Source organism: Arthrobacter pascens, from assembly GCF_017052465.1.
Taxonomy (GTDB): domain Bacteria; phylum Actinomycetota; class Actinomycetes; order Actinomycetales; family Micrococcaceae; genus Arthrobacter; species Arthrobacter pascens.
Genome location: NZ_JAFHKT010000151.1, coordinates 510,204 through 567,658 on the forward strand (window position 1 = coordinate 510,204; position 57,455 = coordinate 567,658).

A 57,455-nucleotide genomic window follows, 5' to 3' on the forward strand; every position below is an offset into this window, starting at 1 on the left:
GGGGCGGCGCCGCCCTGATGGCAGTGGAACATGCGCCGGTAAACAAGCGGGGCTTCTGGGGCGCCTATCCGCAGATCGGCGTCCCGGTGGGGATGATCCTGGCGACGCTGGTGCTGTTTCTGCTCCGGCTCTCCATGTCCCCGGAGCAATTCCTGGAATGGGGCTGGAGGATACCGTTCCTGCTGTCCGTCGCCCTCATCGTGCTGGGCTACTTCATCCGGGCCGCCGTGTCGGAAAGCCCGGTCTTCAAGGAGATGGTGGAGCGCAAGCGCGAGTCGGCCACGCCGCTCACGCAGCTGCTGCGGACGAACAAGCTGCAGGTGATCCTCGCCGCGGTCATCTTCATCGGCAACAACGCCGCCGGTTACCTCGTGATCGCCTTCCTGTCCTCCTACGCCCAGAAGACCCTGAAGATGGAAGCATCCCCGGTGCTGCTGGCCACGCTGCTCGCCTCCTTCGGGTGGCTCGTATTCACCCTGTACGGCGGCGCCCTCTCGGACAGGATCGGCAGGGTCAGGACCTTCCAGATCGGTTACCTGCTCATATTCGCCTGGATGATCCCGATGTTCCTGCTGATCGACACCCGCAACATCTGGGCCTACGGCGCGGCGATCTTCATCCTCACCATCGGACTGGGCCTCTCCTACGGACCGATGTCAGCCATGTACGCGGAGATGTTTCCCGCCAGCGTCCGCTACTCGGGAATCGGAATCGGCTATGCGCTCGGCTCCATTCTCGGCGGTGCGTTCGCCCCGCTCCTCGCCGAAGCACTGTTCAAGGAGACCGGCTGGTCAGGCTCCATTGGCCTCTACATCATGGGGCTCTGCGTGGTCTCATTCATCGGAGTTACTTTGGTGAAGGAAACGAAGGGCGTCTCCCTGGCAGCAGATACGGAATCAGATGCTCAAGCAGATGCTCAAGCAGGTACGGGGGAGCAGGCTGCGCCGGCAGTGACGCACTGACGTCGCCTTTCTCTTAAAAGTCCCGACAACAGAAAGGATGCCGGCGCCCCTCACGGGCGCCGGCATCCTTTCTCGTGCCTTGGTTCGGTGCTGGCCTACTTGTAGACGCGGACCCAATCGACCTGCATCTGCGAGGGGGCAGCGGCAGTGCCGTTGGGGAACCAGTCCAGCTGCAGCGTCTGCTGCATGGCGCCGGAGGGCTGGTGCGCCGGGTTCGTGTCGGTGAAGGTCTTCACACCGTCGACGTAGCCGGTGATGCCGGCGGGAGTCCATTCGACCGCGTAGTTGTGCCACTGCGTGGTGTCAACGGCGTAGCTGGACTGCGTCTGGAAGCTCGAGCCGCTGCACTCGTAGTGCAGGAAGAACTTGATCTTGGAGGTCTTGCCGGAACCTTCGGCGTAGTCGATCTCATCGCAGGTGGCGGACGGCTTGGTGGGCCAGAGGATCAGCACCGGGTGGTACTGCGGGTCCCGCGCATTGGTCTTCATGCGGGTTTCCCAGCGTCCGTACTTCTGCCGTGCGAACTTTGCGGACATGCCGCCGGTGGTGCCGGCCGCGTCACCCTTTACTGTGGCTACGCCGTTGGCCACAGACCAGGCGTCAGGGCTGCGTTTGCCTTTACCGGCGTGGCCCGGTCCGCTGTAGACGCCCCACTTGGTGGAGTCGGGAGCACCGGTGTTGGAGAACTCGTCACCGGCAACGACGGAGCCCCAGCCGAGCGTGGTCGCCGCTTGCTTGCCGCTGACGGGAGTGGGCGCAGCTGCGATGTTGGCTGCGGGCACGGCCTTGGCCTGCGGGGCCACAGGGGCCTTTGCCGGTGCGGGCACGGCCTTGGCCTGCGGGGCCACGGCGGCCGGGGCAACTGCCGGCTTCGGTGCGCTTGCTGCCGACAATTGCGGCTTCACGGCGGGCTTGGTGGTTGCCTTGGCGGCGGCAGCCTTCGTGGTTGCCTTCGGTGCCGGCGCGGCCGGTGTGGCGGCCTTCGGCGCGGGGGCGGCTGCCGTGCCCGTGGCGGCCGGTGCAGCCTGGGCGGACAGTCCCTTGTCCGCGGTGTCAGGGGCCGATGCGCCGACCCCTGTGGGGGCGAGGCTGCATCCGGTCAGGGACAGCGCGCCAACGGTAAGTACTGTGGCTAGTTTCTTGTTGAACAAAAAAACCCCTCCGGGGCGTAGACAGGCGCACGCGGCAGACACATCGAGGTGCTGACGCATGCCTGAAGATTTGGTTCAGTCCCCCCGAGGGGACCCGAGCAGCCTCGTGCTGCTCGTCGCATCCGGCCCCAACGATCGGGCGTCCGGTGCCCGATTTTCGGGCCAGGCCTGAGGCCAGTCAGCAACGTTACTAACTCGTTATACGGCCCGCAAACCGGGACTGGACTGGCCAATCCGGCGCCGCGCGGCACCGCAGCGCCGTCGAACCACCCCGTGACCTGCACAAACATCCGGCCTGCGGCGCACCGACATCCTGTCCGATGTGTGATTAAGGTCGCATTATTCGGACAGCAAGAAGCCGCCGTCGCGTTCTGCGACGGCGGCTTCCGGTATTCGTGTGTCCCTCTGTGCCTGGTCGGGGGGACCCTTAGCCGTTAATGACCTGCGGGACGCCAAGCGCTTTGAGGCCTTCGACGCCGAACTCCAGGCCGTAGCCGGACTGCTTGGCGCCGCCGAAGGGGACTCGGGGGTCCACGGCACCGTGTTTGTTGATCCAGACGGTACCGGCCTGGATGCGGGCGGCGACAGTGCGGGCTTCGGGGAGGTTGGCGGACCAGACGGAGGCGCCGAGTCCGACGTCGAGCGCGTTGGCCTTGGCCACTGCCTCATCCACGGTGCTGTAGCGGATGATCGGCAGGGCCGGGCCGAACTGTTCCTCGGCGACCAGCGGGTTGTCGTTGTCGATGTCGGCCACGAGCGTGGCGGGGTAGAAGTGGCCGGGCTGGTCCGGGTCGGGGTTGCCGCCGATCAGGATGCGGGCGCCGGAGTCACGGGCTGCTTCGACGAGCCCGGCCACGATGTCGTACTGGGCCCTGTTCTGCAGCGGGCCCAGGACGTTGTTCTCGTCGAGGCCCACGCCCATGGGCATGGCCTTCGCCACGGCCGTGAGCTCTTCGCAGACGGCGTCGTAAATGTCGTCATGGACGTAGAGGCGCTTGAGCGCGGCGCAGGTTTGGCCGGTGTTGATGAAGGCGCCCCAGAAGAGGTCCTGGGCGATGGCCTGGGGGTCGGCGTCGGGCAGGACGATGCCGGCGTCGTTGCCGCCGAGTTCGAGGGTGAGGCGTTTGACGGTGTTGGCGGAGGATTTGATGATCTCCCGGCCGGCGTCGGTGGAGCCGGTGAACATGACTTTGCCGATCGCGGGGTGTTCGGCGAGGCGGGCGCCGACCTTGCGGTCTCCGGAGACGACGGTGAGCAGGCCCTCGGGGAGTTCTTCGTTGAGGACCTTGGCCAGGGCCAGGACGGAGAGCGGGGTCATCTTGGAGGGTTTGACCACGACGGCGTTGCCCATCCTCAGGGCCGGGGCGATCTGCCAGATGGTGATCATCATGGGCCAGTTCCAGGGGCCGATGGCGCCGACGACGCCGATGGGGCGGTAGTGCAGTTCGGCGTAGGTTTCGCCGTCGTCCACGACGGTTTCCGGTTCCAGGGGCGTGGTGGCGGCGGCGCGGAGCCAGGCGGCGCAGGCGCCGACTTCGAAGCGGGCGTTGGGTCCGTTGAGGGGTTTGCCCTGCTCGCGGGAGAGCAGCCGGGCGAGTTCTTCTGCGGAGCGTTCGACGGCGTCGGCTGCTTTGAGCAGCGCGGCGGACCGGGCGTCGTGGCCCAGGGCCGCCCAGGCCGGCTGTGCCGCCTGCGCGGCGGCGACCGCTTTTTCGAGGTCGTCAAGGGTGTGGACGGGTGCTTCGCCGACGGCGGTGCCGGTGGCGGGGTCCAGGATGGTCCGGGTTTCGCCGGCGTCCGGGGTGATCGAGGCCAGCAGGGCGTCGTAAGTTTCCAAGGGATACTCCACTTCGAGTAGGCGATGCGCACCGGCCACCGTGGCCTGAGGCTATGTCTCGAGTCTGCCCGGCCCGACGCGGTGCGTCTTGTGTATCCGCGAACGGCTCTTGACCCCAAGCGAACAGCTGCCCCAGGGGAGCTGCCGCGGGGCGGCTGTCTGTGCCGGCGCCTAGGCCTGCCCGCCGGCTCCGGTCCGCAGCAGCAGAACGCCGTGAACTTCCTCAAGCGACGCCGCGATGAGGGCACGGTCCACTCCCGCGAGGTACTGCAGAACCAGGCCGTCCAGGGATGCAAACAGCGTCCGGGCCACCACCTGCACGTTATCGGTCAGCCCGGCCGCCGCCAGGCCTCCGGCCAGCGCGCTGACGTAGTTCTCGTAGAGGGCGGAAACCGCGTCCGCGAGCTCGGGCCGGCGGCGCGCCTCCAAAATCATTTCGTACTGGAAGACCTGCAGTTCCGGTTCGGCCAGCAGCAACTCGAGCAGTGACTCCGTGAAGGAATGGCCCAGGCCCGCGGCTTCACGGAGCCTGGACGCACTGATGGACTGCTCGGCAGCCCAGTCCAAAGCCGCCGCGATGAGGGCATCGCGTGAGCCGAAGTGGTGCGCCACCAGCGTGTTGTTCACGCCTGCGGCTTCAGCGACTGAGCGGTAAGTGAGGCCACGCAGGCCCTTTGCGGCCACAACGGCGACGGCGGCGCGGAGCAGTGCTTCCTTTCCGGTCCCGTATTTCGACAGCGGGGCGGGAGCGTCGGATGACTTCATACGCCGAGTCTAGCCAGTGGTTCCGGCCTTCCCGGACGGTATTGACATAAAACTAAGCAGTTGCTTAGATCTCCTTCGGAGGTGATGCAGCTCACTGTTCCTGCATTTCGAACCGCCACCTCCGTTGGATACCCGAACCCTGCCCGGCCAGCGCGCCGGTGCCCTCACACCTGGAGCCAATGTGTCAGAAACCTCTGCTTTCACCACTGCGTCCGCCCTCGATCCGGACAAGAATGAACCCTTCGAGCTCGGCAGCGTGCAGTGGGTTCGCCGCTTCGGGGAGGGCGGCCGCTCCGCGCTCGCCTGCGGATACTGGCACGTCACGCCCGCGGAGGCGCCGGAGCCGTTCGACCTGGTGATCCACGCCGATGAGACCATCTCCATCGTCGAAGGACACCTGCGGATCGAAGTGGAGGGCGGGGGCACCTACGATCTCACTGCAGGCGGCGCTGCCTCCTTCAACAAGGGCGCCCGCATCCGATGGGCAGTCCTCGCGCCCACTGTCGAATTCTTTGTGTACTCCTAGGCGGCCGCGATGGAACACGAACTCTACGACGTCGTCGTGGTGGGGGCCGGCTTCGCCGGACTCACCGCCGCCCGCGAACTCAGCCGGCAGGGCCTGGCCGTCCATATCGTCGAGGCGCGCGACCGGATCGGCGGGCGGACCTGGCTGGACCGCCGGCTGGGCCGGGACCTCGAAATCGGCGGTACGTGGGTGCACTGGACCCAGCCGTATGTCTGGGCCGAGCTGAAGCGCTACGGACTGGACACCACCCCCAGCCCCGAGCCGGAGCGGGCGTTCTGGTGGGCGGGCGGCCGCCTTCACGAGGGCGGTCCGGATGAGCTGCTCGAGCTTATCGGCCAGACGAACGGGGAGCTCGTCCAGGACTCCCGCAAGTACTTTCCGGAGCCTTTCCGTCCGCTGGCCCGCGACGACTTCAAAGCCATCGACGATGTGTCGGTCCAGGACCGGATCCGTGAACAGTTCCCCGCCGGCGCGCACCGGGACATCCTCGAATCCTTCTGGGCGCTGAACTTCAACGGACCGCTGGAGAACGCGGCGCTGACGCAGGCCCTGCGCTGGGTTGCGCTGACCAACGGCGACTGGGCGGTGAACTTTGAAGCCTGCGCCACGTACAAGATCGTCGGCGGCACGGCCGCCCTGGCTGCGGCAATCCTCGCGGACTCGACGGCCAGTATCGAACACGGCTTCACCGTGGAAGCCATCTCGGACGACACCGCCTCCGTTGCCGTCCGCAGTGCAGACGGGCGGACCGTCCGCGGCAGGACGGCGATTGTCACCGTTCCGCTCCCCGCCCTCAAGGCGGTAGCTTTTGAGCCGCTGCTGCCGGCAGCCAAAGCCGAAGGCGCCAGCCTGGGCCAGGTCTCCCAGGGCGCCAAGGTCTGGTTCCGGCTGCGCGGCGAACATGCGCCCTTCGTGGCGCTGGGCGGAGTCGACTGGCCCCTGAATTTCTTTCAGGTGGAATACACGCTCGACGGCGACACGATCGCCGTCGGCTTCGGTCCTGACGCCTCAAAGATCGACGTTGAGGACCCGGCCGCCGTCCAGGCGCAGCTAGCGCGCCTGGTGCCGGAGGCCGAGGTGCTTGCCGTGGCCAGCCACAACTGGGTGGATGACCCGCTGTCCGGTGAAACCTGGCCCATGCACCGCACGGGCTATCTTTCGACGTACCTTCCCGCCATGCAGGCGGCCCACGGGCGGGTGCTGTTTGCCGGCTCCGATATCGCCAACGGCTGGGGAGGATTCATTGACGGTGCAATCGAGAGCGGCATGGAAGCTGCCAATGACGCTGCGTCCATGCTGGCAACCGGCCGGATGGCAGCCGGCTGTATGGCAGACGCGCAAGATGGCAGACGGGCGGTCCAGGGCGTGACTGCGCTCAGGAACAATAACTGATCGCTGCACGACAAGGCACAGCCGGACTTCGGTGCCATTCTGGAATTCACGGCGCAGCCCACATGCGCAGCCCCACACTTCGAAGCAGCCCGCAGATATCTGGGCAACGTCGCCCACGAACACTTCCCCAGCACTCATGACCGTTAAGAAGGATGCAATGAGTATTTCGAATCCCGAATCCCGGACCGCAGAATCCAGTCCACGCCAGGAACACTCCACTGCACTGCGCGCAGGCAGCATCGGCGTCCTGGGCATCCTGTTCTTTGTCCTGTCCGCGCAGGCTCCGCTGACCGGAATCGTCGGAGCGGCACCGCTCGCGGCCGCGCTCGGCAACGGTGCCGGCGCCCCGGGCGCCTATCTCGTTGTTGGCATCGTCATTGTGATCTTCGCCGTCGGCTTTGTGGCCATGAGCCGTAAGGTGCAGACCAACGGCGCCTTTTACGCCTATGTCACGGCTGCGTTCGGACGCAAGACCGGCGCCGGCGCGGCATGGCTTGCGCTGCTGGCCTACAGCACCGTGCAGGCGGCGATGTACGGACTGTACGGGGCAGCCTTCTCCGGGCTGCTGGCATCCGCCGGGATAGCTGTTCCCTGGTGGCTGCCCGCACTCGTGACCATGGCGGGCGTCCAGGTCCTGGGCTCCATGAACATCGAGCTTGGTGCCCGTGTGCTGGCGGTGTTGGTGGGCCTGGAAGTGGCCATTCTCCTGATGTTCGGCTTCTCCGTCCTTTTCCGCGGCGGAGGACCCGAAGGGCTGGACCTCGCCGCCTCGTTCGCGCCGGAGGCCATCGCCAGCGGCGCTCCGGGCGTTGCCATCATGTTCGCCGTGGCTTCCATGTTCGGCTTTGAATCCACCGCCATCTACTCGGCCGAAGCCAAGGACCCGCACCGGACCGTCGCCCGGGCCACCTATCTGTCCGTTGGCATCATCGCCGTCTTCTTCTCGTTCATCACCTGGATGCTGGTCAGCTTCTACGGCCCCTCACACGTCGTCGATGCCGCAGGGGCAGCCCTCGAATCTGGCGATGCCACGTCGTTCGTGATCGGCCCGATCGTGGAGATGTTCGGACCATGGGCCGGTGTCACCGCCGGAGTCCTGCTGGTGACGTCCCTGCTGGCCGGCATCATCGCGTTCCACAACGGCATCAACCGCTACCTTCACTCGCTGGCGCTGCGTGGCTCCATGCCCGCCGTCGTGGCCCGGACCAACCGGCACCGCGCCCCCGCGGTGGCGGCCTGGATCCAGACGGCGGTGGCCGTGCTTCTCGTAGCCCCGTTTGCGCTGCTGGGACTGGATCCGGTGCTGACGCTGTTCTCCTGGTTCAGCGGTCTTGCCGTCGCGGCGCTGCTGGTGCTGTACATGCTGTGCTCGCTCGCCGTCGTCGGCTATTTCCGCCGGGAGCGGGTGGCCGGACAGCACTGGCAGACGCTCATCGCCCCGGCGCTCGCCTCCGTGCTGCTGGCGTGGGTCCTCTACCTGGTGGTCAGCAACTTCACCTCACTCATCGGCGGAAGTGCCGAAACGGCCGTGGGGCTGCTGGCGGCCGTCCCCGTGGTTTTCCTGGCCGGAGTGCTGGTGGAGATCCGGGTGGAGAAGCGCGTCCGGATCCTAGAGCCTGAGCTCGCCGGGTAACGGACTTTCGACGACGGCGGGGCGGGCGGCGGTTTGGTGCCGCCCGCGCCAGGCGAGGCCGCCGGCCAGCAGCAACAGCGCCAGCAGCGACACGGCCGCTCCCGCGGCAATCTCCGGTTCGCCGGGCCACCGGCCGCTCAGTCCCATAAATGCAGGCACCGTGGCAGAGGCCTGGCTGGTGAGGACGAGGGACCATCCGATGAGCGGCGCGAGGCGCTCCATGCCCAGCGCCAGCTGAAGGAAGAACAGCAGCCACAGGTAAGCCCAGCACAGCCACAGGACGGCCAGGAACGGATCTTCGCCGGACCATGCCGCAGCGAGCAGGAGTCCGCACGCACCCACCAGGCCGCAGAACCAGCCGAGCCCCCTCGATCCGAGTGCCAGCAGGGAGTCCAGCCCCACATAGACGTACGTTAGCCCGAAGAGGAACATCCCGGCGGCCCCGAGGAGCAGTCGCGGGCCGACGCCGTCAACGCCCGGAGAGCTGGCACCCAAATACGTGACACCAAGGACCAGCTGGGTGCCGCCGATGACCAGGCTGAACACGGCGGCATCCCGGCGGGGGAGGAGATCCAGCGCCGCGAGGCCGTTGAGCAGGAGCGCGGCTCCGGAGAGAAGCAGGCAAATGTGGGCCATCAGAAGTCCCCCGCCGAACCGGGAACCGGAATCGCAATTTTCGTTTCATGGAAATTAAATGTCACAATACGGAGGTTAGTGGAAAGCTGATTAGCCATGCGCGGCCGGCGCAGTCACAATTGGGTATGTTGAAGTTTCAAGAAAAGGACGCCGGTTCTGACATATGCCGGAGACTTCCCGCGCCCGGTTCGACGTAAGGAATCATCATGGATGCACGGCTCGAGGCCATCAGGGACACTGTCCTTGCCCGGAACCCGGGCGAAGCCGAGTTCCACCAGGCGGTGACCGAGGTGTTTGAAAGCCTCGGCCCGGTCCACGACCGCCACCCTGAATTCCTCGAAGGGGCCGTCCTTGAGCGGTTGTGCGAGCCCGAGCGGCAGATCATTTTCCGGGTGCCCTGGACCGATGATTCCGGCCGCGTGCAGATCAACCGCGGCTTCCGCGTGGAGTTCAACTCCGCGCTGGGACCCTACAAGGGCGGCCTGCGCTTCCACCCCTCCGTCTACCTGGGCATCGTGAAGTTCCTCGGCTTCGAGCAGATCTTCAAGAATGCCCTGACCGGAATGCCGATCGGCGGGGGCAAGGGCGGCTCCGACTTCGATCCGCGGGGCCGCAGCGACGCCGAGGTCATGCGTTTCTGCCAGTCGTTCATGACCGAGCTGTACCGCCACATCGGCGAATACACGGATGTTCCGGCCGGCGACATCGGTGTGGGCGGCCGCGAAATCGGCTACCTCTTCGGCCAGTACAAGCGCATCACCAACCGCTACGAATCCGGCGTCCTCACGGGCAAGGGCATCTCCTGGGGCGGTTCCCTGGTACGGCCCGAAGCCACCGGATTCGGCACGGTGATCTTTACCGAGGAGATGCTGAAGACCCGCGGAACGTCCTTCGACGGGCAGCGCGTGGTGGTCTCAGGATCCGGCAACGTGGCCATCAATGCCATCGCCAAGGCGCAGGCACTCGGCGCCGTCGTGGTTGCCTGTTCGGATTCCAGCGGCTACGTCGTGGATGAAGCCGGAATCGACGTCGCGCTGCTCCGCCAGATCAAGGAAGTGGAGCGGGGCCGACTCAAGGACTATGAAGTCCGGCGCCCGGGCGTCTCATATGTCGACGGCGGCTCAGTGTGGGACGTCAATGCCACGGTGGCCCTGCCCTGTGCGACCCAGAACGAACTCGACGGCGACGCGGCGGCCCGGCTGGTGCGGGGCGGTCTGCTCGCCGTCGGCGAGGGCGCAAACATGCCGTCCACCCGCGAAGCCGTGGCGGTGTTCCAGGACGCCGGCGTGCTGTTCGCCCCGGGCAAGGCAGCCAATGCCGGAGGAGTGGCCACGTCAGCCCTGGAAATGCAGCAGAATGCGAGCCGTGACTCCTGGTCCTTCGAGCACACGGAACAGCGCCTCACGGACATCATGGTGGGGATCCACGAGCGCTGCGCCTCGACCGCTGATGAATACGGGGACCCGGGCAACTATGTGTTGGGCGCGAACATCGCCGGCTTCGTCAAGGTTGCCGACGCCATGCTCGCGCAGGGCCTGATCTAGGCGCCGCGCCGCCAGTCGCTGGGGGATTCGCCGAAGGCGTCCCGGAAGGAGCGGCTGAAATGCGCCGCGTCCAGGAATCCCCAGCGGGCTGCGACGGCACCGACGGACGTGCCGGTATGCAACGGGTCCCTTAGGTCGCGCCGGATGCGGTCGAGCCGCTGGCTCCGGATCCAGCTGGCCACGGTGGCGCCGGACTCATGGAAGACATTGTGCAGATGCCGCGTGGAGATGAAGTGTGCCGCCGCGATGCTGGCCGGTGACAGCTGCGGATCGGCAAGGTTGGCCTCGATGTATTCGCGGACCGACGTGGCCAGCAGCACCTGGGGCTTCATGCTGTCCGCCGCCATGTCCAGCTCCGAGTGAAGCATCGTTGAGACAAGATCAAGGGCGTTGGCGGCCAGTCGGGACCCGCTGGGGCCGCTGAGCAGCTCGGGGTTGGCCGCGAGCTGGGCAATGAACGGGCCAACGATGCCGGTCACGCCACTGCCGCCGGCCAGGCAGACCGCGGAAAGCTGGCCCACGCAGTCCGGCGGGAGCGTCAGTGCGTCGTGGGGGAACATCACCACCATCATCCGTGCGTGCTCTTCGAAGGCGAGCGTGTACGGGCGGTTCGTGTCGTAGATGGCGAGGTCGCCGGGGCGCAGCACAGCCTCGCGGTTGTCCTGGATGAGGAGGCCGGTGCCTTCCAGCTGGAGATTGAGCTTGAAATAGCGCTGGTCGGACTGCGCTAGCAGTGCCGGTGTGCGGTGGACGCTGTGGGACGTGGCCGAGACCTCCACGATGGCCATTCGGTCAAGCACGCGGGACCGCATCCGGCCGCGGAAGGTGTCCGGGTGGTCGGTCTCCGCCGCCAGCGGCACAAAAGACTCCGCCACGAGGTGCCGCCAGTGGTCAAACGACGTGGCCACGCTGGAGGTGAGGTCCTGGCCCGCGGGGCGGGCGGTAGTTGCAGACATGGATGTTCCTGACGCCGGTCGGCCATCTGTATGTTGTCCCCCAAGGCTGTGTCCTGGGACACAGTCATTTCAGGTTAGCGCCGAACTTCCGTGGTGTCATCTTTTTTCGACAGTTGTGGAAAAAAGATCAGCTGCCGGCTGCGAGCAAGGTCAGGAAGGCGTCCAGTTGGTGAGCCAGGCCCGGATCGGCCTTGCCCTCGAGTGCGAGGGCAGCGGCAATCTGCGCGCCGAGCAGCATGTTCAGCAGGTGGCCGGCGACGGCTGAGTCGTCGACGGCGGCGCTGACGGTTCCGTCCGCCCTGGCCTCGGCCAGGTATCCCAGGATGGAGGCATGCCACTGCTCCATGGACTCGCGGTGGATGGCGGCCTTCACGGGATCGTTGATGGCCTTTTGCCAGAACGGAACGACAATCCGCGCTTCATTGACGCGCTCGGAATCCAGCGGCAGCACCTCAATGCAAAACGCCTTCAGTGCCGGAATCCCGGCCTTGCCCGCGGTCACTTCCCTGATGCGCTCGTTCGTCCTGTTGAAGACATGGCCGAAGGCGAACGTGAGCAGGGTGTCCTTGGTGGGAAAGTAGGGCTTGAGGGCACCGTTGGCAAAGCCCGCTTCGGTCGCAATTTCCCGCATCGTGGCACCCTCGATGCCGAGCCGCGCGATGATCCGCCACGTGGCGTCCACCAGCTCCAGCCGGCGCTCGTCGTGATCAACAATCTTTGGCATGCAGCCGCTCCCCCGGAAATATTCTTGGCGCAAGACCCTTGTGACACATCTTACGTACGGTTATTCTCTACAACTATAGAAAATAAAAATACGACCCGCCAGGGTCCCGGACAGAAGGCCGCCATGACGACCTCGCTCACAGATGTAGCCACCCCATACCGTTTGGCAACGGGCGCAGAAATCACCGATGTGCAGGGCATTCTTCGTGCAGCCGGCCTCTTGGGCCCGGAGAAGCGCATCGCCTACCTCGGCCTGCTGGACCCGCCGCGCGGCGCAAGCGCCGAAACCGAGGACCGGCGGTTCCGGATCTTCATCCACGACGTATCGGGCGCGGCAGCCTCGGACGTCACGGTGTCCGTTTCGGCGCGCGAGGTGATCTCCGCCGTCGAACTCGACACTGCCGCCACGGGCGAGCTTCCCGTCCTGGAGGAGGAATTCGAAGTCGTCGAGCGGCTCCTGGCCTCCGATGAGAGGTGGCTGAAGGCGCTCGCCTCACGGAACCTGGACGTCAGCAAGGTCCGCGTGGCCCCGCTGTCGGCCGGCGTCTTCGAGTACCCGGAGGAGAAGGGCCGCCGGATCCTCCGGGGCCTGGCCTTTGTGCAGGAGTTTCCAGAGGACAGCGCCTGGGCGCACCCGGTGGACGGGCTCGTGGCCTACGTCGACGTCGTCAGCAAGGAAGTGACCCAGGTCGTGGATACCGGAATCTTCCCGGTCCCGGCCGAACACGGCAACTACACGGACCCCGAGCTGACCGGCCCGCCGCGCACCACCCAGAAGCCCATCAGCATCACCCAGCCGGAGGGGCCCAGCTTCACCGTCACCGGCGGAAACCACGTCGAATGGGAGAAATGGAGCCTGGACGTCGGCTTCGATGTCCGCGAAGGCGTGGTGCTGCACAACATCGCCTTCCGGGACGGGGACCGGCTCCGTCCCATCATCAACCGGGCCTCCATTGCCGAAATGGTGGTTCCCTACGGCGATCCTTCCCCGATCCGGTCCTGGCAGAACTACTTCGACACGGGCGAGTACCTCGTGGGCCAGTACGCAAACTCCCTGGAGCTCGGGTGCGACTGCCTCGGCGAGATCACCTACCTCAGCCCCGTCATCAGCGACGCCTTCGGCAACCCCCGCGAGATCCGCAACGGCATCTGCATGCACGAGGAGGACTGGGGCATCCTCGCCAAGCACAGCGATCTCTGGTCCGGCATCAACTACACACGCCGGAACCGGCGCCTGGTGATCTCCTTCTTCACAACGATCGGCAATTACGACTACGGCTTCTACTGGTACCTGTACCTCGACGGCACCATCGAATTCGAGGCCAAGGCCACCGGCGTCGTCTTCACCAGCGCCTTTCCGGAAGGCGGCTCCGCCAACATCTCCCAGCTCGCGCCCGGGCTGGGAGCACCCTTCCACCAGCACCTGTTCAGTGCGCGGCTGGACATGGCCATTGATGGCTTCACCAACAGGGTCGAGGAAGAGGACGTGGTCCGCCAGCCGATGGGCGAAGGGAACGAGCGCGGCAACGCCTTCTCCCGCAGGCGGACGGTCCTTGCCTGGGAATCCGAAGCGGTCCGCGAGGCCGACGCGCGCAGCGGCCGCACCTGGATCATCTCCAACCCCGAATCCCGCAACCGGCTGGGGGAGCCAGTGGGCTACAAGCTGCACGCCCACAACCAGCCCACGCTCCTGGCTGATCCGGATTCCTCCATTGCGCGCAGGGCCGCTTTCGCCACCAAAGACCTGTGGGTGACCCGGTTCGCGGACGACGAGCGGTACCCGACCGGGGACTTCGTCAACCAGCACTCCGGCGGCGCCGGTCTGCCGTCCTACATCGCCCAAGACCGCGACATCGACGGCCAGGACATCGTGGTCTGGCACACCTTCGGGCTCACGCACTTCCCCCGCGTTGAGGACTGGCCCATCATGCCCGTGGACACCGTGGGCTTCAAACTCCGCCCCGAAGGGTTCTTCGACCGCAGCCCCGTGCTGGATGTTCCCGCGTCGGCCCAGCCGTCCGGCGGCCACTGCCATGGCTGAGCCGCTTCTGCAGTGGCGTTTCCGGGGATGAGCCCGCCAGCCGTGCCGGGCAGCACACTCCACTCCCGTGCCTGTGCCGTGGTGACGGCCGCGTCCTGCCTCGCTCACGTGTGGCTTGCGGCCGGAAACCATCATGCGGCCTGGCTCAACGGGCTGATGCTCGCCATGGTTGCGGTCTGCCTGCCGTGCGCCCTGCACCTTTGGCGTAGCAGCAATGTTGCCGCCCTCCGCCGGATCATGGCCTCCGGAGTCGGCATGGCGGCGGTCCACACGTTCCTGCTGCTGGCATCAGGCCGGTCAGCCCACAGCCACGCTGCGGGCGGGCCGGCGGCAGGTGGGCCGGACAGTTCCGCTGCCGCCACGCTGCTGGTGATCATCGCCTTGGAATTGACGACGGCGCTCCTCGCCTCTGCGCTGGTGGCCCGGTTACGTACGCGTGGCTGGCGCGAACTGGCACGTAATGACCTCAAATTTGAGATTTGCGGGCATTAGCTGCACGTTGGCGCTTCAAGCTTCGCGCTTAGGTGCCGAACAGGCCGATGACGAGGGCCATGACCAGATAGGTCACGAGCTCATGGGCGCAATTCAGCGCGGTGAGCCCAGCGGGCCGGCCCTCGAACGCGTCGTGCGTGATGAAGCGGGCGGCGGTGAATCCGGCCCAGAGTATGACGGCGGTGATCACCGAGTTGGCCAGGAAGCTGCCCCCGTAGAATTCCTGGGCGATGGCTACCGAACCGGCTAGGACGAGGGCGCTGACGAAGCTGACAACGAGCGTGATGAGGATCGGCTTGATGGCATCCTTTCCTTCGCCGCTCGGCGTGACCTTGGCCGTGCGCATCCAGTAGTTGCCGAAGACCTTGGGGGTGTACCAGACCGACCCCACGACCATGGTGGACAGCGTTGCCACCAAAACCGCCCAGATGTTGATTTCAGGAACCATGTTCTACTCCTCAACAGTGCTCGTTGACCGGCTTCGATACCCAGGGTTCAATCGTCCATCTTCAGGGCGCCAAATGGCGGTAGCCGGAGCCGAAGTGGACCAGCGGGTCGGGGGCGTCTGCCGGGGAAGCGCCGCTACCCATGGCGAGTACCTCGCCCACCACGATCAGGTGCGTGGCGGCCGGATGGACGGAGACAGTGCGCATCTCGAAGTAGGCGAGGGCGCCGTCGAGGATCGCCGAACCGGTTGCCGGGCCGCGCCGGAACGGGACCTGGGCGAGCAGCCCCTGCAGCGGTGTCCCCGGGCTGGCCAGCCAGTTCGCCGCGCCCTGGTGCCTGCCGGACAGCAGGCTTAGCGCCCAGGTGCCCGCTTCCTCAACAGCCTCGCCGATGCGTGATTCCGCGTACAGACTGACCAGCATCGTCGGCGGGTCGTAGGAGACGGAGAGAAATCCGGTGACCGTGGCCGCGTAGTCGCGGTTGCGCAGCGAAGTGGAAACGACAGCCACTCCGGCCGTGATGTCGGCGCTCAGCCGGCGGTACAGATCGATGTCTGCGTCCGACTGCACACCGGCCAGACGGTGGGCGTCCAGGCTTCCGGGTGTCTCCATACGGGACATCGTGCCACACGGACGCCGCCCTACGACTGTGGCGCAGCTAACGCAATGGGGACCCAGCATATGTAAGGCAATATGCCGCCGTCGTTAATCTTCCGTTCACCTTGGACCCCATTACCCGTTACCTCTGGCCCATACCTTGAATGAAGTTCGACAACGTACGCATCCCCAACATCTGGACGTCTCCGGTCCGGATCGCATCAGAAACCCTGGAAGGGGTACACCCAGTGAAGGCACTCCGCTTCGGCCGCCACGCGGCAATCGCAGTTATCGCCGCTGGCGCACTCGCGCTCACCGCCTGTGGTTCCGACAACGCCACGAACTCCCCGGCCGGCACCCAGTCCGCCGCCGGCACCAAAGTCACCGGAACCCTGACGGGCATCGGCTCCTCCGCACAGGGCGCAGCCATGGACGTATGGAAGACCAACTTCGCCGCCGCAAACCAGGGTGCCACCGTGCAGTACTCCCCGGACGGTTCCGGCGCGGGCCGCAAGGCCATCCTTGACGGCTCCGCCCAGTTCGCCGGTTCCGACGCTTACCTGAAGGACGAGGAACTCACCACGTCCAAGAAGGTCTGCGGCCCCGAGGGCGCCATCGACATCCCGGTCTACATCTCGCCGATCGCCATCGCGTTCAACGTGCCGGAAGTGACTGACCTCAAGCTGGACGCCACCACCGCAGCCAAGATCTTCCGTGGCGAGATCGCCAAGTGGAACGACCCCGCTATCGCCGCCCTGAACCCGGACGCCAAGCTTCCGGACCTCAAGGTCACCCCGGTCAGCCGTTCCGACGACTCCGGCACCACGAAGAACTTCACCGAGTATCTCGCTGCTGCGGCCCCCGAGGTCTGGAAGGACAAGGCCGACGGCGTGTGGCCCGCCTCCCTCAAGGGCGAGAACGCCAAGGGCACCTCTGGTGTTGTCAAGACCGTCACCGACACCCCGGGTGCCGTGACCTACGCAGATGACTCCGCGGTCGGCGGCAAGCTGGGCACCGCCCAGATCAAGGTCGGATCCGAGTTCGTCAAGATCTCCCCGGAAGCCGCCTCCAAGGCCGTCGACGCCGGCAAGTCCGTCACGGGCCGCGCCGAAAACGACAGCGCCATCGACCTGGACCGCACCACCACCGAGTCGGGCGCCTACCCGGTGGTCCTGGTCTCCTACCACGTCGTCTGCAGCGCCTACGACAAGCAGGAAACCGTTGACCTGGTCAAGGCCTTCGAGAAGTACGTCGTCTCCGAAGAGGGCCAGAAGGCCGCCGCTGAGTCCGCAAAGTCGGCTCCGCTGTCCGCCGCCCTGACCGAAAAGGCCACCAAGGCCATCGAGTCCATCAAGGTCAAGTCGTAAGGTTTGAATTGAGCGCCGCAGTTCCCCGTTCTGCCGCAAGGCAGGGCGGGGAACTTAGCCGTGTAAAGCGCAGACTCTCCACGTTCCGCACCACAGCAACATCAACACCGAAGGGCCGGGTATGACCGCCACCTCCCTGACAAGTTCCCGAGGCGCCGGACGCGCCGGGGACAAAGTCTTTTCCGGAGCAACCCTGGCAGCGGGGTGCCTGATCCTTGCCGTGCTGTTCGGCGTTGCACTCTTCCTCGTCATCCAGGCCATTCCGGCATTCACCGCCCCGGCAGCGGACATCCAGGGCGGCGAGGGCTTCTTCGCCTACATCTGGCCCATCGTCATCGGCACCCTGATCGCCGCCATCATCGCCCTGGTCATCGCCACGCCGGTGGCCATCGGCGTCGCCCTGTTCATCTCCCACTACGCGCCGCGCAGGCTGGCCTCAGGCCTCGGCTACGTGATCGACCTCCTCGCCGCCATCCCGTCGGTCATTTATGGCGCGTGGGGCGCCGCATTCCTGGCCCACCAGATTTCGCCCGCGTACGGCTGGCTGGCCGAGAACATGGCCTGGCTGCCCATCTTTCAGGGACCGGCCTCCGCCACCGGCAAGACCATCCTGACCGCCGGAATCGTCCTCTCCGTCATGGTGCTGCCGATCATCACCTCCCTGTCCCGCGAGATCTTCCTGCAGACCCCCAAACTGCACGAAGAGGCCGCGCTTGCCCTGGGCGCCACCCGGTGGGAAATGATCAAGATGTCCGTCCTGCCGTTCGCGCGCCCGGGCATTATCAGCGCAATCATGCTGGGCCTTGGCCGCGCACTCGGCGAGACCATGGCTGTTGCCTTGGTGCTCTCCTCCGGAGCCCTCACCGCCAGCCTGATCCAGTCCGGCAACCAGACCATCGCCGCCGAAATCGCGCTCAACTTCCCGGAAGCGAGCGGCCTGAAGGTGAGCACCCTGATCGCCGCGGGCCTGATCTTGTTCGTGATCACCCTCGCCGTGAACATGGTTGCCCGGTGGATCATCAGCCGGCACAAAGAATTCTCGGGAGCAAACTAAATGACCTCCACTCTGACCCCGGTCCGCAAGCGGTCCGCACTCACCAAGGGCCAACTGCCCAAGTACGCCCCGTACGTCGTCCTGGCCGTGGCGCTGGTCCTCGGCGCCGCCATTCTGGCACTGATCGGCTTCAACGCCTTTGGCTGGGGAGTGGTCTCCGCCATCCTCTTCGCTGCCGGCCTGGTGGGCTGGAGCGCTGCCGTCGAAGGCTCACGCAAGGCCAAGGACAAACTGGCCACCTGCCTCGTGGTGGGATCCTTCCTCATCGCGCTGCTGCCGCTGATCTCCGTCATCTGGACCGTCATGGTTAACGGCATCCCGGGCCTCATTACGCCGGGGTTCCTCGGCAAGTCCATGAACGGCGTCACCGGCGTCTACGACAACAGGGCTGCCGAAGAGGGCGGGCCCGTTCTGGGCGGCATCTACCACGCGCTGCTCGGCACGGTGGAGATCACCCTGCTCGCCACGGTCATCTCGGTGCCCGTCGGCCTGCTGACGGCCATCTACCTGGTGGAATACGGCAACGACCGCCCGGTGGCCCGCGCCATCACCTTCTTCGTGGACGTTATGACCGGCATCCCGTCCATCGTGGCCGGTCTGTTTGCCGCCGCCTTCTTCTTCGCCGTGGTGGGCCCGGGCACCAAGACCGGCGCCGTGGCCGCCGTCGCGCTTTCCGTGCTGATGATCCCGGTGGTGGTCCGCTCCAGCGAGGAAATGCTGAAGATCGTTCCCAACGAACTCCGCGAGGCCTCCTACGCCCTGGGCGTCCGCAAGTGGCGGACCATCCTCAAGGTGGTCATTCCGACGGCGATCTCAGGCATCGCTTCCGGCGTCACCCTCGCGATCGCCCGCGTGATCGGCGAGACCGCGCCCATTCTGGTCACCGCCGGTTTTGCCACCAGCATCAACACCAACGTGTTCGGCGGCTGGATGGCATCGCTGCCGACCTTCATCTATACGCAGATCCTGAACCCCACGTCGCCGTCCAATCCGGACCCGTCCTCGCAGCGGGCCTGGGGCGCAGCGCTGGTGCTCATCGTCCTGGTGATGCTGCTGAACCTCGGTGCGCGCCTGATCGCCAGGGTCTTCGCCCCGAAGGCCGGACGCTAGGCGCCGGCCCCGGGCGCGGCCCGCTCCCCGGACGTTTCGGATCGAACGGCCGGGATCTAGACTTCAATCCATACCAGCAAGTTAAGGAACATCATGTCCAAGCGCATCGACGTCAAAGACCTGAACGTCTACTACGGCAATTTCCTGGCCGTCGAGGATGTCAGCATCAACATCGAAGCCAAGTCCGTCACGGCGTTCATCGGCCCCTCCGGCTGTGGCAAGTCCACCTTCCTGCGGACCCTCAACCGCATGCATGAGGTTCTGCCGGGCGCCCGCGTCGAAGGCGAAGTCCTGCTCGACGGTGACAATCTCTATGGCCCCGGCGTGGACCCGGTCACCGTGCGCTCCCAGATCGGCATGGTGTTCCAGCGGCCCAACCCGTTCCCCACCATGTCCATCCGCGACAACGTGCTGGCCGGCGTGAAGCTGAACAACCAGAAGATCTCCAAGGGCGAAGCCGATGCCCTGGTGGAACGGTCCCTGCAGGGCGCCAACCTCTGGAACGAGGTCAAAGACCGGCTGGAGAAGCCGGGTTCCGGCCTGTCCGGCGGCCAGCAGCAGCGCCTGTGCATCGCCCGTGCCATCGCCGTGGAACCCCAGGTGATCCTCATGGACGAGCCCTGCTCCGCCCTGGACCCGATCTCCACCCTGGCCGTTGAGGACCTCATCAACGAGCTCAAGGACCAGTACACCGTGGTCATCGTGACCCACAACATGCAGCAGGCGGCGCGTGTTTCGGACAGGACGGCGTTCTTCAACATCGCCGGCACGGGCAAGCCGGGCAAGCTCATCGAGTTCGCCGAAACCAGCACCATCTTCAACAATCCGAGCAACAAAGCCACGGAAGACTACGTCTCCGGCCGCTTCGGATAGTCCCAGCCACCGGCGATTGCTCCGTAACTGCCTTGATAGGGCAGTTACGGAGCGCGCTTGTTTAAACCCGGATTCAGCTCCTGGCCAGCGGGGAGAGCGCCAGTGCGAGCACGAAGGCTCCCGCGGCGGTGGCGGCAGGCGTCAGGACCCACAGCGACAGGATCCTGGCCACGAGCTTGCGGTGGGTTCCGGACACGTGCTGGTTCTCGCCCGCTCCAAGCACCCCGGACGTGACGGTGTGCGTGGTGGAAATCGGCCAGTGCAGGCCGATCGCACCGATGAAGAGAAGGGCCGCACTCAAGGCCTGCGCAACCACTCCGCGCAGGGGGTCAACCCGGATGAGCCGGTATGCCATGGTGTGTGAAATGCGCCAGCCGCCGCACAGCGTTCCCACCGTGATCATGACGGCCGAGAGAATGGCCACCCACAGGGGGACGGAGCCGCCGTCGGTGTACCCCGCCGCCAGGACGGCCAGCAGGAGGACCGCACCGATGCGCTGGCCGTCCTGGAGTCCGTGGCCGAAGGCGACAGCGCCGGCAGTGATCGACTGCGCAGCCCGGAAACGCCGGTTGATCTCATTCGGCTGGGCGTAGCGGGCGGCCCACGTCACGGGGTAGACGAGCAGGTACGCGCCGATGAACGCGATGACAGGGGAGAGCACCAGGGGAAGGACCACCTGGAACAGCAGAGACTGGTCGACTCCGCCCACGGCGTTCCCGCCCACCAGGACGCTGGCAGTACCCGCTCCGGCGAGGCCGCCCACCAGCGCGTGCGTGGAGGATGAGGGGATGCCCCGCCACCACAGGATCAGGCCCCAGATGCAGGCACTGGCCAGGCCGGCCACGAGGATCGTGAGCCCGCTGTCCCCGACGGGCAGTGTCACCCAGTTCTGGCTGACCGCCACGGCGAATCCGGAGCTGAGGAGCGCGCCGGTGAAGTTGAAGATGGCCGCCAGCAGCACGGCCACGGTGGGCGTCAGGGCGCGGGTCCGGACAGCGAGGGCTACAGAGTTGGAGACGTCCCTGAACCCGTTGATAAAGGCGAACGCCGCGGCAAGAACCACCACCAGCGCGAAAATGAGGGGTGTCACCTCATGATTCCTTGACGATGATGCTGCCCACCTGGGTGGCGATGCGGCGCATTTCCTTGGTGACGTCCACGAGTTGGTTGGCAACGTCCCGGTTCCGGGCGTACTGCGTCGCCTTCATTTCCTTGAGCATGTCCGCGACCCAGATCCGGTGCGTCCGTTCGGCCCGCTTGGCCAGGCGCACAGTCTCGATCCAGTAGTCCTCAAGGTCGTCGAGGTTGTTCAGCCGCCGCATGGCATCGGCCGTGAGCTCGGCCTGGCGGCTGATGATTTCCAGCTGGTCCGCCGCCCGTTTTGGCAGCCTGTCCAGCTTGTACAGCGCCACCAACTCGGCGGCGGCGTCCAGCTTCTCGATCGCCTGATTAAGGCAGAGCGACAGCCCGTACATGTCCTCGCGGGGGAGGGGATTGACGAAGCTGGTCCGCATGTGGGTCAGCAGGGCGAAGTGCAGTTCGCCGGACTTCGCCTCGTGGTTGTGCATGTCCTCCACGAGCCGGTCATGTTCGGAGGCAGGCGCGCCCAGGATTTCCGCCATGGTGGCGCTGGCGAGAACGATCTGGCGGGCCAGCTGCGACAGCAGGTTCAGCCCCGCGGGCTCCTGGGGAAAAAGGCGCAGCTTCATTCGTACCGGTCTCCGGAGATCGTCAGGACTGGGAAGGGCGGTCCACGTGACTTGACGTGGGGCCCGGCAACTAGTCAGTACTTTACCGGCCCGCGTCTCCGGGCATGAAAATGGTGCCGAACCGGATACGCCTCTCGGCGGTAGGCCGCTCTAGGCGGCTAAATGTTGAAGCCCGGGGGTTTCGCGGTTCGGCACCAGTTTCAGTGTTCTACTTTGGCTGGACCAAGTCAACATTGACAGATCCGGCCCGATAGGTCAGTCCAGCTCGCCCAGCCGCCAGGCGTTGGCGGCGTGTTCGAGGTCCTCGGCGGTCTTCACCAGCAGGTGCGAGTTGCGCGTCAGCTTGCGTGCGTGGACCTCGTTGCTGTGATCGGCGCCGTCGGCGAGCGTGGCCTGTCCGAGCGCCACAACGCGGCAGAAGGCGGCCGAACGCTCGAGCGCGACGTCGAAGTCGCCGTCGAACGCTCCGGACAAAATGGCGTCCGCCATGGTCTTCATTTCGTCGGCCCCGGGCGGTTCTGCGGCTCCGGCCACGACATTGGAAACCTGTGCCGTGTCCTTGCCTGCCTTGAAGTACACGGAGATGCGCTCGGGGTCCTGGACTGTTGCAGCGCGGAGGGCGTAGAGCCGCCACAGGGCGCCCGGCAGTGAGCGCGCCGGGCTTTCGGCCCACATCTCCGCGATGGCCTCGAGGCCCTGCTCGTCGGCGAGTTTGACGAGGCGTTTGGTGACGACGGGGTCGTCGCTGTCGCGTCCGTGGCGCACCAGCGCCTGGGCGGCCAGGTGTGCCGCTTCTGAGACCCGTGCCGGGTCAGCACCGCCCGCGAAGGGCTCAAAGTCAATGGGCGCAAAAGGCTTCGGTTTGTGGTGCCGTTCCGCCCCGCCCGGACCGCTGGTTCCTGCGTTGTCGCTCATGCTCCCCACGCTACTCCTGTGACGTGCGGTAATCGAGCACAGGGATTTGGCGCTCTGGCGGGCCAGCCAGCCCCTTTTCGGGACCAGGAATCAAGCGGACGACGGCGGCAGCGCGCCACGTAAGTCACATGCCGCCGTCTGGGGTACAGTATTAAACGTCCAGAAATGGACTGGAACTGACGTGTGTCTTTGACGTTTTTACGTGTGCGGTGCGCAGTCGGTTTGGGCCTTTAGCTCAGTTGGTAGAGCATCGGACTTTTAATCCGTGGGTCGTGGGTTCGAGCCCCACAGGGCCCACTCTTTTAGCGAAGAGTGGAAAGTCCCCGGCTTCCTGGCAACAGGAGGCCGGGGACTTTTTGTTTGCCGACGTGGCGCCTTGGGCGCGTGGTCTGTTCGTGGTTGCACGGCGGTTCGCGCAGAATAGCCCCATGACAAAAAGCAATGCGCGGCTGCCGCGGCTTGAGGATGTGGCGGAACGCGCCGGGGTGTCGCACCAGACAGTCTCCCGCGTGATCAACAACCACCCCAACGTCAGCAAGGCCACGCGGGAGAGGGTCGAAGCCGCGATCGCCGAACTAGGGTACCGCCGCAATGCGGTGGCGCGGAGTCTGGTCACGCGGCGCTCCCAGACCATTGGCGTCCTTGCCAGCGAGCTCTCCCAATACGGTCCGGCCAACACACTGCTGGGCGTGGAGCAGGCGGCCCGGGATGCCGGCTACTTCGTCAGCATCGCTGCCCTGAAGTCGGTGAGCCGCGAAGCGATTTTCGACGCTCTAAGGCACTTTCTGGACCAGGCCGTCGACGGCATCGTGGTCAGCGTGCCCCACTCTGAAACCCTGCTTGCCCTCACGGAACTGAAGCCCGGTGTTCCCGTGGTGGCTGTGGGCTCGCTCGGGAATGACGCTGTGAGCGGCGCGATGGTGGACCAGCACCGCGGGGCGGAGCTCGCCGTTCGACACCTGATAGATCAGGGGCACCGCAGGATCGGACATGTCGCCGGACCCCAGGACTGGATCGACGGCACCGCGAGGGCCGAGGGCTGGAGTGAAACACTGCGCGCCGCCGGCCTGGACGACGATCTGCTCGTCGAGGGCGATTGGAGCGCCGGCAGCGGTTATGAGATCGGCAGGAAGCTCGCCGAGGAACGGTCCGCCACGGCAATTTTCGTGGGCAACGACCAGATGGCGCTCGGCCTGCTGCGCGCCTTCCATGAAGCCGGAGTCCGCGTTCCCGACGACGTCTCCGTGGTGGGCTTCGACGACCAGCCTGAATCGGGCTACTTCACCCCGCCCCTCACGACCGTCCGCCAGGACTTCGAGGAACTCGGCCGGCGCTGCATGGATCTCATGCTCGCCGCCGTCGGGGACGGAGAAGGCGCTCGGACAACGGTTGTCGAGCCAAAGCTCGTGGTGCGGGCCAGCACCTCGGCCCCCGCCTGAACCTTCGCCTGCCCGGGTGCCCGCCCGAGTGCCCGCCTGCGCCCGCCGGATTACAGCAGCCTGATTGAGCCACAGCTGATAAGCTGATTGTTAGCGCTAACGTGAGGAGGGACATGCCAATATCTGAGATCAGGCGTCCTCCGGTCATGGAGGACGTGGCGAAGCTTGCCGGTGTTTCACACCAGACTGTCTCGCGGGTCCTCAATGCACACCCGAACGTCAGCCCCTTGACCCGCGAACGCGTCGAAAAGGCCATCGCGGAGCTGGGCTACCGCCGGAACACCGCAGCGCGCAGCCTGGTGACGCGCCAGTCCCAGACGATCGGCGTCCTGGGAAGCGACATGTCCCACTACGGCCCGGCCAACACGCTCCTCGGCGTGCAGCAGGCAGCACGTGACAAGGGCTACTTCGTCAGCGTAGCCAGCCTCGGTGAAGTCACGCCGACGGCGATAAAGGACGGCCTCGAATACTTCATGATGCAGTCGGTGGATGGCATCGTGGTGATTGTGCCGCACGAGGCCATGTTCGAATCCCTGAGCACCATCAGCATGGCCATCCCGCTGGTTGCCGTGGGATTCGGCGTCGACGAGCGGCTGAGTGTCGCCGCGGTGAACCAGCGGATGGGTGCCAGCCTCGCAGTGCAGCATCTGGTGGATCTTGGCCACACCGCCATCGCCCACGTCGCCGGCCCGCCGGACTGGATCGACGCCGCCGCCCGCGTTGACGGCTGGCGCCGTACTCTCGCCCAGGCGGGACTGGACGATTCCATGCTGATCCAGGGTGACTGGAGCGCCGAAAGCGGATACCGTGCCGGGCTGGAACTCGCCGCCGCCGGCAGGGCCACCGCGCTGTTCGCTGCCAACGACCAGATGGCGCTCGGGGCCCTGCGCGCCTTCAGCGAAGCCGGCCTGCGCGTCCCGCAGGACGTCAGCCTCGTCGGGTACGACGACCAGCCCGAGGCCGCTTACCTTGTGCCGCCCCTGACCACCGTCAACCAGGGATTCCAGGAACTCGGGGCCCGATGCATGCAAATGCTTCTGTTCGACATGGCCAACGGCCATTCGGGTGCCTCCTCGGTGGTCAATCCGAGGCTCGTGGTTCGCTCTTCAACTGCGGCGCCGAACGCCGGCCGCTGACCCGGGTTAGCCCGCCTGAAGACGGCCGCCTTGCCCGCCTGAAGACGGCACAGGCAGGGCCCGGCAGCGGGGAAGCTTACCGGGCCCTGACGGGAAAAGCTGACGAAGCCGTGGGTTTACGAACTCAGGAAGAACGTGGCCGCAGCCCTGTCGTTCTTGCCGGCCTTGGCCACAGCCAGGACGCCCTGCCGCAGCAGCAGATAGCAGCCCGGAAGATCGACCGACTCGAAGGACGCTCCTGCCGGATCCGACAGGCCGCCCCGCTGGATGAACGCCGACGACGAACCCTCCGTGGCGGCGATCGCGACGGTAGAACCCTGGATCCGAAGGTAGCGGCCCTTGGCCAGGACCGGCTCGATGACCACGGAATTCTTCTTGGCGTAGCCCGTGGCGATGCGGAACTGGGATGCCCCCAGCGCGGGGGAGGAAGCGGCGGAGACGGTGGTGCCGTCATGGGCCAGGTACGTGCCCGGGGCGGCGGCAGGTTCCAGCCGCACCGGAAGCTCACCGTCCCCCACGGGAACACCGAAGTTCGGGGTGCCGTCCGCGTTCCAGTGCAGCCGCTGGACGCGGGCGTGCCGGTTGGGGTCATAGAGCGGGTCTCCGACGATGGTGCGGTAGGACCGGGCGTGGTAGACCAGCACGTCGTTGCCCGCTTCATCCACCGTGAAGGAGTTGTGCCCCGGGCCGTACTGCTTTGACCCCTCGGACGTGACAAAGACGGGGGTGGGCGTCTTCGTCCACGATGCCGGGTTGAGCAAGTCGGCGCCTGCATCGGCCGTGAGGAGTCCCATGCAGTAGTTGGCGTCTGTTGCGCTGGCCGAGAAGGTCACGAAGATGCGGCCGTTCCGCGTGATCACGGCGGCACCTTCGTTGACCTTGAACCCGCGGGTCTCCCAGTCCATCGTCGGAACGGCAATGCGGACCGGGGCGCTGGAAAGTGTGGACGGTGAGGACATTGAGGCAATGTAGAGGCTGGAGTTCACCCCGGTGTCGCTCTGCGCCCAGATCAGGTACCGGCTGCCGGCGTGCTCGAAGGTGGTGGCGTCCAGGGAGAACGTGTCGGCATGGGTGTGCACCCGGACAGGCGGTTCCCAGACGGCCGTGGCCGGGTCCGCGGCCGCCGTCGAAATGACGTAGATCCGCACCCGGAAGACATCGTTGCTGTCGCCGGCGGCGAAGTAGATGTGCCACTTGCCGTCAAAGTGGTGCAGCTCAGGTGCCCAGATGTGGCCTCCCATTGTTCCGGAGGAGGGGCGCGTCCAGACCACTGCTTCCGGGGCGCCGCCCAGCCCCGAGATCGTGGCGGAGGAGCGCACCACGATCCGGTCGTATTCGGGAACAGAACCGGTGAAGTAGTACTTGCCGTCCGTGTGTTTCATGAGCCACGGGTCGGCACGCTGCGGAACGACGGGGTTGATGACCGGCGTCGAGCCGGAGGCGGCGGCAGGCTGTGCCGCCACCAGGGATCCTGCGCCGGCGGCTGCCAGTATTGCTGTAGCGGCTGCGGCGGTTCCGGAGCCGAGGAACGAGCGGCGCGAAAACTGCGGGTTGAGGGGGACATTCATGCTGAAGGCGTCCTTTCGACGGGCGGGAGGCAGAGAGACAGATAAAGCAGGGAATCAGCGTGTTTTCCTGGCGAAGAGCCGCTGCAGCAGGATGAAGACCAGCAGGAGGCCGCCGATGACGATCTTCGTCCACCAGGAGCTCAGGGTTCCGTCGTAGGCGATGAAGGTCTGGACGATGCCCAGCACCAGCACGCCGACGACCGAACCCAGGACGTAGCCCGTGCCGCCGGTCAGCAGCGTTCCGCCGATGACCACCGCCGCGATGGCGTCGAGTTCCATGCCCTGGGCGGCGAGGCTGTAGCCGGAGAGGCTGTAGAAGGAGAACAGGATGCCGGCGACGGCTGAGCAGAGGCCGCTCAGCGCGTAGACGAGGATCTTGGTGCTCTTCACCGGCAGGCCCATCAGCATGGCGGAGTGTTCGTTGCCGCCGATGGCATAGACAGTGCGGCCGAAGCGCGTGTGGTGCAGGACGAAGAAGGCAATGGCCACGATTCCAAGGGCCAGGAGGACACCCGGCGAGACGAAGAGGTCGCCAGGGAGCGGGATCTGGGCCTGCGCCATGCCGGTGAAGAACCCTTCGGTTACGGGGATCGAGTCAAGACTGATGACGTAGCAGAGGCCGCGGGCGAGAAACATGCCCGCCAGGGTGACGATGAACGGCTGGATGTCGAAGTACTGGATGATCAGCCCCATGAGCAGGCCCAGCCCGCCGCCGATCAGCAGCACCAGGACGATGATGGCCCCGGCGTTCCAGCCCTGCTGGAGAAGCGTCGCGCTGACCATCATGGACAGTGCGACGACGGCCCCGACGGAGAGGTCGATGCCTCCGGTCAGGATCACGAAGGTCATGCCGACGGCGAGCACGATCAGGAACGTGTTGTCGATGAAGAGGTTCAGGAACACCTGGCCGGAGAGGAAGCTCGGGTACATTCCGGACCCCACGGCAAACATGGCGATGAAGAGACCCACGGTCGCAAGCGTTGGCGCGTAGCGTGCGCCTCCGCGCAGCCGGTTGCGCGCCGGTGACGGCTTTTTGACGGTCAGGGGCGTCAGTGTGGTCAGGGGGGACATTAGATTGCGACCTTTTCCTTTGCGGCGGGCTTGGGGGCTGCCTTGAGGCTGCTGAGCAGGTTCCGCGCCTTGGGTGCCTGCAGGAGGCAGACCGTAATAACCACCAGGGCCTTGAACACCAGGGTCACCTCCGGCGGGATCCCGAGCGTGTAGACCGTGGTGGTCAGCGTCTGGATGATGAAGGCCCCGACGACGGTCCCCACCAGGGTGTACCGTCCACCGGCCAGCGACGTGCCGCCGATGACGACGGCGAGGATGGCGTCCATTTCGATGTAGAGTCCGGCGTTGTTGGCATCGGCTGCCGTGACGTTGGAACTGATCATGAGGCCGGCGATGGCGGCGCAGACGGCGCTGAAGACGTAGACGATCCAGATGATGTTGCGTGAACGGAGGCCCGCGAGGCGGCTGGCGACGGGGTTGATGCCCACGGCTTCGATCAGCGTGCCCAGTGCGGTGCGCCGGGTGAGGACTGCCGCCAGGATGAAGACGGCTGCGGTGATCAGGATGGAGATCGGAAGGGTGAGCAGGTATCCGGCGCCGATCGACTTGTAGGGGTCGTTGGAGACGGAGATGATCTGACCGCCGGTGATGAGCTGGGCGATGCCGCGCCCTGCGGTCATGAGCACCAGGGTGGCAATGATCGGCTGCACGCCGATGGTCGAGACCAGGAAGCCGTTCCAGATGCCCAGGGCAAGGCCGGCGATGACGGCGATGAGAACCGCCGTCGCGGCCGTCACCGGGGAGCCGGGTTCCGGCGAGGCAGCGATGTAGGCGCAGGAGGCCGCCCCGGCGATGGCCACCACGGCGCCCACCGAGAGGTCAATGCCCCGGGTGGCGATCACCAGGGTCATGCCGAGCGCGATGAGGATCGTGGGGGCACCATTGCGCATGATGTCGATGAGGCTGCCGTACAAGTGCCCGTCCTGCATCCTGAGGCTCAGGAAGTCCGGCCTGAAGACCTGGTTCAGCAGCAGCAGTGCTGCGAGGGCGATCACCGGCCACGCAAGGCGGTGTTTCAGAAGTGATTTCACTGGGCGCCTCCGGCGATGACCGTCATGACGTCTTCCACGGAGACGTCGTCGTTGTTGATGTCCGCGACCATTGCCCTGTCCTTGATGACGGCGATGCGGTCGCTCACGCGCAGGACTTCCTCGAGCTCGGAGGAGATGAAGAGGATGGACATCCCGTCGGCCGCGAGCTGGCTGACGAGTTTCTGGATCTGGGTCTTGGCTCCGATGTCGATTCCGCGGGTGGGCTCGTCGAGGATCAGGAGTTCGGGATGGGTGACCAGCCAGCGGGCGAGAAGCACCTTCTGCTGGTTGCCGCCGCTGAGGTTCCGGATGAGTGCGTCGGGGTTGGCCGGGCGGACGTCGAGGGCTTGAATGTATTCCGCCACGAGCTCGTCCTGGACGCGGCGGGGAATGCGGCGTGCCCAGCCCTTGCTGGCCTGCATTGCCAGTACCAGGTTGTCGCGGACGGAGAGGTCTCCGATGAGACCTTCCTCTTTGCGGTCCTCCGAGCAGAACCCGATGCGCAGATCGATGGCCGTGCGCGGGGAACGAATCCTTTGGCTGGCACCCTTGATGGCCATGGATCCTTCATCGGCCTTGTCGGCGCCGAAAATGAGCCGGGCGATCTCGGTGCGGCCCGCTCCCAACAGGCCCGCAAGTCCAACGACCTCGCCCGGGTAGACGGACAGGTCCACATGTGAAACGGATCCTTTCCTGCCAAGTCCGCGGGTCTCAAGGAAAGGCGTCACCCCGGAGTCCGTCCTGGCCCGTGTCCGTGCCGGCGCCTGGTCCAGCTCGGCCAGCGCTTCCATTTCCCTGCCGATCATCTTGGAGATGAGGCCCATGCGGGAAAGGTCGCGGGTCATGTATTCGCCCACGAGCTTTCCGTTGCGGAGCACTGTCATGCGGTCGGAGATGTCGTAGACCTGTTCGAGGAAGTGGGAGACGAACAGGATGGCCACTCCGCGGTCACGGAGGTCACGGATGACACGGAACAGCTGGTTGACTTCGTCGGCGTCGAGGCTCGATGTTGGTTCATCCAGGATGAGGACCTTGGCGTTGATCTCCACTGACCTGGCGATGGCGATGAGCTGCTGGACCGCGATGGAATGCGAGGACAGCAGGGATCCGGGGTCAACCTGATCCAGGTGCAGCTCTGCGAGGACTTCCCGGGTCCGGGACCGGACGCCCTTCCAGTCAATGGAGCCGCGGCGGCGCGGCTCACGCCCCAGCAGGACGTTTTCTTCAACGGTCAGGTTGGGGCAGAGGTTGACCTCCTGGTAGACGGTGCTGATGCCCGCCGCCTGTGATGCGGCGGGCGTCGAGAACTGCTTGTGCTCGCCGAGCACCGTGACCGTGCCGGAGTCAATGCTGTACACGCCCGTCAGCGCCTTGATCAGGGTGGACTTGCCCGCACCGTTCTCTCCCATGAGGGCATGCACTTCACCGGGGAAGAGCCGGAAGTTCACTCCGTCGAGCGCCTTAACTCCTGGAAATCCAATAGCTATGTCGGTCATCTCGACGACCGGAACCATTTCGTTCATGCTCGTATCTTTTCTGTGCTGGTGTGCCGTGCGGCGGCGATGATCCGCCGCCGCACGGCCGTTCAGGGGGCGCCAGGACTCAGTACGGGCGGCTGGCAAGAACCTGCTTTGCCTGCTCCTGCGTGAACGTGGTTTCCTCGGTGACGACCCGTTCCGGGACGGACTCGCCGGCGATGACCTTCTTGGCAAGGTCCATGAGCTGGTCGCCGAGCATCGGGCTGCATTCGACGATGTAGTTGATCTTTCCGTTGCTCAGGGCTGTCATGCCGTCCTTGACCGCATCAATGGTGACGATCTTGATGTCCTTGCCGGGAACTTTGCCGGCAGCCTCGATGGCCTCGATGGCGCCCAGGCCCTCGTCGTCATTGTGCGCGAAGACTACGTCGATGTCGGGGTTGTTCTTGAGGAAGGCCTCCATGACCTGCTTGCCGCCGCTGCGGGTGAAGTCACCACTCTGTGAGGCGATGATCTTCAGCTTCGGATTGGCCTTGATGGCCTCCTCGAACCCTTCCTTCCTGTCATTCGCAGGCGCGGACCCGGTGGTGCCCTGAATCTCGACGATGTTCACAGTGTCCGTCGCGGACTTGGATTCATCGACGAGCCAGGTCCCTGCCTTTTTGCCTTCTTCAACGAAGTCGGAACCGAGGAAGGTCTTGTAGAGGGTCTTGTCGGTGGAATCCACCGCCCGGTCGGTGAGGATGACGGGAATCTTCGCGGTCTTGGCTTCCTTCAGGACGGTGTCCCAGCCGGACTCCACCACGGGCGAGAAGGCGATGACGTCCACCTTCTGCTGGATGTAGGAACGGATGGCTTTGATTTGGTTCTCTTGCTTCTGCTGGGCATCCGAGAACTTCAGGTCGATTCCGGCCTTCTTGGCGGACTCCTGTACAGACTTGGTGTTGGCCGTGCGCCAGCCGCTTTCGGCGCCAACCTGCGCGAAGCCCATGGTGATCTTGTCAGTGCCCGCGTTGCCGGCAGCACTGCCGGTTCCGCCGCAGGCCGTCAGGGTGAGCATCGAAGCGGCGGCAACCGCAATTAGGGATTTCTTAAACACAACATCCTCCCGGAAGCGTAGTTACATGCAGGCGGGAGACTTGGAACACCGCCATTGCTGCAAGTGAGCTGAAGCGCTCTGCGACTCATTGTGAACGCTAACAAAGAAAGCCGTCAAGTGGCTGGTGTCACAATTTCGCAGCTTGGAAAGAATGCACGTCCTCCTCCGCCGATGCCCTTTACAACTCTGTAAACATGTTCAATACTCATTCCCGACGCGCCATTTTGTTAGCGTTAACAGCTTTTATATTACCCACTCACCGGCGGCCATGCCCGAGGACGGTATCGCAGCATGCAGCCGTCGGCGGCCGCACTGCTGAGCTGCGCCGGCGGACCGGCGGGCTGCTCAATGGAGAAAGGCAACCTCATCCATGCCATCAAAATCACCAAGCCGCACACAGCGGGCCTGCACCATGGCGCTTGCCGGATCACTGGCAGCAGCGGTGCTGTCACTGGCCCCGGCGCTGGACGCCTCCGCGGAGTCCGCAACGAACCGGACCATCAACGTCAATGCCGCGGGGACCGGGGCTTCGATCGATCCGACCATGTACGGGGCCTTTTACGAGGACATCAACCAGGGAGCCGACGGCGGCATCTACGCGGAACTTGTCCAGAACAGGTCTTTTGAATTCAACTCAGGGGACAACCAGACCTACACCCCGCTGACGGCCTGGGACATACTGAAGCGGGGCAGCGACGGAACAGCCGCCGTCGTCAATGACAACAACCGTCTGAATGAAAACAACCGGAACTACCTGCAGATCGACGCCACCAGCGCCGGTGCGGGAAGCGGCGCCGGCGTTGGCGTCCGCAACAGCGGCTGGAACGCAGGGCAGAAACTCGAGGCGCACAAGAAATACAACTATTCGGTCTGGGCGCGCACGTCCAACCCCGCAGGAACCAGCCTTGCCGTAACGCTGGAGACGCCGGAAGGCGGGCGCCTGGACATCGCTACGATCAAGATCAAGGGCGACCGTTGGGCCAAGTACCAGGTGACCCTCTCGCCGAAGTCCTCCACGGGGGCGGGCCGGCTTGCGACGGTAGTCCAGGGAACCGGCACGGTCCGGCTCGATATGGTCTCCCTCTTCCCCGAGGACACGTGGAACGGCAGGGAAAACGGCCTCCGCAAGGACCTCGCCGAGAAAATCGCCGACCTGAACCCCGGATTCCTGCGCTTCCCCGGCGGCTGCATCGTCAACACGGGAAGCTATGACACCTATTCGGCCCCCAACTACACCCGCGCCCGCACGTACCAGTGGAAAGACACCATCGGGCCGGTGGAACAGCGCCCGGCGAACCGTAATTTCTGGGGCTACAACCAGACCTACGGCCTGGGGTACATGGAGTACTTCCAGTGGGCCGAGGACATGGGCGCCATCCCGGTGCCCGTGGTGCCGGTGGGCGTGACCGGCTGCGGCGACAACAAGTCCGCCCCGGACCAGGCAACCCTTGACCGCTACATCCAGGACACGCTGGATCTGATCGAGTTCGCGAACGGTGACGCCAGCACCGAGTGGGGCGCCAAGCGCATCGCCTACGGGCATCCGGAGCCCTACAGCCTGGACCGCATCGGCCTGGGCAACGAGGAATACAAGCCGGAGTTCAAGCAGTACTTCACCCAGTTCTACAACGCCGTCCGCAAGGCCCATCCCGAGATCAAGATTATCGGAAACACCGGCCCGTTCAGCCAGGGCCCCGAATTCGACGACCTCGCCAAGTTCAACGCTGACACGGGCGTGGACCTCGTCGACGAGCACTATTACAACGAACCGTCCTGGTTCCTGAACAACAACCACCGCTACGACTCCTACGACCGCAACAGCTACAAGGTCTTCCTCGGGGAGTACGCCTCCCGCGGGAACAAGCCCGCCAACGCCCTGGCCGAGGCCTCCTACATGACCGGCCTCGAACGGAACGCGGATGTGGTCAAGATGGCGTCCTACGCGCCGCTCATCGCGAACGAGGCAAACACCCAGTGGAGCCCGGACATGATGTTCTTCAACGGAACGTCGGTCCGGACCACCCCCAATTACGAGGTCCAGAAGCTGTTCATGAACAATGTCGGCACCCAGGTGGTGCCGAGCACGCAGGAGAACCCGGCCTCAACCGTCCAGCCGATAGCGGGCAAAATCGGACTGTCCACCTGGGCAACATCCGCCCGCTATGACGACGTGAAGGTGACTGGAAACGACGGCGCAACCCTGTTCAGCGACGACTTCTCGGGAACTGCTGCCGCGTGGACCGGGAACGGCACCGGGTCCTGGTCTATCCAGGACGGGGCCTACGTCCAGTCAAGCACCACGGCGCAGAACACGATGGTGACCACCGGCGACACCAACTGGAGCAACTACACGCTCAGCACCAAGGCGACAAAGCTGGCCGGCTCCGAAGGGTTCCTCGTCTCCTTCGGCGTCAAGGACACCGGCAACTACTTCTGGTGGAACCTCGGCGGCTGGAACAATACGAAGTCTGTCGTGGAAAAAGCCGTCAACGGCGGCAAGACCACTGTCGTAGAAAAGAACACGGTGATCCAGACCGGACGTCAATACGACATCCGGATCGAGGTCACCGGGCGCACGGCGAAGCTCTTCCTGGACAACGTCCTCTGGGGCACAGTGGACGATACCCAGGCAGATCCCGTCTACTCCGTGGTCACGAAGGATGCACAGTCGGGCGACACCATCGTCAAGGTGGTCAACACCTCGGCCGAGCGGACTCCGGTGGACATCAAGGTCACTGGTGCGGCCAACCTCAGCCCCACGGCGGCGGTGACAACCCTGACTGAGACGGCCGATGGCCAGAACCTCACACCTTCCACCAGCACGTTCAACGGTGCGGGGACTGCTTTCAGCTACGCTTTCGAGCCCAAGTCCGTGACCTTCATCCGGCTGGCCGACGCGAGCAAAGGCAAGTAGGCGGCACACCAAAGCTTTGGCTTTGACCGGGAAGGCCCGGCTGGATCGCACAGCCGGGCCTTTCCCTTGATGACCCACACCAATCGCGGCCGTCCGGCCGCCGTACCGAAAGTGTCTCCATGCTCACTACACCCTCAAAGGACCGCACCGGTCCGGCGCTGATGACGGCAGCCGCACTGGTGCTCGGCGGACTTGCGGCCGGAGCACCGGCCCAGGCCGCCGTTGACGACGGCCTCGTCCTCAAATACAACCTGACCGAACAGACCGGGGCGGTCGCAGAAGACAGTTCCGGCAACGGCCGCAACGGCGTCATCAGCGGCGACGCCAGCAGCCTGGGCGGCGAAGGCCTGCAGCTCGGCGGCGCCAATGCCCATGTCCGCCTTCCCAACGACGTCATGCGGGGCCTGGACTCCATCACCGTTTCCACGGACGTGAAGCTCGCTGCGGACCAGGCCACCCCCTATTTCATTTGGGGGATGGGCAACACAACCAACGGCACCGGCAACGGCTACCTCTTCACCACCGGCAACTCGTACCGGACCTCCATCGCGACCGGCAACTGGTCGACCGAGCAGACTACAAGCGCCCGACGGGACCTGGCACGCGCCGCCTGGAAAACCATCACCTACACACTCAGCGGCGGCACAGCCATCCTCTACGAGGACGGCACTGAAGTAGCCCGCAAGAGCGGCGTCACCGTCACCCCGGGCAGCATCGGGGGAGGAACGACGACGGCGAACTACCTCGGGCGGTCCGTGTACAGCGGCGACAAGTACCTGAAGGGGCAGGTCCGGGACTTCCGCATCTACAACCGGGCCCTCTCTGCGGCCGAAGTGCGCGAGCTCGGCTACGTCTCCCCGGAAGAGCGCGTCGCCCTTGACCTGAAGGACCTGTCACTCGGAGACACCAGCGCCGTCACTGCCGACGTGAAGCTGCCTCTCACGGGACCCAACGGGTCGGCCTACACCTGGTCGTCGTCCAACGAAGCTGCCGTCTCCTCCACAGGCATCGTGACGCGCCCCGCCTACGGAACCGGAAACGCCAACGTGACGCTGACGGCCACCGCCACGTCAGGCGAAGCATCAGCTTCCAAGACGTTCACTGTGACGGTCGTCGAGGACATCAGTGATGACCAGAAAGTCAGTGAGGCTTCTGCAGCCCTGAACGTGTGGGACGCCGAGGGAATCCGGGGCAATATCACGCTGCCGGCAACTGGCCTTCACGGAACCACAGTGGACTGGACGTCGAGCAACGACTCCATAATCACCGCCACCGGCGAGGTCTCGCGGCCGGCCTACGGCAGCGCACCGGTCAAGCTCAACCTGCACGCAACCGTGACCGCCGGAAAGGCAAAGGCCAAGAAGAGGTTCTTCGTGACTGTTCTTCCGCTGCCCAAGGCCGAGGCCAGGGAAGGCTACGCCTTCGCCTACTTCACCGGCAATGATCTCGCGGGCGAGAACATCTTCATGGCCGCCAGCCGCGGCAACGACGCACTCAAGTGGGACGAACTGAATGGCGGAAAACCCGTCCTCAGCTCCAAGCTGGGCACCAAGGGCCTGCGCGACCCGTTCATCATCCGCTCGCCGGAAGGCGACAAGTTCTACATGATCGCCACCGACCTCTCCATCGGCAGTGGAACCTCGTGGGATTCCTCCCAGCGCCAGGGCAGCCACTACGTGGAGGTGTGGGAGTCAACGGACCTCGTGAACTGGTCCGCGCAACGCCACGTCAAGGTCTCCCCGGACACGGCCGGGAACACCTGGGCGCCGGAAGCCCACTACGACGCGAAAATCGGCGCCTACGTGGTCTACTGGGCCTCCAAGATCTACGCCGACAGCGACCCCAACCACGCCGGCGGCATGCACAACAAGATGATGTATTCCACCACCCGCGACTTCAGGACCTTCAGCGAGGCCAAGGTCTGGAACGACCCGGGTGACTCCGTCATCGACTCCACTGTCATCAAGGAAGGCGACACCTACTACCGCTTTACGAAGGACGAGGCCCGAGTCTCCGGGTGCCTCGACATCATGCAGGAGAAATCCAAGGACCTGCTGGCCGTCGATCTGCCTGCGGCCAACCCGCGCAGCTGGTCCCTGATGGCCAACTGCATCGGCAAGAATGCCGGGACCGGCGGCGTTGAGGGGCCAACCGTCTTCAAATCCAACACCGAAGAGAAGTACTACCTCTTCGTGGACGAGTTTGGCGGCCGGGGCTATATCCCGCTGGAAAGCACCAGCCTGGAGAACCCCAACTGGAAGCTTTCGAGCAACTACGAGCTCCCGCGCGCGCCGCGCCACGGCACCGTCCTGCCCGTGACTAAAGCGGAGCTGGAACGCCTCCGCAGCCAGCTGGGCTAAGGCGCCGCCGGAAAATACCGGAAATAACCGACCCCCGCAGGGACGGGGGGTCCGGGCAGGGGCTCCGGACGCGCGGGCTCCGTACAGGGGTTCCGGGACGGGGGTTCCGCCAACCTGGCGGAGCCCCCGTCCCCTTGCCGCGGCGCGGTGGTGGCCAGGAAGGCGCAGAAGGCGCCGGCCAAACTGGCCATCAGCAATGCTTGACGCAGACATATGTTAGCGTTCACAATCGAAGAGAATCTTTTACATTTCGACACCGGGCACAGGGGCCAGCACCTCCCGGATGGAGGTTTCAGCATGCAATCCAGTGAGGATGCCGGGTTCAACCCCGGCAGTGAAAATTACGTCATCGGGGTGGACTACGGAACCCTGTCGGGTCGGGCCGTGGTGGTGCGGGTCCGCGACGGCAAGGAACTTGGCAGCGGTGTGTTTGATTATCCGCATGCAGTCGTCACCGAAGCGCTTCCGGCGGATGTGGCGGGCGTAGCGGATGGAGCCGCCCCCCGCCTTCCCGGGGACTGGGCGCTTCAAGTGCCGAATGACTACCGGGACGTGCTCCGGAACGCGGTGCCGGCGGCGATCGCTGATGCGGGCATTGACCCGGCTGCGGTGGTGGGCATCGCCACGGACTTCACGGCCTGCACGATGGTGCCGGTGAAGGCCGACGGCACGCCGCTGAACGAGGTGCCAGGTTTCGCCAACCGGCCCCACGCGTACGTCAAGCTGTGGCGCCACCACGCGGCGCAAGCGCAGGCGGACCGCATCAACGCCCTTGCCGCAGAACTGGGAGAAACGTGGCTGCCGCGCTACGGCGGCCTCATCTCCTCCGAGTGGGAGTTCGCCAAGGGGCTCCAGCTGCTGGAAGAGGACCCCGAGGCCTACGCGGAGATGGACCACTGGGTGGAGGCAGCCGACTGGATCGTCTGGCAGCTGTGCGGCAACTACGTCCGCAACGCCTGCACCGCTGGATACAAGGGGATCTACCAGGACGGACGGTACCCGTCCCAGGAGTTCCTGACCGCCCTTAATCCGCGGTTCAGCAATTTTGTTAGCGCTAAACTTCAATACACCATCGGCCGCCTGGGCGACGCTGCGGGGTACCTTACTGCCGAGGCTGCGGCCTGGACCGGGCTGCCCGAGGGGATCGCCGTCGCCGTCGGCAACGTCGACGCCCACGTGACCGCCCCCGCCGCTAACGCCGTGGAGCCGGGCCAGCTCGTGGCCATCATGGGCACCTCCACCTGCCATGTCATGAACGGGGATGTGCTGCGCGAGGTGCCCGGCATGTGCGGCGTGGTCGACGGCGGCATCGTCGACGGGCTCTGGGGCTACGAAGCCGGCCAGTCCGGCGTGGGCGACATCTTCGGCTGGTTCACCAAGTATGGAGTTCCGCCGGAATACCACCAGGCGGCCGCGGCGGCCGGACAGGGCATCCACGAATACCTGACCGACCTCGCCGCCGGCCAGGCGATCGGCGAGCACGGCCTGATCGCGCTGGACTGGCACTCGGGCAACCGCTCGGTCCTCGTGGACCATGAGCTGTCCGGAGTGGTGGTGGGCCAGACCCTGGCCACCCGCCCTGAGGACATCTACCGGGCGCTGCTGGAGGCCACGGCGTTCGGAACCCGCACCATCGTTGACGCCTTCCGCGACTCCGGTGTGCCGGTCAAGGAATTCATCGTTGCCGGCGGGCTGCTGAAAAACAAGCTGCTGATGCAGATCTACGCCGACATCACCGGCCTGCAGCTCTCCACGATCGGCTCCACCCAGGGCCCGGCCCTTGGCTCGGCGATCCACGCTGCCGTCGCGGCAGGGAACTACCCGGACATCCGTGCGGCCGCCGCGGCCATGTCCTCCGCCCCCGGAGCCGTCTACACCCCGATCCCGGACAACGTCGCCGCGTACGAGGAACTCTTCCGGGAATACCGCACACTGCACGACTACTTCGGCCGCGGAACCAACGAGGTCATGCACCGGCTCAAGGCGATCCAGCGCGGTGCGGCGATTCAGCGCACTGCCGGCCGCAGCGCTGATGCGTCCCTGCTGTCGGAAGAGGTGCCCGCATGAGCGCCCTCCTGGAAACCATTGACCGGGTGCGCCGGGATGTCTGCGCGCTGCATGCGGAGCTGACGCGCTACGAACTGGTGGTTTGGACCGCCGGCAACGTCTCCGCCCGCGTCCCGGGTTATGACCTGATGGTCATCAAGCCCTCGGGCGTCTCCTATGATGACCTGACCCCGGACCTCATGGTGGTCACGGATCTCTACGGCACCCCGGTCAGCTCGCTCAGCGCCGATGCGGACGGTGCCGCCGCGGAATGGGAAAACCCGGCCTTGTCGCCCTCCTCGGACACGGCCGCCCACGCCTACGTGTACCGGCACATGCCTGACGTGGGCGGCGTGGTGCACACCCACTCCACGTATGCCACGGCCTGGGCGGCGCGCGGGGAAGCCATCCCGTGCGTGCTGACCATGATGGGCGATGAATTCGGCGGCACCATCCCTGTGGGCCCGTTCGCCCTGATCGGCGACGACTCGATTGGCCGCGGCATCGTGGAAACCCTGCAGGAATCCCATTCGCCGGCCGTCCTGATGCAGAATCACGGCCCCTTCACCATCGGCAAAGACGCCCGCTCCGCCGTCAAGGCAGCTGTTATGTGCGAGGAAGTGGCCCGCACCGTCCACATCTCGCGGCAGTTGGGAGAGCCGCTGCCCATCGATCCGGCTCTGATCGAATCCCTCTACGACCGCTACCAGAACGTCTACGGCCGCTAGGCCCAGCAACCCGGCCGCAAGGCCCCGTCCCTCCCACCCCAGACTTTCGCAGGAGAACCCATGTCCAACGCCAACAACACCTCGCTCGAGCCCTATGAGGTCTGGTTCCTCACCGGCAGCCAGCACCTTTACGGGGAGGACGTCCTGAAGCAGGTCGCCGCCCAGTCCCAGGAGATTGCCGCCGCCCTCAACGCCTCCTCTGAGGTTCCGGTGAAGCTGGTCTGGAAGCCCGTGCTGACAGATTCCGACGCGATCCGCCGCACCGCGCTGGAAGCCAACTCCGATGATTCCGTCATCGGTGTGACGGCATGGATGCACACCTTCAGCCCTGCCAAGATGTGGATCCAGGGCCTGGACCTGCTCCGGAAGCCGCTGCTGCACCTGCACACCCAGGCCAACGTGGAACTGCCCTGGGCGGACATCGACTTCGACTTCATGAACCTCAACCAGGCCGCCCACGGCGACCGCGAATTCGGCTACATCCAGTCCCGGCTCGGCGTTCCGCGCAAGACCGTGGTGGGGCACGTGTCCAATCCGGAGGTCGCCCGCCAGGTCGGAGCCTGGCAGCGGGCGTCCGCCGGCTGGGCCGCCGTCCGCACCCTCAAGCTGACCCGCTTCGGGGACAACATGCGCAACGTCGCCGTCACCGAAGGAGACAAGACCGAAGCGGAACTGCGCTTCGGCGTCTCGGTCAACACCTGGTCGGTCAACGAGCTCGCCGATGCGGTGCACGGCGCCGCGGAGTCCGACGTCGACGCCCTGGTGGCGGAGTACGAGCGCCTCTACGAGGTGGTTCCCGAGCTGAAGGCGGGCGGTGCCCGCCACGAGTCGCTGCGCTACAGCGCACGGATCGAGCTGGGCCTGCGCAGCTTCCTCGAAGCCAACGGTTCCGCCGCCTTCACCACGTCCTTCGAGGACCTCGGCGCCCTGCGCCAGCTGCCCGGCATGGCCGTGCAGCGGCTGATGGCCGACGGCTACGGCTTCGGCGCCGAAGGGGACTGGAAGACGGCCATCCTGGTCCGCGCCGCCAAGGTCATGGGCGCCGGCCTGCCCGGCGGCGCCTCACTCATGGAGGACTACACCTACCACCTCACTCCCGGCCAGGAGAAGATCCTCGGAGCACACATGCTCGAGGTCTGCCCCTCCCTGACGGCCACCAAGCCGCGCGTCGAAATCCACCCGCTGGGCATCGGCGGCAAGGAAGACCCCGTCCGCATGGTGTTCGACACCGACGCCGGCCCCGGCGTCGTCGTCGCCCTCTCCGACATGCGCGACCGCTTCCGCCTCGTGGCGAACGCCGTCGATGTCGTGGACCTCGACGAGCCACTGCCAAACCTGCCCGTGGCACGTGCCCTCTGGTCACCCAAACCGGACTTCGCCACCTCCGCAGCCGCATGGCTCACCGCCGGAGCGGCGCACCACACCGTCCTCTCCACCCAGGTCGGCATGGACGTGTTCGAGGATTTCGCCGAAATCGCCCAGACCGAACTCCTCACGATCGACGACGGCACCACCATCAAACAGTTCAAGAAGGAATTGAACTGGAACGCCGCATATTACAAGCTGGCCGGCGGGCTGTGACCGAGTACAGGATCAGTGCGGGGGAGTACACCGCCACCATTACTGCCCGCGGGGCTGCCTTGCGGGAGCTGCGCCACCGGGAACGGGACCTGATCGTCCCGTTCCCGGAAGGCGGACCCATTCCTGACTACCGGGGCATCATCGCGGCCCCCTGGCCAAACCGGATCGCCGACGGCAAGTACACGTTCCGCGGCGCCGACTACCGCGTGCCCGTCAACGAAGTGGAGCGGGACTGTGCCCTGCACGGCCTCGTCTTCCCCCTCGACTGGACCCTGCAGGAGCATTCCGGGTCCGCCGTGGTCCTCGCCTGCTCCGTTGGCCCGGTTCCCGGGTATCCGTTCCTGCTCAGGGTCACCGCCTCCTACCGCTTGGAAGCTGACGGCCTGCATGCGGGCGTAACGGCGACCAACTTCAGCGCCGACACCGCGCCGTACGGCGTGTGCCCGCACCCGTACCTGGTCGCCGGACCGGCCCCGCTGGATGAGTGGACGCTGGAGGTTCCGGCCGGCGAGTTCCTGGACGTGACCCCGGACCGGCTGCTTCCCCTTGCCGTACGGGCCGTGGACGGGCACGAGTTCGACTTCCGCGCGCCGCGCAGCATCGGTGCCACCAAGATCGACCACGCCTTCACCGGCATCACGTTCAGCGACGCCGGCCGCGCGCAACTCGTGGCCCGGGACCCGGGCGGGACCGGGGTCGGCATGGCCTGGGACCGGACCTGCCAGTGGCTCCAGATCCATACGGCCGACAAGCAGCCCCCGGCACCGAACAGGCTGGGGCTCGCGGTGGAACCCATGACCTGCCCTCCTGACGCCTTCAACAGCGGCGCGGACCTGATCCGGCTGGAGCCCGGCGCCACGCACGAAGCATCCTGGAGCATCTTCGCCGCGTGACGGCGCAGCTGGCTCTCAGGGGGCCGGGCGCGCGACCAGGACTACCTTGACCTCCTGGGTGTCCGCGCCCCTGCGGAATTCAACGGTCACGGTCTGCCCGGGGCTCCGGGTTCGCAGTGCTGCCAGCAGGTCCTCCGGCGAGGTGAGCTTGTCGCCGTCGAGCCTGATGAGCACGTCACCGGCGCGGATGCCGGCTTTCGCGGCCGGGCCGCCCTCCTGGACGGAGAGCGCCAGCGCCCCGAGGGTGTCCGGCAGGCCGAGTTCGCTGGCTATGGGCTGGGTGATTTCGGCCAGGCCCAGGCCGATGAATGCGTGATCGGCCGTGCCGTCCTCGCGGAGCTGGTCTGCGACCTTCACCGCGGTGGCGGCCGGGATGGCGAAGCCAAGGGCTACCGCGCCGGACTGGGGCGGGATGTATGCCTCGCTGATGCCGATCACTTCGCCGCGGCTGTTCACGACGGCGCCGCCGGAGTTGCCGGGGCTGATCGCCGCATCGGTCTGGATCAGGTCAACGAGGGACTGGCTGCTTGAGGCCGATCCGGGGATCTCCCGGTGGAGGCCCGAGATGATGCCCGCCGTCGCGGTGTTTGCGAATCCCAGCGGTGAGCCGATGACGACGGCCAGTTCTCCGATCCGCGGCAGGGCGGGCTGGAACTTGGCCGCCGGCAGGCCGGTCCTCTGTGCCTCCACGAGCGCCAGGTCCGCGATCGGGTCGGTGGCCCGCACGGTTGCTGCCACCCGCTGGCCATCGGCAAAGCCCACTTCGACGTCGCGGCTGCCGCGAACCACGTGCTCGTTCGTCAGGATCAGTCCGTCCTCGGAATACACGACCCCGCTTCCCAGTCCGCCGCGGCCAGTGAAGATTGTCACCACGGACGGCTGGACGTTGCTGACGATCGCGGGGATGTCCGCAGCTCCCAACGGAGTTCCCTGCCCGGGCTGTTGCTGCCCCTGCCCCGGTGTCTGGCCGGTAGTTGCACGGCTGCCAGCCGTGCTGCCCGGAGACGGCGAGGCAATTGACGGCTCCGTACTCGGCTCCGGACTCTGTCCAGGACCCTGCCCCGGGCCCGTGCAGCCGGAGGCGATGGCGGCGAGAACTGCGGCTCCGATCAGGACCCTGACGGTACGGGACCTTGGGCCTCGTGCTGATTGCCGGGAGCACATCGACGTTCCTCCTTGCACGCGTGGGTGGAAGCTGATTAAACGCTAGTCCCGGGCGGCAGTGGCGGCCAGAGCCGATTCATGGCTATGTGCGCCGAGCCCCTGGACGGTGCGGAAAAGACGGTGCGGAAAAGACGGTTCGGAAAACCGGTGCCACGCGCGCCTAACTCGCTTGCGCCGCCCCCTCATCGGCGGTGTGCACAGGGGCTTGTCCAGCTTCCGCTTCTACGTTCAGCCCGTAGAGGGCTTCGAGGGCTGCGGTGTAGTCGGCCTGCCGGCCGGACGCCGCGAGTTCCCGTGCCCGGGCGGTGGGCACATGCATGAGCTGCCGGACTACCCGCCGCAAGGCGAACTCCACGGCTTCGGCGGTGGCGGTGCAGCCATGCTGGTTCTTGACCCGCGCCACCTCGCTGGCCAGAACCCGCTGCATGTGTCCGCGCAGGGCCACAATCGCGGGGTCCACGAGGCGGGCCTGCTGGTCTTCCTCGAACCGCATCGCCGCCTCCCGGACCAGGTCGGCGGCCTCCTGGACAACGGCAGAGTGCTCAGGCGGTGAGGCGAGCCGCACGTCGTCCAAGGTGATGAGTTCAATGCAAGGCAGGTCACCGGTCTCTGGCTCGAAGTCGCGGCCAAGGGCAAGGTCGACGACGATGAGGCGTTCCTGCGCGGCCCGCCGGAAGTGCCTGAAGTCGTCAGCTCCGAGCCGGGTTCCGCGGCCGCTGCAGCCGATCACGACGTCGGCGCCCCGGACCGCCGCCGGCAGCTCGGAGCGCCTCAGCGCAGCAGCGCCCCGGGCCGTGGCGAAGGGCTCGGCGCGTCCGGACCATGAAAAGACGGAGACGTTGTCACACTGCCCGGCTGCAAGGAGTGCCAGGGTGGATCCGGCGTAGGCGCCAGTGCCGATGACAACCACCGACAACCCGGCCAATCCAAAGCGCCCCAGCTTCGCCGCGGCCAGGTCCAGGGCAACGGAGACCATCGAGCGCCCCGCGTCGCCCAGCGCGGTCAAGGATCCGACGTCGCGTGCGGCGCGTGAGGCGGCCTGGAACAGGCGGATCAGGGGGCCGCTGGCCGCGCCCGTTTCCTGCGCCGCTGACAGGGCCCGCCGCAGCTGGCCCGCAATTTCCCGTTCGCCGACCACCGCCGAATCCAGCCCGGCGCCCACGGCAAAGAGGTGTGCCGGCACTGCCTGGCCGGCCAAAAAGTCCAGGGACCCGCTGAGCTCATCGTCGGGGACACCGGAGCAGTTGCTGATCATCGACAGCACGCGGCTCCGGGCAACGAACGGCTCCGTGCCGGCCTCGATCTCAAAGTAGACCTCGAAGCGGTTGCATGTCGACAGCAGCACAGACCCGGATATGCCGGGGGAAGCCGCCAGGGCCGCGGACGTGATCCGGCGCGGGCCCGAACCCAGCCGCGCAAGGAAATCCAGTCCGGCTCCGTGGTGGGCGGCGACCAGGGCGAACAGCTGGCCGCCCGGGGCCGAACCGGCGGCGTACCCCTCCGGTCCCGCCGGCATCTCAAGACCTTCTGGCACTGCATCCCCCTGTTCCTTGGCTTCCTCCGGGAACGACCTCCGCTACGTGGAGCCCGGCCCCCTGTGGCCAGGCGCCGTTGCCTGGCCACAGAGCTTGGCCCTGGGGACAGCGTGGGCCCACCACCTTGGGAAATTCCTGCGGGCGGGGCGCTGCGTGCCGCTTTCTGCAACGATGTATCCAGATGTAGCCGTGAGAAGGAGCCGTGGATGGCCGTGACGATGAATGACGTTGCCCGTCTGGCAGGGGTGTCCCTGAAAACCGTGTCCAACGTCCTCAACGACTATGAGTTCATCAGGCCGGCCACGAAGCAGAAGGTGCTGGATGCCATTGACGAACTCGGCTACGAGGCCAACCTGACAGCCCGAAGCCTGCGTTCCGGCAAGTCGCGGATGCTCGGTCTGGTTCTGTCCGACCTCTCGGCCCCGTACTACGCGGAGCTGGCCTCGCGCCTCATGTCCGTTGCCTCCGCCCGCGGTTACCGCGTGCTCGTGGAGCAGTCCGCGGCCCTCGAGGAGAACGAGCTCAGCGCATTGCATGGGCCCTTCCGCCAGCTGACCGACGGGCTCCTGTTCACGCCCCTGAGGCTGGATCCGGACACCGTGGCGGGCCGGATCGGAAGCAAGCCGCTCGTGATGTTAGGCGAGCACATCCAGGACCCACGGTTCGATACCGTCACGATGAAGAACGTCCGGGCGGCCCAGGCGATGACTGCCCACCTGCTGGCGGGAGGTCGGCGTCGGATAGCAGTGATCGGGGCATCGGCAGGGGACAGCACCGGAAGCCCGGGGCTGCGGCTGACCGGCTATCGGCGGGCGCTCGACGAGGCTGGCGTGGGGTTCGAACCCGCACTCATCGTGCCGTCCGAGTGGCGCCGGGACGCCGGGGCATCCGCGGTGGAGGCGCTGCTGGACCGCGCAGTGCCGTTCGACGCCGTCTTCGGATTGAACGATGCCCTCGCACTGGGCGCCATGCATGAACTTCTCATCCGCGGCGTCAAGGTTCCGCAAGACGTTGCCGTGGCAGGCTTCGACGATATTGATGAGGCCCGCTTCGCCTCCCCTTCGCTGACCACCGTGGCACCGGGCATGCAGGAGATCGCTGAACGCTCTGTTGGGCTCCTGATCGACCGGATCGAAGGCAAGGAGAAATCCGACGACGGCGTGCACGTCGAAGCGGGGTTCGAACTGAGGATCCGATCCTCGGCACCGTAGTGGACGCCCAATGAGTTATTCCGGCATCGTCGTGGGTACCTGAAACCTGTGGCTTCCGTCGGCCGGGACAACGGAAAGGATCCGCAATGATCGCCCTGCTGGTCATCGATATGCAGAATGCCTACTTCGAGGATCCTGCGCTGGCTCCGCGGCAGGACACCCTGGTCCGGGCCTGCAACCGCCTCATCGCCGAATCGGCCGCAAGCGGCGCCAAGATACTGCTGGTGGGAACCGAACACGAGCGGGACAAGTCCACCTGGTCACTGAACATGCTGGATGACGACCAGGGGTTCATCTTCCGCGGTTCGGCTCAGGCTGACTTCGTGCCCGGGCTGCAGACCGACGGGCTGCCCCGCCTGATCAAGACGCGCGACAGCGCCTTCACCGGGACAGACCTGCTGTCGCGGCTGCGGAACTGGGAGGTTGGGGAGATAGTGCTGGCCGGCGTCGCCACCCACAACTGCATTGCCCAGACGGCGGCCGACGCCTTCGCGCACAACGTCCGCGTCGTCTACGCCGAGGAGGCCATGGCATCCGGGGACGAGCGGGCCGCGGCGGACATGTTGCGCATTCTGTCCGATGAATATCGCCAGCCGGTGCTGTCCACGGACGCCATCGCAAAACGCCTGAAGGGCATGTAGCCAGGAAATCTTGCCGAAACGTCCGCGGATTACGCTGGTCACACACCGCCGCGCGGGTGCTGCGGCACACTGCGGTGGTGTCCGTCATCGAAGGGATCCCGGAATGCATCTGATGCCCCGCGAGCAGGAAAAGCTCATGATCGTGGTTGCAGCCGACCTCGCACGCCGCCGGCAGGCGCGCGGGCTCAAGCTGAACTTTCCGGAGGCTGTGGCCATCATCAGCTACGAACTGATCGAAGGGGCACGGGACGGGCGGACGGTTGCCGAGCTCATGAGCTACGGCACCACGCTCCTCAGCCGCGACGACGTCATGGAAGGCGTCCCCGAGATGATTCACGATGTCCAGATCGAGGCGACCTTCCCCGACGGCACCAAGCTCGTCACCGTCCACGATCCCATCCGATAGGGAGGCGCCATGATTCCGGGAGAGTATGTCCTGCGGACCGAACCACTGACCGTCAACGCGGGACGCGAGGCGATCGACGTCGTCGTCGTTAATACAGGTGACCGCCCCGTCCAGGTGGGTTCGCACTACCATTTCGCCGAGGCGAACGCTGCGCTGAAGTTCGACCGCCAGGCCGCCTTCGGCCGCCGGCTCGACATCCCCGCGGGCACCGCCGCCCGGTTTGAGCCCGGAGACGGCAGGACAGTGCGGCTCATCGAGTTAGCGGGCAGCCGTGAGGTGTTCGGGCTGAGCAACGGGGTCAACGGCAGTCTCGGCCCGGCACGGTCCGCACAGGAAAACGCAGGGGGAGCGCAGTGAGTTTCGAGCTATCCCGCAAGCAGTACGCGGACCTGTACGGCCCGACGACGGGTGACGCCATCCGCCTGGCGGACACCGAGCTGTTCCTCGAGATCGAGAAGGATCTCACCGCGTACGGCGAGGAGGTCGTCTTTGGCGGCGGCAAGGTGATCCGCGACGGCATGGGCCAGAACGGCCAGGCCACCAGGGACGAAAACGTTCCGGACACCGTGATCACGAACGCCGTCATCCTGGACTACACCGGCATCTACAAGGCCGACGTCGCGATCAGGGACGGCCACATCTTCAAGATCGGCAAGGCCGGCAACCCGCAGATTACCGACGGCGTGGATATCGTGATCGGGGCCAGCACCGAAATCATCGCCGGGGAACGGAAAATCCTCACCGCCGGCGGCGTGGACACCCACATCCACTTCATCTCCCCGGACCAGGTGCCCACGGCCCTCGCCAGCGGCGTGACCACCATGGTGGGCGGCGGGACCGGGCCGGCCGAGGGCACCAAGGCGACCACTGTGACCCCCGGCAAGTGGCACATCCAGCGGATGCTGCAGGCCGCCGAGGGGATGCCCATCAACATCGGCCTGTTCGGCAAGGGCCACGCGTCCGCCGTCGAACCTTTGGCCGAGCAGATCCGGGCCGGCGCCATCGGGCTCAAGGTCCACGAGGACTGGGGGTCCACCACCTCCTCCATCGACAACTCGCTGAAGGTCGCGGACGAATACGACGTCCAGGTGGCCATCCACACCGACACCCTCAACGAGTGCGGCTTCGTGGAGGACACCATCCGGGCCATCGACGGGCGGGTGATCCACACCTTCCACACCGAAGGCGCAGGGGGCGGGCACGCGCCGGACATCATCAGGATCGCCGGGCTGCCCAATGTGCTGCCGGCCTCCACCAACCCCACGCTGCCGTACACGCGGAACACCATCGAAGAGCACCTGGACATGCTTATGGTGTGCCACCACCTCAATCCGGACATCCCGGAGGACGTGGCCTTCGCCGACTCGCGCATCCGTGCCGAGACCATCGCCGCCGAGGACGTCCTGCAGGACATGGGCATCTTCGCCATCACCTCCTCCGACTCGCAGGCCATGGGCCGTGTGGGCGAGGTGATCACCCGCACCTGGCAGGTGGCGGACAAGATGAAGAAGCAGCGGGGTGTCCTTAAGGACCCTGCCGGTGGAACGCACGGCGCTCCCAACGGCTCCGGTGCCGACAGCGACAACTTCCGGATCAAGCGCTACGTGGCGAAATACACCATCAACGCCGCCATCGCGCAGGGCATGGCCGACTCCATCGGCTCGGTGGAGGAGGGAAAGTTCGCCGACCTGGTGCTCTGGGACCCCGCGTTCTTCGGGGTGAAACCGGAGCTGGTGCTCAAGGGCGGGCAGATCGCCTACGCGCTGATGGGCGACGCCAACGCCTCCATCCCCACCCCGCAGCCGCGCACCATGCGCCCGATGTTCGCCGCGTTCGGCAAGGCAGTGCAGCAGTCCTCCATCACCTTCCTGTCCCAGGCCGCCATCGATGCCGGGGTGCCGGAGGAGCTGGGCTTGCAGAAGGTCATCCGGCCGGTCTCGGGGATCCGCTCTCTGTCCAAGGCCGACCTCAAATACAACGACGCGACGCCGGACATCCGGGTGGACCCGGAAACGTACAAGGTGACCGTGGACGGCGAGGACGTCACCTGCGAACCGGCGGACGTGCTGCCCATGGCACAGCGCTACTTCCTCTTCTAAGTTCCCCGACCCCCGGAGCCCACGTGATCATCGAGAAAATCCTCGGCAACCTGCACGACCTTCCCGCCGCGGAGGCCGCCGCCTTCGCCGGGCTGCACCAGGAAAAAGTGGTGCTGCCCAGCGCCCAGCTGGTCAAACGCATCCAGCGCGTCACCACGGACCACGGCAAGGACATCGGCATCCGGCTGCCGTCCGGTTCCGGGGATCTCCGCGACGGCGACATCCTGTATGTCGCGGAAACCAACATGATCGTGGTGTCCGTGCTGCCCACCGACGTCCTGGTGGTGGCGCCCCGCTCCATCCACGAAATGGGCGTGGTGGCGCACTCACTCGGCAACCGGCACCTGCAGGCCCAGTTCTTCGACGCTGCCTCCGAGTACGGGGCTGACGTCATGGTGTGCCAGTACGACCACACCGTGGAGGACTACCTCAAACACGCCGGAGTGCCCTACGACCGCCAGGAACGCGTGATGCCGGTTCCTTTCCGCCATGCCGAACACAGCCACTAGTTCCGGCGCGGGAGCGCCAGCGGGTGAAGGGGGCCGTGCCCGTCCCCAGGCGCTCCCAATCCTCGCAAGCTCGGATCGGGGCCCTCGCGCCAGTGGGCCCCTCGCGCGGCCCGCCACGCCGCGGCCCCCTTCACCCGCCGCCGCTGCGGCAGGGGGCTACCAGCTCGCCCTGCAGCAGCTCACCGATTCTGCGCTTCCTACCGGGGCGTTTGCTCACTCGCTCGGGTTTGAGACGTATATTGAGCGCGGGCTGGTTCATGATGAGGCGAGCTTTGGGGTGTGGCTTTCCGCGTTTGTGGGGCAGCAGCTGACCTATTCGGACGGGGTGGCCATTCGGTTCCTGTTTGAGGGTGCTGATGTGGGTGAGCTGGATTCGCTGCTGTCGGCCCAGCTTTTGCCGCGGCAGCTGCGGGAGGCCAGTGTGAAGATGGGTGGGCGGCTGCTGGAGATTGGAGACGAGGTCTTTCCTTCTCCGGAGCTGGCGGTGTACCGGGAGCTGGTGACCACCGGCCGCGCCGCCGGCCACCAGCCGCTGGCGTTCGCCGTCGTCGCGCGTTCCCTGGGTGTGCCGCTGCCGGAAGCGCTCGCCGCCTACCTTTTTGCCGCGGTCACCTCGCTGACCCAGAACGCCGTCCGCGCCATCCCCCTGGGGCAGAACGCCGGCCAGCGGCTGCTGCGGAAAGCGTCCGACGACGTCGCTGCCGCCGTCGAACGGATCGGCCGCCTTGCGCCGGACGACTTCGGGGCGGTTAGCCCCGGACTGGAAATTTCGCAGATGCGGCACGAGCGTCAGCGTGCCCGCATGTTCATGAGCTAGCAGGAGGACAGAATGTCTGAACCCATCAAGATCGGCATCGGCGGACCGGTTGGCGCCGGCAAGACCCAGCTCGTGGAGCGGCTTACCCGGCACATGAGCCGCGAGATCTCCATGGCCGCCATCACGAACGACATCTACACCATCGAGGACGCCAGGATCCTGGCCGCCAACGGGATCCTGCCCGAGGACCGGATCATCGGCGTCGAAACCGGCGGCTGCCCGCACACCGCCATCCGCGAAGACACCTCCATGAACACCGCGGCCATCGAGGAGCTCAAGAAGCGCCACCCGGACCTGCAGGTCATCTTCGTGGAATCCGGCGGCGACAACCTCTCCGCCACCTTCAGCCCGGAACTGGTCGATTTCTCGATCTACATCATCGACGTGGCGCAGGGCGAAAAGATCCCGCGCAAAGCAGGGCAGGGCATGATCAAGTCCGACCTCTTCATCATCAACAAGACCGACCTCGCCCCGCATGTCGGCGCGGACCTGTCAGTGATGGAGCGCGACTCCCGCGAATTCCGCGGCACCAAGCCGTTCTGCTTCACCAACCTCAAAACGGACGAAGGCCTCGAGGCCGTCATCAAATGGGTGCGGCGCGACGTCCTGATGCTCGACCTCGCAACATGAGCCAAAACAGTTCCGCTGTCATCTCACCTTGGGCGGCGTCCGCGGAGGAAGGGGGCCGTGCCCGCTTCGCGGTGCCCGCCACGCCGCGGCCCCCTTCCTCCGCGACCGCTGATCGCCCAGTAAGAGGGCGGTTGGAGCTGGGCATCAAGGTGCCGAACGGTAAGTCCATCGCTTCCACGCAGTTCCATCAAGGCGCCTTGAGGATCCTGCGACCGCATTACCTGGATGAGAGCGGGCAGGTTTGCTACGTCATGGTCAATCCTGGCGGGGCGTATCTTGGGGCTGACCTTTATGTCATTGACGTGGAGGTTGGGGACGGGGCCAAGCTGTTGCTTACCACTCAGTCCGCGACGAAGATCTACCGGACGCCGGGGTCGTTTGCGGAGCAGCGGATGACGCTGCGGCTGGGGGAGGGGGCGCAGCTGGAGCTGGCTCCGGACCAGCTGATCGCCTACCGGGAGGCCAGCTACCGGCAGAACACACTCATCACGCTGACGCCGTCGTCGAGCCTGGTGATGGCTGAGGTGATCACGCCGGGGTGGTCGCCCGACGGTGCGTCGTTCCGCTACGAGGAACTGCGGCTCCGCACCGAGATCCATGTGGAGGCCGGCGGCGGCACGGAACTGCTGGCCCTGGACAACCTGCTGATCCGGCCTTCGCTCAACGACGTCACCGGGATGGGCTTCATGGAGGGCCGCAGCCACCTGGGTTCGCTGGTGGTGGTGGACAGCCGTGTGGACCAGGCGCTCGCCGACGAACTCCATGCGCTCTCGGCCGGGCACGACGCCTATACCGGGGTATCCCTCACCGCGTCACTCGGTGGAACCACGGGCCTGGTGCTGCGGTCCCTGTCTGATTCAACGGAAGAACTTAACCGGCTACTGGGTGCCTGCACTGCGTTGCTGCGCGGACAATGGTACGGGCAGGCGCCCCTGGATCTGAGGAAGTACTGATGACGACGCTGACCGGATTCGCCGCAATGTATCGGCAGCGCGAGGAGCTGCCGCTGAGGACCCGCATGCTTTTTGCATTTGGTGCGGTGGCCGCGCTGCACCTTGCCGTCGTCGTGCTCCTCCTCGCCGGGACGGCGGCGACGGGACAGCCGCTGGCGCTGGGACTGGTGCTCACCGCCTACCTGGCGGGCGTCAAGCACAGCTACGACTGGGACCACATCGCCGCGATCGACAACTCGACGCGGAAGTTCGTGGCACAGAGGAAGGACCCCGTGAGCGTCGGTTTCGCCTTCAGCCTGGGCCACAGCTCGGTGGTGATCCTGGCCGGTGCCCTGGTGGTGGGCGGTGCAGCCATGGTGGGCCAGTTCATGGAGGACGGCACCACGGGGAACCTGGTGCTGGGACTGATCGGCAGCGGCATCTCCGGGCTGTTCCTGCTGGCCATGGGCCTGTTCAACGGCTCGGCGTTCCTGCAGGCCGCGCAGGCGTACCGGAACGTGCAGGGCGGCGGAGAAGTGCGGGCCGGGGACCTCGAGACCAAGGGATTCGTTGCGCGACTGCTGGCCAAGCCGCTGTCACGGGTCCAGCGGCCTCGGAACATCTACGTGATCGGGTTCCTGTTCGGCTTGGGTTTCGACACCGCAACCACCATCGGCCTGCTGGTGATGACGACGGCGGCGTCCCTCGCCGGGGTCTCCCCGCTGGCCCTTCTGGCGCTTCCGTTGTCGTTCACCGCGGCCATGACGCTCTTCGACACGGCGAACGGCGTCGCCATGATGCGCATGTACCGGTCGGCCATCCACAATCCGCAACGGCAGCTTGGCTTCAACGCTCTGGTCACCGGCATCTCCGCCGTCTCCGCCCTGTTCATTTCGGCCATCACCCTCGGCGGATTCCTCAATGCGGCCTTTGGCTTTGAGGATCCCCTGACCACCTGGCTGGGCGAGGTGGACCTGGGCGAGGCCGGGCTTCTGCTCGTGGCTGTGCTGCTGGCGGTGTGGGGTGCTGCGGCCGTGAAGGGTCGGTTGAAGGGCCGTTCGCAGACCGCCTAGCTTCAACCGCGGACGCCACCCCGTGACGCGCGCCGGGCCGGGTGGCAGGATAGGACCCATGGAACTGCACATCACAGGGGACCCCGCCGCCGACAAACTGCTCAGCGATGACGCGTTTGCGCTGCTCACCGGCATGCTTCTTGACCAGCAGGTCACCATGGAGTCGGCGTTTGCCGGCCCCGAAAAGATCCGCACACGCATCGGGTCCATGGAACCCGCGGCGATCGCGGGGTACGACCCCCAGGGCTTCGTCGACGTGTTCAAGGAGCGGCCGGCCGTGCACCGTTTCCCGGGATCCATGGCTGGACGTGTCCAGGCCCTCGCCGAGACGGTGCACAGTGAGTGGAACGGGGACGCCACGGCCATCTGGACGCAGGGTGACCCCGATGGCAAGGAAGTGCTGCGCAGGCTCAAGGCGCTACCCGGATTCGGCGAGCAAAAGGCGAAGATCTTCCTGGCTCTTCTGGGGAAGCAGTGCGGCCTCCAGGCGGAGGGCTGGCGCGAGGCCGCCGGACACTACGGCCAGGAGGACGCCTTCCTCTCCGTCGCCGACATCGTCGATCCGGAATCACTGAGCAAGGTGCGCGCCAGCAAGCAGGCCGCCAAGGCCGCGGCCAAGGCGGCGAAGACCGCCGGGGACTGAGAACCCGGCCCAAGCAAGCCCAACTGCGTGGAAGGCGGATACCGTGAGTGAGCAGCCAGCAGGTAAGTTCGCCTCCCTCTGGGCGGCCACCAGTGCATCCACGAGCTACGCAGCCCTCAACGCGGACCTCGACGTCGATGTGGCCGTGATCGGTGGCGGCATCGCAGGCCTGACGGCTGCGCTGGCCCTGAAACGGGCCGGCCAGACGGTGGCCGTGTTGGAGGCGGCCCGGGTGGGCACCGGGGTCACCGGAAACACCACTGGCAAGGTCACGTCCCTGCACCGGCTGGCCTACACGGAACTTGCCGGCCGGCACGGTGCCGAGGCAGCCCGCATCTACGGTCAGGCCAACGAAGCCGCGATTCAGCATGTTGCCGGCACGGTGGCGGACGAAGGCATCGACTGCGGCTTCCGGCGGGTATCCAACTACACGTACGCCGAATCGGAAGCCACGCTCGATCTCGTCCGGGAGGAAGCGGCACTGGCCGCCAGGCTCGGACTCCCCGCGTCCTTCACCACCGAAGTGCCGCTGCCCTTCGCCGTCAAGGGGGCGGTCCGGTTCGATGACCAGGCGCAGATCCACGCGCTCCGGTACGTGCAGGGTCTGGCCCGTGCTGTGGACGGAGACGGCAGCTTTGTCTTCGAGGACTCGCCAGCCACGGGGTTCCGGGACGGGTCGCCGGCAGTGGTCGACACGGAGCGGGGCTCGGTCCGTGCCCGGGAGATCATTGTGGCGACGAATATGCCGATCGAGGACGACGGAATCTTCGAGGAGCGGTGCTACCTGCACCGCTCCTATATCGTTGCCGCCCGCAGTGACCTTCCCCCGACGGACTCGACATTTCTCAGCGTTGACGAGCCGATGCGCTCCATCCTGACCATCGACCTCGATGGCACAAGCTATGTCCTTACCGGCGGCGAAGGCCACCCCGCGTCGGAGCGCAGCGACTCGGCCGAACGGTACCGCCGGCTCAGCTCGTTTGCCCGTGACCGTCTGGGCACCGACGAGGTCGTCTTCCGCTGGTCCACCCAGGATGCGATGCCTGCCGATGGGCTGCCTTTCGTCGGGCCAATGTCACCGGAATCCCGGCACATTCACGTGATCACCGGGCTGCGCAAATGGGGCCTGACCAACGGCACCGCCGCAGCCCTGATCCTCCGCGACACGCTGTGCGGCCTGCACAACCCGTGGGCAGCAGTGTTTGACAGCACGCGGGGCGTCCGAGACGGGCGTGCGGCGCCGACAGAGGGTGGGCAGGCGGACAGCGAGCAAGCAGAGAGTGAGCCAGCGGACAGCGGGCAAGCAGAGAGTGAGCCAGCAGACAACGGGCAAGCAGAGTCCGGGCCGGCTCCCGCGCCGCCGGAGGCGCGGACCGTCCCGCCTGTCATCGCTCCGGGCGAGGGGCAGGTGGTGGACGTGGACGGGGCCGAGACTGCTGTGTACCGCAGTCCGGCCGGCGATGTCAGCGCCGTGTCGGCCGTCTGCACCCACCTGGGCTGCACGGTCGAGTTCAACCCGGCGGACGTGACTTGGGACTGCCCGTGCCACGGTTCCCGCTTCAGCACCGACGGCACCGTCATCCAGGGCCCCGCCGTGCGGAACCTCGCGTCCAGCCCGGCACCGCCGGACTTTAGCTGAGCTCCGCCTGCTGCGGTGCCCCGGACGACCTGGCTGCGGCGCGAGCGTTGGCGACGTTCGTGGACGGACGCGTTCAGCACCTGACGGTGGGTGCTGCACGGCAGGCATGACCCTGGGGTGCAGCACCCACCGGCTGCTGCGTTAGGCGACGACGGCGGCGGGAGCGGACGCCTGTTCCGGCAGGTCCGCGAGCAGCTCGTCAGCCGTGGGCGGGTTCGCGCCGGGCCGGCGGACCGTGATGGCGGCGGCCTTCGATGCCGTGCGCCCGAGCGTCTCCAGCACGGCGGGAGCCAGGCCGTCCGTTCCGCGGGCCAGCAGGCCGTAGATCAGCGCCGCCATGTAGGAATCGCCGGCACCGATGGTGTCAGCCACCACAGACCTGATGGCCGGGATGTTCAGCTGCGTGGCCGGGGTGGCCAGCAGGGAGCCCTCGGAGCCGCAGGTGACTACCGCCAGCCCCGCGCCGAGCTCGAGGATCCGCGCCGCGGCGGCCTCGAGCTCAAGGCCCGGGTAGAGCCAGCGGGCGTCCTCATCGCTGAGCTTGACCACATCGGTCAGCGGGACCAGGTCCTCGAAAATTGACCGTGCCTCGGCCTGGCTTCCCAGAAGCGCAGGCCGGATGTTGGGATCGTACGTGACCAGGCACTCGCGGTGCGACTGTTCAAGAAGCTCCCTGACAGCGGCGGCGCCGGGGGCCAGGAATGTGGCGATCGAGCCGGTGTGGAGGACCTTGGGGAGGAAGGCGGGAGCCACGGGCGGGAGCTCCCAGCTGATGTCGAAGTCGTAATGTGCGGAGCCGTCGGCCGCAAGTGTGGCCGTTGCGGAGGCGGTGCGCCCCTGCGATTTCGAACCGGGGAGGAGTTCGACGCCGGCGCCGGCCAGGTGCGCCTCAATCGCGGCACCGCGGTCGTCGTCGCCGATCGACGTCAGGAGGGCGGCGCCAACGCCGAGGCGTCCCAGCCCGTAGGCGACGTTCATCGGCGATCCGCCCGGGTGCTCCACTGTGCCGTCGGATGTGGCGACGATGTCGGTGAGCGCCTCGCCGATGACGATGACGTCAGGCTGGGCCGCTGGAGTGCTGGAGTGGGTCTTGAGCATGGAGGGCCTTTCATGGGGCCGTCCGCGGACCTGCTGCTGCAGGCCCGCGGACGGAGTGCTGGGGAAAGCGGTATTCGCCGGGTCAGGCGGTGGCTGCACCCGTCATGATCGCCACCGCATCGGTCATGCTGTGCGACTGGGGGGTGATGGTGGCGGCGCACTTGCCGAGGCGCTGGATGTGGATCCGGTCGGCCACGTCGAACACATGGGGCATGTTGTGGCTGATCAGGATCACCGGCAGGCCCCTGTCGCGGAGGTCACGGACCAGCTGCAGGACCTGGTTCGATTCCCGCACGCCAAGCGCCGCCGTCGGCTCGTCCAGCACAACCACCTTGGATCCGAACGCCGCGGCGCGGGCGACAGCCACCGCCTGGCGCTGGCCGCCGGACAGGTTTTCCACCGGCACCGTCACGTCCTGGAGCGTTGAGATGCCGAGCCGGGTCAGCTCCTCCTTGGCCTTGCGGCGCATGCCCTTGGTGTCAAGGACGCGGAAGATTTTTCCCAGCGGGCCGGGAAGCCGCTCTTCACGGCCCAGGAACAGGTTGGAAGCGACGTCGAGCGCCGGTGACACCGCAAGGTTCTGGTACACCGTCTCGATGCCGTGGACGCGGGCGTCCTGCGGGCGCTTGAAGTGGACGGGCTGGCCGGAGACCTTCAGCTCGCCCGAGTCCGGGATCTCGGCCCCCGTGAGGCACTTGATGAGCGTGGATTTTCCGGCACCGTTGTCGCCGATGATCGCCAGGACTTCGCCCGGGTACAGGTCGAGGCTGACGCCGTCCAGACCCACGACGCGGCCGAAGGTCTTGACGAGGTTCCTGGCCTGCAGGATCGGCTGGCGGACCTCGGTCTTGGCCGGCTGGAATTCTGTGGCGGTCATGATTTCACCTTTCGGATCCACTGGTCGATGGACACAGCGACGATGATGAGGACGCCCACTGCGAGGGTCTGGTAGAGCACATCCAGACCGGCCAGCGAGAGGCCGTTG

The 57,455-nt window shown here is 66.1% G+C and carries 52 protein-coding genes and 1 tRNA gene (2 of these 53 cut by a window edge); 32 read left to right on the top strand and 21 right to left on the bottom strand.

The features are described 5' to 3' along the window. Positions 1-962 carry the 3' portion of an MFS transporter gene (locus tag JYA52_RS20530; protein WP_205655208.1) on the top strand. 436 nt of this gene lie to the left of the window's left edge, so the window shows 962 of its 1,398 coding nt (coding positions 437-1,398); its start codon lies off the left edge, out of view; the stop codon is at positions 960-962. Positions 963-1,057: 95 nt separating this feature from the next. Here JYA52_RS20530 and JYA52_RS20535 read toward each other — a convergent pair whose 3' ends face one another. From JYA52_RS20535 to JYA52_RS20545, 3 genes are all read right to left on the bottom strand, one after another. After that, complete coding sequence (locus tag JYA52_RS20535) at positions 1,058-2,113, bottom strand: glycoside hydrolase family 16 protein (protein WP_240460566.1); 1,056 nt, start codon at positions 2,111-2,113, stop codon at positions 1,058-1,060. A gap of 427 nt (positions 2,114-2,540) precedes the next feature. After that, positions 2,541-3,950: an aldehyde dehydrogenase family protein gene (locus JYA52_RS20540; RefSeq protein WP_205655210.1), complete on the bottom strand. Its 1,410-nt coding sequence runs from the start codon at positions 3,948-3,950 to the stop codon at positions 2,541-2,543. 171 nt (positions 3,951-4,121) lie between these two features. Next, positions 4,122-4,715 (bottom strand): TetR/AcrR family transcriptional regulator, encoded by a 594-nt coding sequence (locus tag JYA52_RS20545; protein ID WP_205655211.1) that lies wholly within the window; start codon positions 4,713-4,715, stop codon positions 4,122-4,124. 181 nt (positions 4,716-4,896) lie between these two features. Between JYA52_RS20545 and JYA52_RS20550 the strand changes: the two genes are divergently transcribed. The 3 genes from JYA52_RS20550 (at position 4,897) to JYA52_RS20560 (ending at position 8,266) form a co-directional block, all read left to right on the top strand. Then, positions 4,897-5,241 carry a cupin domain-containing protein gene (locus JYA52_RS20550; protein ID WP_205655212.1) on the top strand — a complete coding sequence of 115 codons (345 nt, stop codon included), beginning with the start codon at positions 4,897-4,899 and terminating at the stop codon, positions 5,239-5,241. Positions 5,242-5,250: 9 nt separating this feature from the next. Next, entirely contained in the window at positions 5,251-6,633 is a 1,383-nt protein-coding gene (locus JYA52_RS20555) for a flavin monoamine oxidase family protein (RefSeq protein ID WP_205655213.1), read from the top strand. Between the two features lie 157 nt (positions 6,634-6,790). Continuing rightward, the gene (locus tag JYA52_RS20560; protein WP_205655214.1) at positions 6,791-8,266 is read left to right on the top strand and encodes an APC family permease; all 1,476 of its coding nucleotides are present in this window, start codon (positions 6,791-6,793) and stop codon (positions 8,264-8,266) included. Here the strand turns inward: JYA52_RS20560 and JYA52_RS20565 are convergent. Continuing rightward, a complete protein-coding gene (locus JYA52_RS20565; protein WP_205655215.1) occupies positions 8,243-8,902 on the bottom strand; it encodes an AmiS/UreI family transporter in 660 nt (219 codons plus the stop codon). The genes JYA52_RS20560 and JYA52_RS20565 overlap by 24 nt on opposite strands. Before the next feature lie 206 nt (positions 8,903-9,108). On the opposite strand from JYA52_RS20565, the gene gdhA reads away from it, so the two are divergent. Continuing rightward, a complete protein-coding gene (gene gdhA / locus JYA52_RS20570) occupies positions 9,109-10,446 on the top strand; it encodes an NADP-specific glutamate dehydrogenase (RefSeq protein WP_205655216.1) in 1,338 nt (445 codons plus the stop codon). On the opposite strand, the gene JYA52_RS20575 is transcribed toward gdhA, so the two are convergent. Then, a complete protein-coding gene (locus tag JYA52_RS20575) occupies positions 10,443-11,402 on the bottom strand; it encodes an AraC-like ligand-binding domain-containing protein (RefSeq protein WP_205655217.1) in 960 nt (319 codons plus the stop codon). The two genes, gdhA and JYA52_RS20575, sit on opposite strands and share 4 nt — an antisense overlap. Before the next feature lie 127 nt (positions 11,403-11,529). Continuing rightward, the gene (locus tag JYA52_RS20580; protein WP_205655218.1) at positions 11,530-12,126 is read right to left on the bottom strand and encodes a TetR/AcrR family transcriptional regulator; all 597 of its coding nucleotides are present in this window, start codon (positions 12,124-12,126) and stop codon (positions 11,530-11,532) included. 123 nt (positions 12,127-12,249) lie between these two features. Here JYA52_RS20580 and JYA52_RS20585 point away from each other — a divergent pair, with 123 nt between their 5' ends. Both JYA52_RS20585 and JYA52_RS20590 read left to right on the top strand, forming a co-directional pair. Then, a complete protein-coding gene (locus JYA52_RS20585) occupies positions 12,250-14,166 on the top strand; it encodes a primary-amine oxidase (RefSeq protein ID WP_205655219.1) in 1,917 nt (638 codons plus the stop codon). A 27-nt stretch (positions 14,167-14,193) separates the two neighbouring features. After that, entirely contained in the window at positions 14,194-14,658 is a 465-nt protein-coding gene (locus JYA52_RS20590; protein ID WP_205655220.1) for a hypothetical protein, read from the top strand. 28 nt (positions 14,659-14,686) lie between these two features. Here the strand turns inward: JYA52_RS20590 and JYA52_RS20595 are convergent, their stop codons facing one another. Continuing rightward, positions 14,687-15,106: a DUF1761 domain-containing protein gene (locus JYA52_RS20595; protein ID WP_205655221.1), complete on the bottom strand. Its 420-nt coding sequence runs from the start codon at positions 15,104-15,106 to the stop codon at positions 14,687-14,689. A 61-nt stretch (positions 15,107-15,167) separates the two neighbouring features. Next, positions 15,168-15,716, bottom strand: coding sequence for a flavin reductase family protein (locus JYA52_RS20600; RefSeq protein WP_205655222.1), 549 nt, complete (start codon positions 15,714-15,716; stop codon positions 15,168-15,170). Between the two features lie 233 nt (positions 15,717-15,949). Here JYA52_RS20600 and pstS point away from each other — a divergent pair, with 233 nt between their 5' ends. From pstS to pstB, 4 genes are all read left to right on the top strand, one after another. Further along, complete coding sequence (pstS, locus tag JYA52_RS20605) at positions 15,950-17,068, top strand: phosphate ABC transporter substrate-binding protein PstS (protein ID WP_205655295.1); 1,119 nt, start codon at positions 15,950-15,952, stop codon at positions 17,066-17,068. Between the two features lie 121 nt (positions 17,069-17,189). Beyond that, on the top strand, positions 17,190-18,122 hold the full coding sequence (pstC, locus tag JYA52_RS20610; RefSeq protein WP_205655223.1) for a phosphate ABC transporter permease subunit PstC: 933 nt from the start codon (positions 17,190-17,192) through the stop codon (positions 18,120-18,122). Further along, complete coding sequence (gene pstA, locus JYA52_RS20615) at positions 18,123-19,232, top strand: phosphate ABC transporter permease PstA (RefSeq protein ID WP_205655224.1); 1,110 nt, start codon at positions 18,123-18,125, stop codon at positions 19,230-19,232. 93 nt (positions 19,233-19,325) lie between these two features. After that, entirely contained in the window at positions 19,326-20,105 is a 780-nt protein-coding gene (gene pstB / locus JYA52_RS20620) for a phosphate ABC transporter ATP-binding protein PstB (RefSeq protein ID WP_205655225.1), read from the top strand. 73 nt (positions 20,106-20,178) lie between these two features. Here pstB and JYA52_RS20625 read toward each other — a convergent pair whose 3' ends face one another. The 3 genes from JYA52_RS20625 to JYA52_RS20635 all read right to left on the bottom strand — a co-directional run bounded on the left by JYA52_RS20625 (position 20,179) and on the right by JYA52_RS20635 (position 22,729). Then, on the bottom strand, positions 20,179-21,195 hold the full coding sequence (locus JYA52_RS20625; protein ID WP_205655226.1) for an inorganic phosphate transporter: 1,017 nt from the start codon (positions 21,193-21,195) through the stop codon (positions 20,179-20,181). Between the two features lies 1 nt (position 21,196). Then, positions 21,197-21,814 (bottom strand): DUF47 domain-containing protein, encoded by a 618-nt coding sequence (locus tag JYA52_RS20630; RefSeq protein WP_205655227.1) that lies wholly within the window; start codon positions 21,812-21,814, stop codon positions 21,197-21,199. Between the two features lie 255 nt (positions 21,815-22,069). Further along, positions 22,070-22,729: a hypothetical protein gene (locus JYA52_RS20635; RefSeq protein WP_205655228.1), complete on the bottom strand. Its 660-nt coding sequence runs from the start codon at positions 22,727-22,729 to the stop codon at positions 22,070-22,072. A gap of 224 nt (positions 22,730-22,953) precedes the next feature. Here JYA52_RS20635 and JYA52_RS20640 point away from each other — a divergent pair. The 3 genes from JYA52_RS20640 (at position 22,954) to JYA52_RS20650 (ending at position 25,304) form a co-directional block, all read left to right on the top strand. After that, positions 22,954-23,026: transfer RNA gene (locus tag JYA52_RS20640), tRNA-Lys, on the top strand. Positions 23,027-23,157: 131 nt separating this feature from the next. Continuing rightward, the gene (locus JYA52_RS20645) at positions 23,158-24,168 is read left to right on the top strand and encodes a LacI family DNA-binding transcriptional regulator (RefSeq protein ID WP_205655229.1); all 1,011 of its coding nucleotides are present in this window, start codon (positions 23,158-23,160) and stop codon (positions 24,166-24,168) included. 113 nt (positions 24,169-24,281) lie between these two features. Continuing rightward, a complete protein-coding gene (locus JYA52_RS20650) occupies positions 24,282-25,304 on the top strand; it encodes a LacI family DNA-binding transcriptional regulator (protein ID WP_240460568.1) in 1,023 nt (340 codons plus the stop codon). Between the two features lie 116 nt (positions 25,305-25,420). On the opposite strand, the gene JYA52_RS20655 is transcribed toward JYA52_RS20650, so the two are convergent. The 5 genes from JYA52_RS20655 to JYA52_RS20675 form a co-directional block, all read right to left on the bottom strand. Beyond that, positions 25,421-26,872: a family 43 glycosylhydrolase gene (locus JYA52_RS20655; protein ID WP_205655230.1), complete on the bottom strand. Its 1,452-nt coding sequence runs from the start codon at positions 26,870-26,872 to the stop codon at positions 25,421-25,423. A 54-nt stretch (positions 26,873-26,926) separates the two neighbouring features. After that, positions 26,927-27,943, bottom strand: coding sequence for a galactofuranose ABC transporter, permease protein YjfF (gene yjfF / locus JYA52_RS20660; protein WP_205655231.1), 1,017 nt, complete (start codon positions 27,941-27,943; stop codon positions 26,927-26,929). Further along, positions 27,943-28,974 carry an ABC transporter permease gene (locus JYA52_RS20665; protein ID WP_205655232.1) on the bottom strand — a complete coding sequence of 344 codons (1,032 nt, stop codon included), beginning with the start codon at positions 28,972-28,974 and terminating at the stop codon, positions 27,943-27,945. The genes yjfF and JYA52_RS20665 overlap by 1 nt, the downstream gene beginning before the upstream one ends. After that, positions 28,971-30,497, bottom strand: a complete 1,527-nt coding sequence (locus tag JYA52_RS20670) for a sugar ABC transporter ATP-binding protein (protein ID WP_205655233.1) — start codon at positions 30,495-30,497, stop codon at positions 28,971-28,973. The genes JYA52_RS20665 and JYA52_RS20670 overlap by 4 nt, the downstream gene beginning before the upstream one ends. 79 nt (positions 30,498-30,576) lie before the next feature. Next, complete coding sequence (locus tag JYA52_RS20675) at positions 30,577-31,551, bottom strand: ABC transporter substrate-binding protein (RefSeq protein WP_307869477.1); 975 nt, start codon at positions 31,549-31,551, stop codon at positions 30,577-30,579. Between the two features lie 370 nt (positions 31,552-31,921). Here JYA52_RS20675 and JYA52_RS20680 point away from each other — a divergent pair, with 370 nt between their 5' ends. The 6 genes from JYA52_RS20680 (at position 31,922) to JYA52_RS20705 (ending at position 42,073) form a co-directional block, all read left to right on the top strand. Then, positions 31,922-34,465 (top strand): alpha-L-arabinofuranosidase family protein, encoded by a 2,544-nt coding sequence (locus JYA52_RS20680; protein WP_205655234.1) that lies wholly within the window; start codon positions 31,922-31,924, stop codon positions 34,463-34,465. A 119-nt stretch (positions 34,466-34,584) separates the two neighbouring features. Further along, positions 34,585-36,825, top strand: a complete 2,241-nt coding sequence (locus tag JYA52_RS20685; RefSeq protein WP_205655235.1) for an immunoglobulin-like domain-containing protein — start codon at positions 34,585-34,587, stop codon at positions 36,823-36,825. A 297-nt stretch (positions 36,826-37,122) separates the two neighbouring features. Next, complete coding sequence (gene araB / locus JYA52_RS20690; protein ID WP_205655236.1) at positions 37,123-38,892, top strand: ribulokinase; 1,770 nt, start codon at positions 37,123-37,125, stop codon at positions 38,890-38,892. Continuing rightward, complete coding sequence (locus tag JYA52_RS20695) at positions 38,889-39,599, top strand: L-ribulose-5-phosphate 4-epimerase (protein WP_205655237.1); 711 nt, start codon at positions 38,889-38,891, stop codon at positions 39,597-39,599. Before araB ends, JYA52_RS20695 begins: the two co-directional genes overlap by 4 nt. A 60-nt stretch (positions 39,600-39,659) precedes the next feature. After that, positions 39,660-41,180 carry an L-arabinose isomerase gene (araA, locus tag JYA52_RS20700; protein ID WP_205655238.1) on the top strand — a complete coding sequence of 507 codons (1,521 nt, stop codon included), beginning with the start codon at positions 39,660-39,662 and terminating at the stop codon, positions 41,178-41,180. Next, on the top strand, positions 41,177-42,073 hold the full coding sequence (locus tag JYA52_RS20705; protein WP_205655239.1) for an aldose 1-epimerase family protein: 897 nt from the start codon (positions 41,177-41,179) through the stop codon (positions 42,071-42,073). The genes araA and JYA52_RS20705 overlap by 4 nt, the downstream gene beginning before the upstream one ends. A 15-nt stretch (positions 42,074-42,088) precedes the next feature. Here the strand turns inward: JYA52_RS20705 and JYA52_RS20710 are convergent, their stop codons facing one another. Together JYA52_RS20710 and JYA52_RS20715 are read right to left on the bottom strand one after the other, a co-directional pair. Further along, the gene (locus JYA52_RS20710) at positions 42,089-42,994 is read right to left on the bottom strand and encodes a S1C family serine protease (RefSeq protein ID WP_240460569.1); all 906 of its coding nucleotides are present in this window, start codon (positions 42,992-42,994) and stop codon (positions 42,089-42,091) included. 403 nt (positions 42,995-43,397) lie between these two features. Continuing rightward, on the bottom strand, positions 43,398-44,753 hold the full coding sequence (locus tag JYA52_RS20715) for a glutamyl-tRNA reductase (protein ID WP_205655298.1): 1,356 nt from the start codon (positions 44,751-44,753) through the stop codon (positions 43,398-43,400). Between the two features lie 225 nt (positions 44,754-44,978). On the opposite strand from JYA52_RS20715, the gene JYA52_RS20720 reads away from it, so the two are divergent. The 12 genes from JYA52_RS20720 to JYA52_RS22985 all read left to right on the top strand — a co-directional run bounded on the left by JYA52_RS20720 (position 44,979) and on the right by JYA52_RS22985 (position 55,372). Beyond that, a complete protein-coding gene (locus JYA52_RS20720) occupies positions 44,979-45,983 on the top strand; it encodes a LacI family DNA-binding transcriptional regulator (RefSeq protein WP_205655241.1) in 1,005 nt (334 codons plus the stop codon). An 86-nt stretch (positions 45,984-46,069) separates the two neighbouring features. Continuing rightward, positions 46,070-46,624 (top strand): cysteine hydrolase family protein, encoded by a 555-nt coding sequence (locus tag JYA52_RS20725; protein WP_205655242.1) that lies wholly within the window; start codon positions 46,070-46,072, stop codon positions 46,622-46,624. Between the two features lie 103 nt (positions 46,625-46,727). After that, entirely contained in the window at positions 46,728-47,030 is a 303-nt protein-coding gene (locus JYA52_RS20730; RefSeq protein ID WP_205655243.1) for an urease subunit gamma, read from the top strand. A gap of 9 nt (positions 47,031-47,039) precedes the next feature. Next, on the top strand, positions 47,040-47,387 hold the full coding sequence (locus JYA52_RS20735; RefSeq protein WP_205655244.1) for an urease subunit beta: 348 nt from the start codon (positions 47,040-47,042) through the stop codon (positions 47,385-47,387). Beyond that, entirely contained in the window at positions 47,384-49,129 is a 1,746-nt protein-coding gene (gene ureC, locus JYA52_RS20740) for an urease subunit alpha (protein WP_205655245.1), read from the top strand. The genes JYA52_RS20735 and ureC overlap by 4 nt, the downstream gene beginning before the upstream one ends. A 23-nt stretch (positions 49,130-49,152) precedes the next feature. Next, positions 49,153-49,638 carry an urease accessory protein UreE gene (gene ureE, locus JYA52_RS20745; RefSeq protein ID WP_205655246.1) on the top strand — a complete coding sequence of 162 codons (486 nt, stop codon included), beginning with the start codon at positions 49,153-49,155 and terminating at the stop codon, positions 49,636-49,638. A gap of 169 nt (positions 49,639-49,807) precedes the next feature. Next, complete coding sequence (locus JYA52_RS20750) at positions 49,808-50,455, top strand: urease accessory protein UreF (protein WP_205655299.1); 648 nt, start codon at positions 49,808-49,810, stop codon at positions 50,453-50,455. A 12-nt stretch (positions 50,456-50,467) separates the two neighbouring features. After that, complete coding sequence (gene ureG / locus JYA52_RS20755; RefSeq protein ID WP_205655247.1) at positions 50,468-51,085, top strand: urease accessory protein UreG; 618 nt, start codon at positions 50,468-50,470, stop codon at positions 51,083-51,085. A gap of 131 nt (positions 51,086-51,216) precedes the next feature. Next, entirely contained in the window at positions 51,217-52,038 is an 822-nt protein-coding gene (locus JYA52_RS20760; RefSeq protein ID WP_504739524.1) for an urease accessory protein UreD, read from the top strand. Beyond that, a complete protein-coding gene (locus JYA52_RS20765; RefSeq protein ID WP_205655249.1) occupies positions 52,038-53,090 on the top strand; it encodes a HoxN/HupN/NixA family nickel/cobalt transporter in 1,053 nt (350 codons plus the stop codon). Before JYA52_RS20760 ends, JYA52_RS20765 begins: the two co-directional genes overlap by 1 nt. 58 nt (positions 53,091-53,148) lie before the next feature. After that, complete coding sequence (locus JYA52_RS20770; protein ID WP_205655250.1) at positions 53,149-53,733, top strand: HhH-GPD-type base excision DNA repair protein; 585 nt, start codon at positions 53,149-53,151, stop codon at positions 53,731-53,733. A 43-nt stretch (positions 53,734-53,776) separates the two neighbouring features. Further along, positions 53,777-55,372, top strand: a complete 1,596-nt coding sequence (locus tag JYA52_RS22985) for an FAD-dependent oxidoreductase (protein ID WP_205655251.1) — start codon at positions 53,777-53,779, stop codon at positions 55,370-55,372. Between the two features lie 141 nt (positions 55,373-55,513). Here the strand turns inward: JYA52_RS22985 and JYA52_RS20780 are convergent, their stop codons facing one another. The 3 genes from JYA52_RS20780 to JYA52_RS20790 form a co-directional block, all read right to left on the bottom strand. After that, positions 55,514-56,470 (bottom strand): carbohydrate kinase family protein, encoded by a 957-nt coding sequence (locus JYA52_RS20780; RefSeq protein ID WP_205655252.1) that lies wholly within the window; start codon positions 56,468-56,470, stop codon positions 55,514-55,516. Between the two features lie 82 nt (positions 56,471-56,552). Then, positions 56,553-57,347 carry an ATP-binding cassette domain-containing protein gene (locus JYA52_RS20785; protein WP_205655253.1) on the bottom strand — a complete coding sequence of 265 codons (795 nt, stop codon included), beginning with the start codon at positions 57,345-57,347 and terminating at the stop codon, positions 56,553-56,555. After that, positions 57,344-57,455, bottom strand: partial view of an ABC transporter permease gene (locus JYA52_RS20790; protein WP_205655254.1) — the 3' end only. It continues 935 nt past the right edge of the window; the window shows 112 of its 1,047 coding nt (coding positions 936-1,047); the start codon falls outside the window, past its right edge — the gene reads right to left on this strand; the stop codon is at positions 57,344-57,346. Before JYA52_RS20790 ends, JYA52_RS20785 begins: the two co-directional genes overlap by 4 nt.

Bases quoted from the DNA above. Each gene is read 5' to 3' on its own strand.
- JYA52_RS20545 (WP_205655211.1), bottom strand. From the start codon at position 4,715: ATGAAGTCATCCGACGCTCCCGCCCCGCTGTCGAAATACGGGACCGGA.
- JYA52_RS20555 (WP_205655213.1), top strand. From the start codon at position 5,251: ATGGAACACGAACTCTACGACGTCGTCGTGGTGGGGGCCGGCTTCGCC.
- JYA52_RS20560 (WP_205655214.1), top strand. From the start codon at position 6,791: ATGAGTATTTCGAATCCCGAATCCCGGACCGCAGAATCCAGTCCACGC.
- JYA52_RS20565 (WP_205655215.1), bottom strand. From the start codon at position 8,902: ATGGCCCACATTTGCCTGCTTCTCTCCGGAGCCGCGCTCCTGCTCAAC.
- gdhA (WP_205655216.1), top strand. From the start codon at position 9,109: ATGGATGCACGGCTCGAGGCCATCAGGGACACTGTCCTTGCCCGGAAC.
- JYA52_RS20575 (WP_205655217.1), bottom strand. From the start codon at position 11,402: ATGTCTGCAACTACCGCCCGCCCCGCGGGCCAGGACCTCACCTCCAGC.
- JYA52_RS20580 (WP_205655218.1), bottom strand. From the start codon at position 12,126: ATGCCAAAGATTGTTGATCACGACGAGCGCCGGCTGGAGCTGGTGGAC.
- JYA52_RS20585 (WP_205655219.1), top strand. From the start codon at position 12,250: ATGACGACCTCGCTCACAGATGTAGCCACCCCATACCGTTTGGCAACG.
- JYA52_RS20590 (WP_205655220.1), top strand. From the start codon at position 14,194: ATGAGCCCGCCAGCCGTGCCGGGCAGCACACTCCACTCCCGTGCCTGT.
- JYA52_RS20595 (WP_205655221.1), bottom strand. From the start codon at position 15,106: ATGGTTCCTGAAATCAACATCTGGGCGGTTTTGGTGGCAACGCTGTCC.
- JYA52_RS20600 (WP_205655222.1), bottom strand. From the start codon at position 15,716: ATGGAGACACCCGGAAGCCTGGACGCCCACCGTCTGGCCGGTGTGCAG.
- pstC (WP_205655223.1), top strand. From the start codon at position 17,190: ATGACCGCCACCTCCCTGACAAGTTCCCGAGGCGCCGGACGCGCCGGG.
- pstA (WP_205655224.1), top strand. From the start codon at position 18,123: ATGACCTCCACTCTGACCCCGGTCCGCAAGCGGTCCGCACTCACCAAG.
- pstB (WP_205655225.1), top strand. From the start codon at position 19,326: ATGTCCAAGCGCATCGACGTCAAAGACCTGAACGTCTACTACGGCAAT.
- JYA52_RS20630 (WP_205655227.1), bottom strand. From the start codon at position 21,814: ATGAAGCTGCGCCTTTTTCCCCAGGAGCCCGCGGGGCTGAACCTGCTG.
- JYA52_RS20635 (WP_205655228.1), bottom strand. From the start codon at position 22,729: ATGAGCGACAACGCAGGAACCAGCGGTCCGGGCGGGGCGGAACGGCAC.
- JYA52_RS20645 (WP_205655229.1), top strand. From the start codon at position 23,158: ATGACAAAAAGCAATGCGCGGCTGCCGCGGCTTGAGGATGTGGCGGAA.
- JYA52_RS20650 (WP_240460568.1), top strand. From the start codon at position 24,282: ATGCCAATATCTGAGATCAGGCGTCCTCCGGTCATGGAGGACGTGGCG.
- JYA52_RS20655 (WP_205655230.1), bottom strand. From the start codon at position 26,872: ATGAATGTCCCCCTCAACCCGCAGTTTTCGCGCCGCTCGTTCCTCGGC.
- yjfF (WP_205655231.1), bottom strand. From the start codon at position 27,943: ATGTCCCCCCTGACCACACTGACGCCCCTGACCGTCAAAAAGCCGTCA.
- JYA52_RS20670 (WP_205655233.1), bottom strand. From the start codon at position 30,497: ATGAACGAAATGGTTCCGGTCGTCGAGATGACCGACATAGCTATTGGA.
- JYA52_RS20680 (WP_205655234.1), top strand. From the start codon at position 31,922: ATGCCATCAAAATCACCAAGCCGCACACAGCGGGCCTGCACCATGGCG.
- JYA52_RS20685 (WP_205655235.1), top strand. From the start codon at position 34,585: ATGCTCACTACACCCTCAAAGGACCGCACCGGTCCGGCGCTGATGACG.
- araB (WP_205655236.1), top strand. From the start codon at position 37,123: ATGCAATCCAGTGAGGATGCCGGGTTCAACCCCGGCAGTGAAAATTAC.
- JYA52_RS20695 (WP_205655237.1), top strand. From the start codon at position 38,889: ATGAGCGCCCTCCTGGAAACCATTGACCGGGTGCGCCGGGATGTCTGC.
- araA (WP_205655238.1), top strand. From the start codon at position 39,660: ATGTCCAACGCCAACAACACCTCGCTCGAGCCCTATGAGGTCTGGTTC.
- JYA52_RS20715 (WP_205655298.1), bottom strand. From the start codon at position 44,753: ATGCCGGCGGGACCGGAGGGGTACGCCGCCGGTTCGGCCCCGGGCGGC.
- JYA52_RS20720 (WP_205655241.1), top strand. From the start codon at position 44,979: ATGGCCGTGACGATGAATGACGTTGCCCGTCTGGCAGGGGTGTCCCTG.
- JYA52_RS20725 (WP_205655242.1), top strand. From the start codon at position 46,070: ATGATCGCCCTGCTGGTCATCGATATGCAGAATGCCTACTTCGAGGAT.
- JYA52_RS20730 (WP_205655243.1), top strand. From the start codon at position 46,728: ATGCATCTGATGCCCCGCGAGCAGGAAAAGCTCATGATCGTGGTTGCA.
- JYA52_RS20735 (WP_205655244.1), top strand. From the start codon at position 47,040: ATGATTCCGGGAGAGTATGTCCTGCGGACCGAACCACTGACCGTCAAC.
- ureG (WP_205655247.1), top strand. From the start codon at position 50,468: ATGTCTGAACCCATCAAGATCGGCATCGGCGGACCGGTTGGCGCCGGC.
- JYA52_RS20765 (WP_205655249.1), top strand. From the start codon at position 52,038: ATGACGACGCTGACCGGATTCGCCGCAATGTATCGGCAGCGCGAGGAG.
- JYA52_RS20770 (WP_205655250.1), top strand. From the start codon at position 53,149: ATGGAACTGCACATCACAGGGGACCCCGCCGCCGACAAACTGCTCAGC.
- JYA52_RS20780 (WP_205655252.1), bottom strand. From the start codon at position 56,470: ATGCTCAAGACCCACTCCAGCACTCCAGCGGCCCAGCCTGACGTCATC.
- JYA52_RS20785 (WP_205655253.1), bottom strand. From the start codon at position 57,347: ATGACCGCCACAGAATTCCAGCCGGCCAAGACCGAGGTCCGCCAGCCG.